General features: G+C 66.1%; 51 protein-coding genes and 1 tRNA gene. 47 read left to right on the top strand and 5 right to left on the bottom strand.

Annotated features, from left to right (window positions below; genetic code table 11):
* Positions 1-373 precede the first annotated feature (373 nt).
* The 24 genes from G3N92_RS04490 (at position 374) to tatC (ending at position 18,197) form a co-directional block, all read left to right on the top strand.
* Complete coding sequence (locus G3N92_RS04490; RefSeq protein WP_206126250.1) at positions 374-1,192, top strand: ABC transporter ATP-binding protein; 819 nt, start codon at positions 374-376, stop codon at positions 1,190-1,192.
* The gene (gene mlaE / locus G3N92_RS04485; RefSeq protein ID WP_206126249.1) at positions 1,189-1,956 is read left to right on the top strand and encodes a lipid asymmetry maintenance ABC transporter permease subunit MlaE; all 768 of its coding nucleotides are present in this window, start codon (positions 1,189-1,191) and stop codon (positions 1,954-1,956) included. Before G3N92_RS04490 ends, mlaE begins: the two co-directional genes overlap by 4 nt.
* Before the next feature lie 16 nt (positions 1,957-1,972).
* Positions 1,973-2,488, top strand: coding sequence for an outer membrane lipid asymmetry maintenance protein MlaD (gene mlaD, locus G3N92_RS04480; RefSeq protein ID WP_206126248.1), 516 nt, complete (start codon positions 1,973-1,975; stop codon positions 2,486-2,488).
* Positions 2,489-2,543: 55 nt separating this feature from the next.
* Positions 2,544-3,485, top strand: a complete 942-nt coding sequence (locus tag G3N92_RS04475) for a VacJ family lipoprotein (RefSeq protein ID WP_206126247.1) — start codon at positions 2,544-2,546, stop codon at positions 3,483-3,485.
* 108 nt (positions 3,486-3,593) lie between these two features.
* Entirely contained in the window at positions 3,594-4,214 is a 621-nt protein-coding gene (locus G3N92_RS04470) for an ABC transporter substrate-binding protein (RefSeq protein WP_206126246.1), read from the top strand.
* Positions 4,215-4,216: 2 nt separating this feature from the next.
* A complete protein-coding gene (locus G3N92_RS04465) occupies positions 4,217-4,486 on the top strand; it encodes an STAS domain-containing protein (protein ID WP_206126245.1) in 270 nt (89 codons plus the stop codon).
* A gap of 198 nt (positions 4,487-4,684) precedes the next feature.
* On the top strand, positions 4,685-5,611 hold the full coding sequence (locus G3N92_RS04460; protein ID WP_206126244.1) for an ABC transporter ATP-binding protein: 927 nt from the start codon (positions 4,685-4,687) through the stop codon (positions 5,609-5,611).
* On the top strand, positions 5,608-6,363 hold the full coding sequence (locus G3N92_RS04455; RefSeq protein ID WP_206126243.1) for an ABC transporter permease: 756 nt from the start codon (positions 5,608-5,610) through the stop codon (positions 6,361-6,363). Before G3N92_RS04460 ends, G3N92_RS04455 begins: the two co-directional genes overlap by 4 nt.
* Before the next feature lie 20 nt (positions 6,364-6,383).
* Positions 6,384-6,623: a BolA family protein gene (locus G3N92_RS04450; RefSeq protein ID WP_206126242.1), complete on the top strand. Its 240-nt coding sequence runs from the start codon at positions 6,384-6,386 to the stop codon at positions 6,621-6,623.
* A gap of 16 nt (positions 6,624-6,639) precedes the next feature.
* Positions 6,640-7,986 (top strand): UDP-N-acetylglucosamine 1-carboxyvinyltransferase, encoded by a 1,347-nt coding sequence (gene murA / locus G3N92_RS04445; protein WP_206126241.1) that lies wholly within the window; start codon positions 6,640-6,642, stop codon positions 7,984-7,986.
* The gene (hisG, locus tag G3N92_RS04440) at positions 7,983-8,639 is read left to right on the top strand and encodes an ATP phosphoribosyltransferase (RefSeq protein ID WP_206126240.1); all 657 of its coding nucleotides are present in this window, start codon (positions 7,983-7,985) and stop codon (positions 8,637-8,639) included. The genes murA and hisG overlap by 4 nt, the downstream gene beginning before the upstream one ends.
* Positions 8,640-8,680: 41 nt before the next feature.
* Positions 8,681-10,009 (top strand): histidinol dehydrogenase, encoded by a 1,329-nt coding sequence (gene hisD, locus G3N92_RS04435; protein WP_206126239.1) that lies wholly within the window; start codon positions 8,681-8,683, stop codon positions 10,007-10,009.
* A gap of 206 nt (positions 10,010-10,215) precedes the next feature.
* Complete coding sequence (gene hisC / locus G3N92_RS04430) at positions 10,216-11,286, top strand: histidinol-phosphate transaminase (protein ID WP_206126238.1); 1,071 nt, start codon at positions 10,216-10,218, stop codon at positions 11,284-11,286.
* A gap of 62 nt (positions 11,287-11,348) precedes the next feature.
* Positions 11,349-11,936: an imidazoleglycerol-phosphate dehydratase HisB gene (hisB, locus tag G3N92_RS04425; protein ID WP_206126237.1), complete on the top strand. Its 588-nt coding sequence runs from the start codon at positions 11,349-11,351 to the stop codon at positions 11,934-11,936.
* Positions 11,937-12,025: 89 nt separating this feature from the next.
* Positions 12,026-12,646 (top strand): MarC family protein, encoded by a 621-nt coding sequence (locus tag G3N92_RS04420; RefSeq protein WP_206126236.1) that lies wholly within the window; start codon positions 12,026-12,028, stop codon positions 12,644-12,646.
* Positions 12,643-13,284 carry an imidazole glycerol phosphate synthase subunit HisH gene (hisH, locus tag G3N92_RS04415; protein ID WP_206126235.1) on the top strand — a complete coding sequence of 214 codons (642 nt, stop codon included), beginning with the start codon at positions 12,643-12,645 and terminating at the stop codon, positions 13,282-13,284. The genes G3N92_RS04420 and hisH overlap by 4 nt, the downstream gene beginning before the upstream one ends.
* Positions 13,285-13,447: 163 nt before the next feature.
* Entirely contained in the window at positions 13,448-14,203 is a 756-nt protein-coding gene (hisA, locus tag G3N92_RS04410) for a 1-(5-phosphoribosyl)-5-[(5-phosphoribosylamino)methylideneamino]imidazole-4-carboxamide isomerase (RefSeq protein WP_206126234.1), read from the top strand.
* Between the two features lie 98 nt (positions 14,204-14,301).
* A complete protein-coding gene (gene hisF, locus G3N92_RS04405; RefSeq protein WP_206126233.1) occupies positions 14,302-15,078 on the top strand; it encodes an imidazole glycerol phosphate synthase subunit HisF in 777 nt (258 codons plus the stop codon).
* Positions 15,075-15,494, top strand: a complete 420-nt coding sequence (hisI, locus tag G3N92_RS04400; RefSeq protein WP_206126232.1) for a phosphoribosyl-AMP cyclohydrolase — start codon at positions 15,075-15,077, stop codon at positions 15,492-15,494. Before hisF ends, hisI begins: the two co-directional genes overlap by 4 nt.
* Entirely contained in the window at positions 15,491-15,859 is a 369-nt protein-coding gene (locus G3N92_RS04395; RefSeq protein ID WP_206126231.1) for a phosphoribosyl-ATP diphosphatase, read from the top strand. Before hisI ends, G3N92_RS04395 begins: the two co-directional genes overlap by 4 nt.
* A gap of 48 nt (positions 15,860-15,907) precedes the next feature.
* Complete coding sequence (locus G3N92_RS04390) at positions 15,908-16,315, top strand: hypothetical protein (protein WP_206126230.1); 408 nt, start codon at positions 15,908-15,910, stop codon at positions 16,313-16,315.
* A 261-nt stretch (positions 16,316-16,576) separates the two neighbouring features.
* A complete protein-coding gene (gene tatA / locus G3N92_RS04385; RefSeq protein WP_206126229.1) occupies positions 16,577-16,810 on the top strand; it encodes a Sec-independent protein translocase subunit TatA in 234 nt (77 codons plus the stop codon).
* Positions 16,811-16,836: 26 nt separating this feature from the next.
* Complete coding sequence (gene tatB, locus G3N92_RS04380) at positions 16,837-17,370, top strand: Sec-independent protein translocase protein TatB (protein ID WP_206126228.1); 534 nt, start codon at positions 16,837-16,839, stop codon at positions 17,368-17,370.
* A 44-nt stretch (positions 17,371-17,414) separates the two neighbouring features.
* On the top strand, positions 17,415-18,197 hold the full coding sequence (gene tatC, locus G3N92_RS04375) for a twin-arginine translocase subunit TatC (protein ID WP_206126227.1): 783 nt from the start codon (positions 17,415-17,417) through the stop codon (positions 18,195-18,197).
* 52 nt (positions 18,198-18,249) lie between these two features.
* Here tatC and G3N92_RS04370 read toward each other — a convergent pair whose 3' ends face one another.
* Positions 18,250-19,458, bottom strand: coding sequence for a Do family serine endopeptidase (locus G3N92_RS04370; RefSeq protein WP_206126226.1), 1,209 nt, complete (start codon positions 19,456-19,458; stop codon positions 18,250-18,252).
* Between the two features lie 22 nt (positions 19,459-19,480).
* Between G3N92_RS04370 and G3N92_RS04365 the strand changes: the two genes are divergently transcribed.
* From G3N92_RS04365 to G3N92_RS04300, 14 genes are all read left to right on the top strand, one after another.
* Positions 19,481-20,227: a Nif3-like dinuclear metal center hexameric protein gene (locus G3N92_RS04365; protein ID WP_206126225.1), complete on the top strand. Its 747-nt coding sequence runs from the start codon at positions 19,481-19,483 to the stop codon at positions 20,225-20,227.
* A gap of 219 nt (positions 20,228-20,446) precedes the next feature.
* On the top strand, positions 20,447-21,067 hold the full coding sequence (petA, locus tag G3N92_RS04360) for a ubiquinol-cytochrome c reductase iron-sulfur subunit (RefSeq protein ID WP_206126224.1): 621 nt from the start codon (positions 20,447-20,449) through the stop codon (positions 21,065-21,067).
* Positions 21,067-22,449 (top strand): cytochrome bc complex cytochrome b subunit, encoded by a 1,383-nt coding sequence (locus G3N92_RS04355; RefSeq protein WP_206126223.1) that lies wholly within the window; start codon positions 21,067-21,069, stop codon positions 22,447-22,449. The genes petA and G3N92_RS04355 overlap by 1 nt, the downstream gene beginning before the upstream one ends.
* Positions 22,450-22,468: 19 nt before the next feature.
* Positions 22,469-23,230, top strand: a complete 762-nt coding sequence (locus tag G3N92_RS04350; protein WP_241014579.1) for a cytochrome c1 — start codon at positions 22,469-22,471, stop codon at positions 23,228-23,230.
* 95 nt (positions 23,231-23,325) lie between these two features.
* Positions 23,326-23,937 (top strand): glutathione S-transferase N-terminal domain-containing protein, encoded by a 612-nt coding sequence (locus G3N92_RS04345; RefSeq protein WP_012734444.1) that lies wholly within the window; start codon positions 23,326-23,328, stop codon positions 23,935-23,937.
* A gap of 75 nt (positions 23,938-24,012) precedes the next feature.
* Positions 24,013-24,537, top strand: coding sequence for a ClpXP protease specificity-enhancing factor (locus tag G3N92_RS04340; protein ID WP_206126222.1), 525 nt, complete (start codon positions 24,013-24,015; stop codon positions 24,535-24,537).
* An 18-nt stretch (positions 24,538-24,555) separates the two neighbouring features.
* Positions 24,556-24,631: transfer RNA gene (locus tag G3N92_RS04335), tRNA-Thr, on the top strand.
* A 414-nt stretch (positions 24,632-25,045) separates the two neighbouring features.
* On the top strand, positions 25,046-26,152 hold the full coding sequence (locus G3N92_RS04330) for a toxic anion resistance protein (protein ID WP_206126221.1): 1,107 nt from the start codon (positions 25,046-25,048) through the stop codon (positions 26,150-26,152).
* A 10-nt stretch (positions 26,153-26,162) separates the two neighbouring features.
* A complete protein-coding gene (locus G3N92_RS04325) occupies positions 26,163-26,900 on the top strand; it encodes a VWA domain-containing protein (protein WP_206126220.1) in 738 nt (245 codons plus the stop codon).
* A gap of 46 nt (positions 26,901-26,946) precedes the next feature.
* Entirely contained in the window at positions 26,947-27,960 is a 1,014-nt protein-coding gene (locus tag G3N92_RS04320; RefSeq protein WP_206126219.1) for a DUF475 domain-containing protein, read from the top strand.
* 81 nt (positions 27,961-28,041) lie between these two features.
* Positions 28,042-28,698: a TerD family protein gene (locus G3N92_RS04315; protein ID WP_206126218.1), complete on the top strand. Its 657-nt coding sequence runs from the start codon at positions 28,042-28,044 to the stop codon at positions 28,696-28,698.
* A 51-nt stretch (positions 28,699-28,749) separates the two neighbouring features.
* Positions 28,750-29,715, top strand: a complete 966-nt coding sequence (locus G3N92_RS04310; RefSeq protein ID WP_206126217.1) for a hypothetical protein — start codon at positions 28,750-28,752, stop codon at positions 29,713-29,715.
* 376 nt (positions 29,716-30,091) lie between these two features.
* Positions 30,092-30,535: an inner membrane protein YiaA gene (yiaA, locus tag G3N92_RS04305; protein WP_206126216.1), complete on the top strand. Its 444-nt coding sequence runs from the start codon at positions 30,092-30,094 to the stop codon at positions 30,533-30,535.
* A 356-nt stretch (positions 30,536-30,891) separates the two neighbouring features.
* Positions 30,892-32,097, top strand: a complete 1,206-nt coding sequence (locus G3N92_RS04300) for a GGDEF domain-containing protein (protein ID WP_206126215.1) — start codon at positions 30,892-30,894, stop codon at positions 32,095-32,097.
* Between the two features lie 31 nt (positions 32,098-32,128).
* Here G3N92_RS04300 and icmH read toward each other — a convergent pair whose 3' ends face one another.
* The 3 genes from icmH to tssJ all read right to left on the bottom strand — a co-directional run bounded on the left by icmH (position 32,129) and on the right by tssJ (position 34,976).
* Complete coding sequence (gene icmH / locus G3N92_RS04295) at positions 32,129-32,914, bottom strand: type IVB secretion system protein IcmH/DotU (protein ID WP_206126214.1); 786 nt, start codon at positions 32,912-32,914, stop codon at positions 32,129-32,131.
* Complete coding sequence (gene tssK, locus G3N92_RS04290; protein ID WP_206126213.1) at positions 32,911-34,257, bottom strand: type VI secretion system baseplate subunit TssK; 1,347 nt, start codon at positions 34,255-34,257, stop codon at positions 32,911-32,913. The genes icmH and tssK overlap by 4 nt, the downstream gene beginning before the upstream one ends.
* A 101-nt stretch (positions 34,258-34,358) precedes the next feature.
* On the bottom strand, positions 34,359-34,976 hold the full coding sequence (tssJ, locus tag G3N92_RS04285) for a type VI secretion system lipoprotein TssJ (protein ID WP_206126212.1): 618 nt from the start codon (positions 34,974-34,976) through the stop codon (positions 34,359-34,361).
* Between the two features lie 374 nt (positions 34,977-35,350).
* On the opposite strand from tssJ, the gene G3N92_RS04280 reads away from it, so the two are divergent.
* The 9 genes from G3N92_RS04280 (at position 35,351) to tssA (ending at position 46,180) form a co-directional block, all read left to right on the top strand.
* Entirely contained in the window at positions 35,351-35,989 is a 639-nt protein-coding gene (locus G3N92_RS04280; protein ID WP_206126251.1) for a tetratricopeptide repeat protein, read from the top strand.
* 36 nt (positions 35,990-36,025) lie between these two features.
* Positions 36,026-36,547 carry a type VI secretion system contractile sheath small subunit gene (gene tssB / locus G3N92_RS04275; protein WP_206126211.1) on the top strand — a complete coding sequence of 174 codons (522 nt, stop codon included), beginning with the start codon at positions 36,026-36,028 and terminating at the stop codon, positions 36,545-36,547.
* 16 nt (positions 36,548-36,563) lie between these two features.
* Positions 36,564-38,051 carry a type VI secretion system contractile sheath large subunit gene (gene tssC, locus G3N92_RS04270; protein WP_206126210.1) on the top strand — a complete coding sequence of 496 codons (1,488 nt, stop codon included), beginning with the start codon at positions 36,564-36,566 and terminating at the stop codon, positions 38,049-38,051.
* A gap of 78 nt (positions 38,052-38,129) precedes the next feature.
* Complete coding sequence (locus G3N92_RS04265) at positions 38,130-38,633, top strand: type VI secretion system tube protein Hcp (RefSeq protein ID WP_206126209.1); 504 nt, start codon at positions 38,130-38,132, stop codon at positions 38,631-38,633.
* A gap of 68 nt (positions 38,634-38,701) precedes the next feature.
* The gene (gene tssE / locus G3N92_RS04260) at positions 38,702-39,184 is read left to right on the top strand and encodes a type VI secretion system baseplate subunit TssE (protein ID WP_206126208.1); all 483 of its coding nucleotides are present in this window, start codon (positions 38,702-38,704) and stop codon (positions 39,182-39,184) included.
* A 110-nt stretch (positions 39,185-39,294) separates the two neighbouring features.
* On the top strand, positions 39,295-41,133 hold the full coding sequence (gene tssF, locus G3N92_RS04255; protein ID WP_206126207.1) for a type VI secretion system baseplate subunit TssF: 1,839 nt from the start codon (positions 39,295-39,297) through the stop codon (positions 41,131-41,133).
* Positions 41,097-42,194 carry a type VI secretion system baseplate subunit TssG gene (tssG, locus tag G3N92_RS04250; protein WP_206126206.1) on the top strand — a complete coding sequence of 366 codons (1,098 nt, stop codon included), beginning with the start codon at positions 41,097-41,099 and terminating at the stop codon, positions 42,192-42,194. The genes tssF and tssG overlap by 37 nt, the downstream gene beginning before the upstream one ends.
* A gap of 73 nt (positions 42,195-42,267) precedes the next feature.
* Positions 42,268-44,940, top strand: a complete 2,673-nt coding sequence (tssH, locus tag G3N92_RS04245; protein ID WP_206126205.1) for a type VI secretion system ATPase TssH — start codon at positions 42,268-42,270, stop codon at positions 44,938-44,940.
* 85 nt (positions 44,941-45,025) lie between these two features.
* Entirely contained in the window at positions 45,026-46,180 is a 1,155-nt protein-coding gene (gene tssA, locus G3N92_RS04240) for a type VI secretion system protein TssA (protein WP_206126204.1), read from the top strand.
* A gap of 84 nt (positions 46,181-46,264) precedes the next feature.
* Here tssA and G3N92_RS04235 read toward each other — a convergent pair.
* The coding region (locus G3N92_RS04235; RefSeq protein ID WP_206126203.1) for an OmpA family protein at positions 46,265-47,041 on the bottom strand (777 nt) is incomplete at its 5' end.

The following is a 47,041-nucleotide window of genomic DNA, read 5'->3' as shown; positions in this document are numbered from 1 at the left end:
CACCGGCGTGGGCAGCGTCGCGGTGGTCAGCGCGATCACCGCGGCCGACGATCCGCGCGCGGCCGTGGCCGCGCTCGACGCCTGTTTTCCGCGCTGATCGAAAGCGGGGCGCGATCGCCGCCGGGCGGCGCGCCGCTGTTCCGGCGATTGTTGCGATTGCCGCGACGCAGCGTTGCGGTTCGCGCCCGGCCGCCACGCCGGAATTCGCGCCCGGCGCGGCTTTCTGCCGCTGGGCCTGACGCGGCGGGCGGCGCGCGGTTACATCGAGTAACGATTACCCAGACGCGGAAATTGCCGCGCTGCACACCTTGCAGGCATCAATCCAATGCAGGCCCTATAATTCGGCGTTCTGTGTAACAGGATTGACAGCTCCGTGAGCGCCTCTTCCGAGTCCCTGCTAGAACTTCGCGACGTCGATTTCGGCTACGGCGATCGGCTCGTGCTGTCGAATCTGAACCTGCGCTTCGGGCGCGGCCAAGTGGTCGCGGTGATGGGCGGGTCCGGGTGCGGCAAGACGACCGTGCTGCGCCTGATCGGCGGCCTGGTGCGCGCGCGTCGCGGCCAGGTGCTGTTCGACGGCGCCGATCTCGGCGCGCAATCGCGTGACGGCCTCTACGCGTTGCGCCGCAAGATGGGCATGCTGTTCCAGTTCGGTGCGCTGTTCACCGACATGTCCGTGTTCGACAACGTCGCGTTCGCGCTGCGCGAACATACCGATCTGCCCGAACCGCTGATCCGCGATCTGGTGCTGATGAAGCTCAACGCCGTCGGCCTGCGCGGCGCGCGCGACCTGATGCCGTCCGAGGTGTCGGGCGGCATGGCGCGCCGCATCGCGCTGGCCCGCGCGATCGCGCTCGATCCGCAACTGATCATGTACGACGAGCCGTTCGCCGGCCTCGATCCGATCTCGCTCGGCATCACCGCGAACCTGATCCGCACGCTGAACGAGGCGCTCGGCGCCACCTCGATCCTGGTCACGCACGACGTGCCGGAATCGTTCGCGATCGCCGATTACGTCTACTTCCTCGGCAACGGCGGCGTGCTGGCCGAAGGCACGCCCGACCAGTTGCGGGCCTCGACCGAGCCGAGCGTGCGCCAGTTCATCGACGGCGTGCCCGACGGCCCGTTCCGGTTTCACTACACGAGTCCGCCGCTCGACGCGGATTTCGGTCTTGGCGGAGGGCGCCGATGATCAGCGCGATCGGTCGTTACGTGATTGACGGTTTCGAGCGCACGGGCTACGCCTCGCGGCTGTTCGTGCGCCTCGTGTTCGAATGCTTCGCCCTGCTGCGCCGGCCGCGGCTCGTCACGAAACAGATCCATTTCCTCGGCAATTATTCGTTCGTGATCATTGCCGTGTCGGGGCTGTTCGTCGGCTTCGTGCTGGGCCTGCAGGGCTACTACACGCTGAACCGCTACGGCGCGGAGCAATCGCTGGGCCTGCTGGTGGCGCTGTCGCTGGTGCGCGAGCTCGGGCCGGTGGTGACCGCGCTGCTGTTCGCGGGCCGCGCCGGCACCTCGCTGACGGCCGAAATCGGCCTGATGAAGGCCGGCGAGCAGCTCACGGCGCTCGAGATGATGGCGATCGACCCGATCAAGACGGTGATCGCGCCGCGCATGTGGGCCGGCATCATCACGATGCCGCTGCTGTCGGCGATCTTCTGCGCGGTGGGCGTGATCGGCGGCTACGTGGTGGGCGTGATCCTGATCGGCGTCGATCCGGGAGCGTTCTGGTCGCAGATGCAGGGCGGCGTGGACGTCTGGTCCGACGTCGGCAACGGCGTGCTCAAGAGCGTGGTGTTCGGCTTCGCCGTCACCTTCGTGGCGCTCTACCAGGGTTACGAAGCGAAGCCGACGCCGGAAGGCGTGTCGCGCGCGACCACCCGAACCGTCGTGTACGCGTCGCTCGCGGTACTCGGCCTCGATTTCCTGCTGACTGCGCTGATGTTCAGCTGAGTCGGCCATTTCAGAGATGACGATGAAAAAGACTGCTCTCGACTTCTGGGTCGGCCTGTTCGTGGTGGTGGGCTTCCTGGCCCTGCTGTTCCTCGCGCTGAAGGTCGGCAACATGAGTTCGCTGTCGTTCCAGCAGACCTACCCGGTCAAGATGAAGTTCGACAATATCGGCGGCCTGAAGCCGCGCGCCGCGGTCAAGAGCGCGGGCGTGGTGGTCGGCCGGGTCGAGTCGATCGGCTTCGACACCAATACCTATCAGGCGCTGGTGACGGTCGAGCTCGACAAGCAATATCCGTTTCCGAAGGACACGTCGGCGAAGATCCTGACCTCCGGCCTGCTCGGCGAGCAGTATCTCGGCCTCGAGCCGGGCGGCGACACCGAAATGTTGAAGGCGGGCGATACGATCACGATGACGCAATCGGCGATCGTGCTGGAAAATCTGATCGGGCAATTCCTGTACAGCAAGGCGGCGGATGCGGGCGGCGCGAAGCCGTCGGCAGCCGCCGCGGGCTCGGGGGCGGGCGCGCAATAGCCGGCGCCATCATCCCCACGACGAAACAAGACAAAAGAGAAGAGGGAACTCAACCATGCAAACCATGCGCCTCAGGAACGCGGCACTGGCCGCCGCGGCTGTCGCCGCGATGAGCGGTTGCGCCACCGTCCAGACGCCCACCAAGGGCGATCCGATGGAAGGCTTCAACCGCACGATGTACAAGTTCAACGACACGGTCGACACCTATGCGCTGAAGCCGGCCGCGAAGGGCTACCAGTGGGTGGTGCCGGGGCCGGTCCGCGAAAGCGTGACGAATTTCTTCTCGAACATCGGCGACGTGTACGTGGCCGCCAACAACCTCGTGCAGTTGCGCATCACCGACGGCGTGAGCGACATCATGCGCGTGGTGATCAACACGGTGTTCGGTGTCGGCGGCCTGTTCGACGTGGCCACCGTCGCGAAGCTGCCGAAGCACTACAGCGATTTCGGCGTCACGCTGGGCCACTACGGCGTGCCGGCCGGCCCGTACGTCGTGCTGCCGCTGCTCGGGCCGAGCACGGTGCGCGACACGGCGGGCCTCGCCGTCGACTACGCCGGCAACCCGCTGACCTACGTGCACCCCGATTCACTGAGCTGGGGCCTGTTCGGCGTGAACCTGCTGAACACGCGCGCCAACCTGCTCGGCGCGGGCGACGTGCTCGACGCGGCCGCGATCGACAAGTATTCGTTCGTGCGCAACGCGTACCTGCAACGCCGTCAGTCGCTGATCTCCGCCTCGGGCGGCCCCGGCGGCCGGCAGGCCGCGGCGGTGCCCGACTACAGCAGCGATGCGCTGCCGAAGTACGACGTGCCGGACGACGGCGCCGCGGCGCCGGCTTCGGGCGCCTCGGCCGCTGCCGCGGTACCCGCATCGGGCGCTTCGGATGCCGCCGAGGCGGCACAGCCGAATCCGGCCAGCGCCACCCACGTGCCGGCCCAGAACGTGGTGCCGCCGTCGCCGAACGGCTTGCACTGGCCGAGCCTGCGCCTCCACTGATCTGCCCCCGGTTCGTTACAGCCGGAAACGTTTGTGACGGCGGCGGATGCAACTTGCAGCCCGTTGCCGGTTCAAAATGACGCACCGCTTACTTCGCAGGACACGCTCATGAAAAAACTGTTTCTGATCCCCGTCGCCGCCGCCTTCCTTTCGTTCGGCAGCGCGGCCTACGCCCAGGTCGACCAGTCGAATCCGCAGGCGCTCATCAAGACCGCGACCGAGCAAGTGCTCAACGAGGTTCGCACGGAATCGATCAAGCCCAGCGATATCGGCAAGATCACCGACATCGTCAATCGCGACATCCTGCCGTACGTCGATTTCCGCCGCACCACGCAGATCGTGATGGGCCGCAGCTGGCGCACCGCCACGCCGCAGCAGCAGGAACAGGTGATCGAGCAGTTCAAGATGCTGCTGATCCGTACCTACGCCGGCGCGATCGCGCAGTTGAAGGCCGATCAGCAGATCCAGTACCCGCCGTTCCGCGCCGATCCGGGTGCGAACGACGTGGTGGTCCGCACGCTGGCTCAGACCAACGGCCAGCCGGCGCAGATCGATTACCGTCTGTACAAGTCGGCGCAAGGCTGGCGTGTCTATGACCTAAACGTGCTCGGCGCCTGGCTGATCCAGACGTACCAGCAGCAGTTCAGCGAGAAGATCCAGCAAAGCGGCGTCGACGGGCTGATCCAGTTCCTGACGCAGCGCAATCAGCAACTGGCCGGCGGCAAGTAATCGTGAGCCAGTTCGCCACCGGCGCCACGCTGACCCACGCGAGCGCGAAGGCCGCGCTCGACGACGGGCTCGGCCGGATCGCCTCCGGCGCCACCGCGGTCGACTGCGCGGCCCTCGCGCAGTTCGACTCGGCCGCGCTGGCGGTTCTGCTTGCCTGGCAGCGCGCCGCCGAGGCGCGCGGGGCAAACCTCGACATTCTCAATCTGCCGCCGAAGCTCGCCAGCCTCGCGCGCGCCTACGGCATCGACGCCCTTCTGACCGGGCGACATTGACGCTCTTCCGAGCGACGCCCCCGCCGCAGCGATGCGCGCGAGGGCGCCGGTTCGCTGCGGGTTCGCCGCCCCGAACCGCCCTGCCGGTTTGCCCTATAATCAACCATTTTGCGGGGCATCCAATCGGCCCCCATTTTTTCCCCATCCGTTTTCACGACCAGAATCAGGCGTCGCGGCGCCCGTTCGCCGCGCTCAGTCATGTCAGCCATAGAAATCCGCAACGTCAAGAAGCGCTACCAGTCGCTTCAGGCGCTCAAGGGCGTCAGCCTGTCCGTCGAGGAGGGCGAATTCTTCGGCCTGCTCGGCCCGAACGGCGCAGGCAAGACCACGCTCATCAGCATCCTGGCCGGGCTCGCCCGCGCCGATGAAGGCAGCATCTCGGTACGCGGCCACGATGTCGTGACCGATTTCCGCGGGGCGCGCCGCGCACTCGGCGTGGTGCCGCAGGAGCTGGTGTTCGATCCGTTCTTCTCCGTGCGCGAAACGCTGCGCATCCAGTCCGGCTATTTCGGCCTGCGCCGCAACGACGACTGGATCGACGAGGTGATGGCCAACCTCGATCTGACCGAGAAGGCCGACACCAACATGCGCGCGCTGTCGGGCGGCATGAAGCGCCGCGTGCTGGTCGCGCAGGCGCTGGTGCACCGCCCACCGGTGATCGTGCTCGACGAGCCGACCGCCGGCGTCGACGTCGAGCTGCGCCAGACGCTCTGGAAGTTCATCTCGCGCCTGAACCGCGAAGGTCACACGATCGTGCTGACCACCCACTACCTCGAGGAAGCCGAATCGCTGTGCGACCGCATCGCCATGCTGCGGCGCGGCGAGGTGGTGGCGCTCGAACGCACCGATGCGCTGCTGCGCCGCTTCGCCGGCCTGCAGCTCTACCTGCGGCTGTCGCAGGGCGAGCTGCCGGCCGAGCTGCGCGCGCTCGCGAGCGAACCGGCGCCGGCCGGCGCGCACGAGCATCTGCTGCGGCTCACCAACTACGACGAGGTCGAACGGATCCTGTCGGCCTGCCGCGCGGCCGGCTGCGCGTTCGAGGAGATCGAGGTGCGCAAGGCCGACCTCGAGGACGTGTTCGTCCAGGTGATGAACGGAGCGAATGTGGTCGAGGGGTTGGCATGAGCGGGTTTCGCACGCTGTTCTACAAGGAAATGCTGCGGTTCTGGAAGGTGTCGTTCCAGACCGTGCTCGCGCCGGTCGTGACGGCGCTGCTGTATCTGACGATCTTCGGCCATGCGCTGTCGGGCCGCGTCAACGTCTATCCGGGCGTCGAGTACGTGAGCTTCCTGGTGCCCGGCCTGGTGATGATGAGCGTGCTGCAGAACGCGTTCGCGAACAGCTCGTCGTCGCTGATCCAGTCGAAGATCACCGGCAACCTGGTGTTCATGCTGCTGCCGCCGCTGTCCTATGCCGACATCTTCGGCGCCTACGTGCTGGCCGCCGTGGTGCGCGGCCTGGCGGTGGGCCTCGGCGTGTTCGTGGTGACGATCTGGTTCGTGCCGGTGGGCTTCGCCTCGCCGCTGTTCATCGTGCTGTTCGCGCTGTTCGGTTCGGCGATTCTCGGCACGCTCGGCCTGATCGCCGGCATCGTCGCCGAGAAGTTCGATCAACTAGCCGCGTTTCAGAACTTCCTGATCATGCCGCTGACGTTCCTGTCCGGCGTGTTCTACTCCACGCACTCGCTGCCGCCCATGTGGCGCGAGATCTCGCGTCTCAATCCGTTTTTCTACATGATCGACGGCTTCCGCTACGGGTTTTTCGGCATCGCCGACATCAACCCGTTCGAAAGCCTCGCGATTGTGGCCGGCTTCTTCGTGCTGCTCGCGCTGATCGCGATGCGGCTCCTCGCGTCCGGCTACAAGCTGCGCCACTGATACCGACTGGAGCTTTTTTCATGTTGCCGACTCCCGAACAGGTCAAGCAATACATCGCGGGCGGTCTCGTCTGCTCGCATCTGGAAGTCGAAGGCGACGGCCAGCATTTCTTCGCGACCATCGTGTCGGCGGAATTCGACGGCAAGCGACTGATTCAGCGTCACCAGCTCGTCTACGCGGCGCTCGGCGACCGCATGAAGCAGGAAATCCACGCGCTCAGCATGAAGACGCTGACGCCCGCCGAATGGCAGAACGCATAAAGAACGGACGAACTTCGTGCAAGTTTCAGTAAACGAACGCGACGCGGTCAGACACGTCGCGACCGCAAGCCCGGCCGTTGCCCGGAGCGGGCACGCGCACGGCGAACAGCTCGTGATGACCGGCGGCCGGCGGCTCGTCGGCGAAATCCAGGTATCGGGCGCCAAGAACGCCGCGCTGCCGATCCTCTGCGCGAGCCTGCTCAGCGCCGAGCCGCTGGTGCTCGACAACGTGCCGGATCTGCAGGACGTGCGCACCATGCTCGCGCTGCTGGCCGGCATGGGCGTGACGAGCGAGGTGGACGGCGCGCGCGTGGTGCTCGACGCCGCCAACGTGACCGAGCCGGTCGCGCCGTACGAGCTGGTCAAGACCATGCGCGCCTCGATCCTCGTGCTCGGCCCGCTGCTCGCGCGCTTCGGCTACACCAAGGTGTCGCTGCCGGGCGGCTGCGCGATCGGCGCGCGGCCCGTCGACCAGCACATCAAGGGCCTGCAGGCGATGGGCGCCGAGATCACCATCGAACACGGCTATATCGAAGCCCGCGCGACGCGCCTGAAGGGCGCGCGCATCGTCACCGACATGATCACCGTGACGGGCACCGAGAACCTGCTGATGGCCGCAACCTTGGCCGACGGCGAAACCGTCATCGAGAACGCCGCGCGCGAGCCCGAAGTGACCGATCTCGCCAACCTGCTGGTGGCGATGGGCGCCAGGATCGACGGCATCGGCACCGATTGCCTGACGATCCAGGGCGTCGAGCGGCTGCACGGTGCGAGCCATTCGGTGGTGCCCGACCGCATCGAGGCCGGCACGTTTCTGTGCGCGGTGGCGGCGGCCGGCGGCGACGTCACGCTGCGCGGCATGCGCGCGCATCTGCTCGACGCGGTGCTCGGCAAGCTGCGCGACACGGGCGCCGTGCTCGACGAGCGCGCCGACACGCTGCGCGTGACGATGGACCGCCGCCCGACGGCGGTCGCGATCCGCACCTCGGAATACCCGGCGTTCCCGACCGACATGCAGGCGCAGTTCATGACGCTGAACGCGGTCGCCTCGGGCACCGCGCACGTGGTCGAAACCATCTTCGAGAACCGCTTCATGCACGTGCAGGAGCTGAACCGGCTCGGCGCGGACATCGTGGTGGACGGCAACACCGCGCTCGTGACCGGCGTGCCGCGCCTGTCCGGCGCGAACGTGATGGCCACCGATCTGCGCGCCTCCGCGAGCCTCGTGATCGCCGGCCTGTGCGCCGACGGCGAGACCGTGATCGACCGCATTTACCACCTCGATCGCGGCTATGATCGAATGGAAACCAAGCTGAACGCAGTAGGCGCCGACGTGCGCCGTCTCACCGGGAGTCCCGCATGAACGCACCGCTGACCCTCGCGCTGTCGAAAGGGCGCATCTTCGAGGAAACCGTGCCGCTGCTGGCGGCCGCGGGCATCGAAGTGACCGAGGATCCGGAATCGTCGCGCAAGCTGATTCTGCCGACCAACGATCCGAACGTGCGCGTGATCATCGTGCGCGCCACCGACGTGCCCACCTATGTCGAATACGGCGCGGCCGATTTCGGCGTGGCGGGCAAGGACGTGCTGATCGAGCACGGCGGCGGCGGGCTCTACCAGCCGATCGATCTGAACATCGCGCGCTGCCGCATGTCGGTGGCGGTGCAGGCCGGCTTCGACTACGCCAACGCGGTGCGCCAGGGCGCGCGGCTGCGCGTGGCGACCAAGTACACCCAGGTGGCGCGCGAGCACTTCGCCGCCAAGGGCGTGCACGTCGACCTGATCAAGCTGTACGGTTCGATGGAGCTGGCGCCGCTGGTCGGCCTGGCCGACGCGATCGTCGACCTGGTCAGCTCGGGCGGCACGCTGCGCGCCAACAATCTGGTCGAGGTCGAGGAAATCATGCCGATTTCGTCGCGCCTCGTCGTGAATCAGGCCGCGCTCAAACTGAAGCGCGCCGCGCTGAAGCCGATTCTCGACGCGTTCGAACGCGCGTCGAAGCAGGTCGCGGCCTGACGCGTTCAGGCCCTCGGCGCATTACCGGAACGGAAAGCATCATGTCCATCAAGATTCGCAAGCTCGATTCCAGCAACGACGGCTTCCAGGCCGACCTGCGCGCGGTGCTCGCCTTCGAGGCGGGCGAGGACGAGGCGATCGAACGCTCGGTCGCCGGCATCCTGGCCGACGTGAAGGCGCGCGGCGACGCCGCCGTGCTCGATTACACGAACCGCTTCGATCGTCTGAATGCCACCAGCGTGGCCGCGCTCGAACTGCGCCAAGACATGCTGGAAGCGGCGCTCGAAGGGCTCGAACCGAAGCGCCGCGCGGCGCTCGAGGCCGCCGCCGCGCGCGTGCGCGCCTATCACGAGAAGCAGAAGATCGAGTGCGGCAGCCACAGCTGGCAGTACACCGAATCGGACGGCACGGTGCTCGGCCAGAAGGTGCTGCCGCTCGACCGCGTCGGCCTGTACGTGCCGGGCGGCAAGGCCGCCTATCCGTCGTCGGTGCTGATGAACGCGATTCCGGCGCGGGTGGCCGGAGTGGGCGAGATCGTGATGGTGGTGCCGACGCCGGACGGCGTCGTCAACGATCTGGTGCTGGCCGCGGCGTACTTGGGCGGCGTCGATCGCGTGTTCACGATCGGCGGCGCGCAGGCCGTGGCCGCGATGGCCTACGGCACCGCCACGGTGCCGGCCGTCGACAAGATCTGCGGCCCGGGCAACGCCTACGTGGCGTCGGCCAAGCGCCGCGTGTTCGGCACGGTCGGCATCGACATGATCGCCGGCCCGTCCGAAATCCTCGTGATCTGCGACGGCACCACCGATCCGCACTGGGTTGCGATGGATCTGTTCTCGCAGGCCGAGCACGACGAACTCGCGCAGTCGATCCTGCTGTGTCCGGACGCCGGCTTCATCGAGCGCGTCGAGAAGGCGATCGCCGAGTTGCTGCCGACCATGCCGCGCGAAGCCGTGATCCGCGCCTCGCTGGAAGGCCGCGGCGCGCTGGTCAAGGTGCGCGACATGGCGGAAGCCTGCCGTATCGCCAACGACATCGCGCCCGAACACCTCGAAATCTCGGCGCTCGAACCGCAGCAATGGGGCAAGCATATCCGCCACGCCGGCGCGATCTTTCTCGGCCGCTACACGAGCGAAAGCCTCGGCGATTACTGCGCGGGCCCGAATCACGTGCTGCCGACCTCGCGCACGGCGCGTTTCTCGTCGCCGCTCGGCGTCTACGATTTCATCAAGCGCTCGAGCCTGATCGAAGTCAGCGCCGACGGCGCGCAGACGCTCGGCGAGATCGCCTCGGAACTCGCCTACGGCGAAGGCCTGCAGGCGCACGCCCGCGCCGCCGAATACCGGATGCGCAACCACGGCAATCACTGACGCCATCCGGGTGTCACGCCGGCCGGCGCGCTGTTGGCGCCGCGGCCGGTGATTCGGCGCCCGGATGTTGGCGGCGCGCGGCCGGCGAACGATCCGCCGCCCGCCCCGCCAGCCATACCCGCCGCATCGGCAACACGTTCGGAACGCGCGCCGATTCCCGCGCGGCCTCAGGCAGACAGGGCGGCGCGCTGCACGCCGCGCACATCATGACGACGCCACAAGACATCATTCGCCCCGACGTGCTCGCGATGACGAGCTATCCGGTGCCGGACGCCACCGGCTTCGTGAAGCTCGACGCGATGGAGAACCCGTACACGCTGCCCGCGCCGCTGGCGGCCGGGCTCGGCGAGCATCTGGCGCAGGTCGCGCTGAACCGCTATCCGGCCCCGCGCCCGGCCGCGCTGCTCGACAAGCTGCGCGCGGCGATGGCCGTGCCGGACGGCTGCGACCTGATGCTCGGCAACGGCTCCGACGAACTCATCGACATTCTCTGCGTGGCCTGCGCGAAGCCGGGCGCCTCGGTGCTGATGCCGGTGCCGGGCTTCGTGATGGTCGAGCAGTACGCGCGCTTCGCCGGGCTCGATTTCGTCGGCGTGCCGCTGCGCGAGGATATGTCCCTCGATGTCGACGCGATGCTCGCGGCGATCGCCGAACATCGTCCCGCGCTGATCCATCTCGCCTTTCCGAACAACCCCACCGGCACGCTGTTCGACGATGCCGACATCGAGCGGATCGTCGCCGCCGCCACCGGCAGCCTGGTCGTGATCGACGAGGCCTATCAGCCGTTCGCCGGCCGCAGCTGGCTCGCGCGCGTGCCGGAATTCGGCAACGTGGTGGTCATGCGCACGCTGTCGAAGCTCGGCCTGGCCGGCGTCCGGCTCGGCTATCTGGCCGGCGCGCCCGCCTGGCTGGCCGAATTCGACAAGGTGCGCCCGCCGTACAACGTCAACGTGCTGACCCAGGCGGCCGTCGATTACCTGCTCGACCGCCTCGACGTGCTCGACGCCCAGGCCGCCGAATTGCGCGCCGCGCGCGAGCAATTGATGGCGGCGGTGGCCGCGCTGCCGGGCGCGACCGTGTTCCCGAGCGCCGGCAATTTCGTGCTGGTGCGGGTGCCCGACGCGGCGGCGTTGTTCGATACGCTGCTGACCGAGCGGGTGCTGATTAAAAACGTGAGTAAAATGCACCCGTTGCTCGCCAATTGCGTACGGCTGACGGTCGGTTCTCCTGACGAGAACCGCGCGCTGCTCGCGGCGATGCGGCAGGTGCTGAGCTGAGCGGACCGCCCGCCGCCCGCACCTTCCCGCCCCCTTTACCTCAGTCATTTCAAGGAATCACCATGCGTGTGGCGGAAGTCGTTCGCGATACGAGCGAAACGCAGATCCGTGCGAAGATCAATCTCGACGGCACGGGCCAGCAGAAGCTGGCCACCGGCGTGCCGTTCCTCGACCATATGCTCGACCAGATCGCGCGCCATGGTCTCATCGATCTCGACATCGAAGCGCACGGCGACACGCATATCGACGACCACCACACGGTGGAAGACGTCGGCATCACGCTCGGCCAGGCGATCGCCAAGGCCGTCGGCGACAAGAAGGGCATTCGCCGCTACGGCCATTCGTACGTGCCGCTCGACGAGGCGCTGTCGCGCGTCGTGATCGACTTCTCGGGTCGCCCGGGCCTCGAATTCCACGTGCCGTTCACGCGTGCGCGCATCGGCACGTTCGACGTCGACCTGTCGATCGAATTCTTCCGCGGTTTCGTGAACCACGCCGGCGTCACGCTCCATATCGACAACCTGCGCGGCATCAACGCCCACCATCAGCTCGAAACGGTGTTCAAGGCGTTCGGCCGCGCGCTGCGGATGGCCACCGAGCTCGACGAGCGCGCGGCCGGCCAGATTCCGTCGACCAAGGGCAGCCTCTGACCGACCACCCGCCCGGCGCGCGGCGGCGCGGCTGAAACCAGGCCGCCCCGCGCGCCGGCACTCCGCCGACGAAGCCGCACGACCCGCCCATGGATCTGCTCAAGTCGTTCATCTCGCTGCTCGCGCTGATCAATCCGCTCGGCGCGGTGCCGTTCTTCCTGAGCCTGACGGCGTCGCAAACCGACGACGAGCGGCGCCGGACGGTACGCGTGGCGGCGGTGTCGGTGTTCTGCGTGATCGTGGTGACCACGCTGCTCGGGCAGCAGATCATCCGCTTCTTCGGGATCTCGGTCGGCTCGCTCGAGGTGGGCGGCGGCATCATCATGCTGCTGATGGCGATCAACATGCTGAACGCGCAGATGGGCAACGCGCGCTCCACGCCCGAGGAGCGCGACGAGGCGGAATCGAAGAACAGCATCGCCGTGGTGCCGCTCGCGATTCCGCTGCTGACCGGCCCCGGCTCGATCAGCACGGTGATCGTCTATTCGGCCAACGCCGCGCACTGGTACGAGCGGCTCGGGCTGATCGCGATCGGCGCGGTGATCGCGGGCCTCTGTTTCGTCGCGATGCGGCTCGCCGAGCCGATCGCGAACTGGATCGGCCGCACCGGCATTAACATTGCGACGCGGCTGATGGGATTGATGCTGTCGGCGCTGGCGGTGGAATTCATCGTCGACGGACTGAAGGCGTTACTGCCTGCACTGAAATGAAAACTTCGATTGCGATTGTGGATTATGGGATGGGCAACCTGCGTTCGGTGGCCCAGGCGCTGATGAAGGCCGAGCCGCTGGCCGAGGTGGCGATCGTCGATCGCCCCGAGCAGATCCGCGCGGCCGACCGCGTGGTGCTGCCGGGCCAGGGCGCGATGCCCGACTGCATGCGCTGCCTCGGCGAATCGGGCCTGCAGGAGGCCGTGATCGAGGCTTCGCGCAGCAAGCCGCTGCTGGGCGTGTGCGTCGGCGAGCAGATGCTGTTCGACTGGAGCGCCGAGGGCGACACGCCGGGCCTCGGCCTGCTGCCGGGCAAGGTGCTGCGCTTCGATCTGGCCGGCCAGCTGCAGGACGACGGCTCGCGCTACAAGGTCCCGCAGATGGGCTGGAACCGCGTGCGCCAGACGCTCGCGCATCCGCTCTGGGACGGCGTGCCCGACGAGGCGTTCTTCTACTTCGTGCACAGCTACTACGTGGTGCCGGCCGACCGCGCGCACGCGGCCGGCGAGACGCCTTACGGCGAGCCGTTCGTGTCGGCGGTGGCGCGCGACAATATCTTCGCGACCCAATTTCACCCGGAGAAGAGCGCCGAGGTGGGCCTGCGCCTGTACCGCAATTTCGTGCACTGGAAGCCGTGAACGTCGCGCCGATGCCACGCCGGCAGGGCCTCGAAAGCCCGTCGCGCGGGGCGTTGGCGTCAAAACACTGAAAGACTTGTACTAAACTAGCAAACGTCGCCGTCCGGCCAGGCCCGCGCACGGCGCGTCAACCCTCCATTTTTTCAGACGACTCCCGATAGCTATGCTGCTGATTCCGGCCATCGATCTTAAAGACGGTCAGTGTGTGCGCCTCAAACAGGGCGATATGGACCAAGCGACGATTTTCTCCGAGGACCCCGCGGCGATGGCCCGCAAATGGGTGGATCTCGGTGCAAGACGTCTCCATCTCGTCGACCTGAACGGCGCCTTCGCGGGCAAGCCGAAGAACCTCGAGGCGATCGAGGCGATCCTCGCCGAAGTCGGCGACGAGATCCCCGTCCAACTGGGCGGCGGCATCCGCAGCCTCGAGACGATCGAGAAGTATCTCGACGCCGGCCTGTCCTACGTGATCATCGGCACCGCCGCCGTGAAGGATCCGGGCTTCCTGCAGGACGCCTGCACGGCGTTCGCCGGCAGCATCATCGTCGGCCTCGACGCGAAGGACGGCAAGGTGGCCACCGATGGCTGGAGCAAGCTGACTGGCCACGAAGTGATTGACCTGGCGCAGAAGTTCGAGGATTACGGTGTCGAATCGATCATCTACACCGATATTGGCCGCGACGGCATGCTCCAGGGCATCAACATCGAGGCTACAGTGAAGCTCGCACAGGCCGTGGGCATTCCGGTGATCGCCAGCGGCGGCCTGTCGAACCTGAACGACATCGAGCAGCTCTGCGAAGTGGAAGGCGAGGGCATCGAAGGCGTGATCTGCGGCCGCGCGATCTACTCCGGCGATCTCGATTTCTCGGTGGCGCAAAAGCGCGCCGACGAACTGAACGGCGAACTCGACGACGCCTGACCGCGAGCGCCGGCGGCGCGCCGCCGGCCGCCGCGCAGCGTCCTCGCCCGAGCCGCCCGCCTGCGCGGGCGGCCTTACCAGCGGCAACGTGCACCATCATGGCTCTAGCTAAACGCATCATCCCCTGTCTCGACGTCACCGCCGGGCGCGTCGTGAAGGGCGTCAATTTCGTCGAACTGCGCGACGCGGGCGATCCCGTCGAAATCGCGCGGCGCTACGACGATCAAGGCGCGGACGAACTGACGTTCCTCGACATCACCGCCACCTCCGACCAGCGCGACCTGATCCTGCCGATCATCGAAGCGGTGGCCTCGCAGGTGTTCATTCCGCTGACGGTCGGCGGCGGCGTGCGCGCCGTCGAGGACGTGCGGCGCCTGCTGAACGCCGGCGCTGACAAGGTCAGCATGAACTCGTCGGCCGTGGCCAATCCGCAGCTCGTTGCCGACGCGGCGAACAAGTACGGCTCGCAGTGCATCGTGGTCGCGATCGACGCCAAGCGCGTGTCGGCCGACGGCGAAGCGCCGCGCTGGGAAGTGTTCACGCACGGCGGCCGCAAGGCCACCGGCCTCGACGCGATCGAATGGGCGCGCAAGATGGCCGAGCTCGGCGCGGGCGAGATCCTGCTGACCAGCATGGATCGCGACGGCACCAAATCCGGCTTCGACCTGGCGCTCACGCGCGGCGTGTCCGACGCCGTGCCGGTGCCGGTGATCGCCTCGGGCGGCGTGGGCGGCCTCCAGCATCTGGCCGACGGCATCGTCGAAGGCCACGCCGACGCGGTGCTCGCGGCGAGCATCTTCCATTACGGCGAACACACGGTCGGCGAAGCCAAGCGCTTCATGGCCGATCGCGGCATTCCGGTAAGACTGTCATGACGAACACGCAAGCGGCGGCATTGCCCGCCTGGCTCGACAAGGTCCGCTGGGACGACAACGGCCTCGTGCCGGTGATCGCCCAGGAAGTGGGCAGCAACGACGTGATGATGTTCGCGTGGATGAACCGCGAGGCGCTCGCGAAAACGGTCGAGACCGGCCGCGCGGTGTACTACTCGCGCTCGCGCAAGCGTCTGTGGTTCAAGGGCGAGGAATCGGGGCACGTGCAGCACGTGCACGAAGTGCGCCTCGATTGCGACGAGGACGTCGTGCTGCTGAAGATCGACCAGGTGTCGGGCATTGCCTGCCACACCGGCCGTCATTCCTGCTTCTTCCAGAAATTCGAAGGCACGGTGGAAGCCGGCGACTGGGTCGCCGTCGAGCCGGTGCTGAAAGATCCCGAGCACATCTACAAATGACGCAAACCACCAACGACACGCTGCTGCGCCTCGCGGCCGTGATCGATAGCCGCAAGGGCGGCGATCCCGAGCAATCCTACGTGTCGCGTCTGTTCCACAAGGGCGACGACGCGGTGCTCAAGAAGATCGGCGAGGAAGCCACCGAAGTGGTGCTGGCCGCCAAGGACGTGCGTCAGGGCGGCGCGCCCACGGCGCTGGTGGGCGAAGTGGCCGATCTCTGGTTTCACTGCCTCGTGGCGCTGTCGCATTTCGACCTGAGCCCGGCCGATGTGCTGGCCGAGCTGGAGCGCCGCGAAGGCTTGTCCGGCCTCGAGGAAAAGGCGCTGCGCAAGCGCCGCGAACGCGAGGAAAACGACGGCGGCTGAGCGGGCGTGCCGCATGCGTCAGTCATGTCATCTGAGAGGGGTAGCATCATGAGCGAACCATCGAGCCAGCCGGGCGGCGTGCCTGTCCCGGCGAACTTTCCGGGCGGTCAGTCCGCTGGAGAACGCGAGCGTTCCCTGAAGACCATGACGCATGTGCTGTACGCTCTGTACGCGCTGCAGGGTTTCACGGGCGGCTTCACGGCGCTGGTGGCGATCATCGTCAACTACGTGAAACGCGAGGACGTGATCGGCACCCATTACCAGGCGCATTTCGAGTGGCAGATCCGCACGTTCTGGCGCTCGTTGATCCTGGCGGCGATCGGGTTCCTGCTGGTGTTCGTCGTGGTCGGTTTTTTCATTCTCGGCGCGACGGGAATCTGGTGCCTGTACCGTATCATCAAGGGCTGGCTGTACCTGTACGACGAGAAGCCGCTCGATCCGAAGGCGTGGTTCTGAGCGCAGTCGGCGGCAGCGGATTTCGGGCCGGATTCGATACCGGGCCGGGCGGCCGCCGGGCGGTCTATCATCGATGGCAGGTGCGGTAACGGCAGCAAATCGCAGTAAAGAAGCAGCAACGCAGTTACACAACAAGAGTCGACGGATCACATCAGCAGATCGGAGTGGCGGCGCATTCTGTGCCGCCGCGCTTCGGGAAAGAGGCCGGCGCCGCCGGCAGTTGACGCCGCCATTGGCGGCGAGGTTGAGGAGAGTTGCATCATGGGCGGATTGAGTATTTGGCACTGGCTGATCGTTTTGCTGATCGTCGTGATGGTGTTCGGCACCAAGAAACTGCGTAACCTGGGCGGTGATCTGGGCGGCGCGGTCAAGGGTTTCAAGGACGGCATGAAGGAAGGCGAACCGTCGGCGGACAGCCAGCAGCTGCCGCGCAACGGCTCGGTCGACGTCGACGCGAAGGAAGCATCGCGCTCGTCCGATTCGCACAAGGCGTAAGCGCCAAGACCTGACGAAACGGCACGATGCTCGATCTCGGGATTTCGAAGATGGCGCTGATCGGCGTCGTCGCGCTGGTGGTGCTCGGCCCCGAACGCCTGCCGCGCGTCGCGCGCACGGCAGGCGCTCTGTTCGGGCGCGCGCAGCGCTATATCAACGAAGTGAAGGCCGAGGTGACGCGCGAGATCGAACTCGATGCGCTGCGCACCATGAAGACCGACTTCGAAAGCGCGGCGCGCAACGTCGAAAACACCATTCACGACAACCTGCGGCAGCACGAGCAGGATCTCAACGAAGCGTGGAGCACGGCCGTATCCGGTGACGCCGGCGCGTCGTCGGAGCCGGTGTCGGTGCCGCCGTCCGGCCCCGATCCGTTCTGGCAGGGTAGCCCGGTCAGCGCCACGTTCACGCCGAAGCGCCGCAACTGGCGCGTCAAGCAAGCGGCCACGCCCGCCTGGTACAAGCGCGCCACCACGCGTCGCACCCACGTGCAGTCCGGCGCCGCGCGCGTCGCGCGCCACCAGCCCGACAGCCTGCGCCGTCCCACGCGTTTCTTCTGATTCAGCACGATGAAGCGCGCCCATCACTCGAACCGAGGGCCGGTGTGAGCGACCCCCAGCACAACCCGGAAGAAGGCCGGGAAGAAACCTTCATTTCCCATCTCGTCGAATTGCGCACCCGGCTCGTCCGGGCGGGCGCCGCCGTGCTCGTGGTGTTCGTGGGGCTGGTGTATTGGGCGCCCGACATCTTCCGGCTGCTGGCACGGCCGCTGATGCAGAACCTGCCGGCCGACGGCAAGATGATCGTCACCGATGTCACCGGCTCGTTCTTCGTGCCGATGAAGGTCACGATGCTCGTCGCGCTGGTGATCGCGCTGCCGGTGGTGCTCTACCAGATCTGGGCCTTCGTGGCGCCGGGGCTGTACCAGCACGAGAAGCGGCTCGTCATGCCGCTCGTCAGCAGCAGCTATTTCCTGTTCCTGTGCGGCATGGCGTTCGCGTATTTCGTGGTGTTCCCGACGATCTTCCGCGTGATGGCGCACTACAACGCGCCGCTCGGCGCGGAAATGACCACCGACATCGATAATTACGTGAGTTTCGTGCTTGGCATGTTCCTCGCGTTCGGCGTGACGTTCGAGGTGCCGGTGGTGGTCGTGTTGCTGGTGCGCATGGGCGTGCTGTCGATCAAGAAGCTCAAGGAGATCCGGCCTTACGTGATCGTCGGCGCGTTCGTGGTGTCGGCCGTGGTGACGCCGCCGGACGTGTTCTCGCAACTGATGCTGGCGCTGCCGCTGATCGTGCTCTACGAAGTCGGCCTGATCGCGGCGCGGATCTTCATCGGCGACAAGCCGGTTGCGAAGGACGAGGAATCGGAAGCGGCGGGTTGAACCGATAAACGGGTTCGGCAATAAAAAAGCAGCCTCGCGGGGCTGCTTTTTTTCATTCCTCGTCGTCGTTGTTCTGATCGCCGGAGGCCTGCTTCGGCGGTGGCGGGCGCTTGCCGATCACCACCGTCAGATCGAAGCTGCGCGCCTTGCGCACCACGCCCACCTTGGTTGGCGTGCCCGGCTTGATCTGCGCGACCGTGTTGAGCAGCTTGGTGGTGTCGGTGATCGGTTCGTCGTTGACGGTGGTCAGGATGTCGCCGGGTTTGATGCCGGCCTTGTCGGCCGGGCCGCCCTGCAGCACGCCGGCCACGATCGCGCCCGATTTCTGCGCGAGGCCGAACGAATCGGCGATCTCGGGCGTGAGATCCTGCGGCTCGACGCCGATCCAGCCGCGCGTGACCGCGCCCGTCGTGATGATGCTTTCGAGCACCGTGCGCGCCGTCGACACCGGAATCGCGAAGCCGATGCCGAGCGAGCCGCCCGAGCGCGAGTAGATCGCCGTGTTGATGCCGAGCAGGTTGCCGCTCACGTCCACCAGCGCGCCGCCCGAATTGCCGGGGTTGATCGGCGCGTCGGTCTGGATGAAGTTCTCGAACGTGTTGATGCCGAGGTGATTGCGCCCCAGCGCGCTGATGATCCCCATCGTGACCGTCTGGCCGACCCCGAACGGGTTGCCGATCGCGAGCACCACGTCGCCGACGCGCGCCTTGTCCGAGCGGCCGAGCGTGATGGTGGGCAGGTTGGTCAGATTGATCTTGAGGACGGCGAGATCGGTTTCGGGATCGTTGCCGATCACCTTGGCCGTCGAGGTGCGGCCGTCGGCCAGCGCGACTTCGATCTGATCGGCGCCATCGACGACATGCTGGTTAGTTAGAATGTAACCTTCCGGGCTCACGATAACGCCGGAGCCCAGGTTCGATGCCGGTTCCTCGCGTTGGCGGCGCGGGTTGCGATCGCCGAAGAAATACCGGAACAGCGGATCCTTGGCGCGCGGGTCGGGCGGCAGCGAGCCATCCTTGCTCGAAAACACGTTGACCACGGCAGGCATGGCCTTTTGCGCCGCATCGGCATACGAGGCTTGCGCGGGCGCGCCGCCCACGCCCGGCGCCACCTCGCGCAGGGCTACGATCGGCGCGGCGAGCTGCTTGCCGAGTTGCCCCTGGCGCTGCAACCACTGAGGCTTGAGGGTCGCGACGATGAACATCAGCGCGAGCAGTACCGTCACAGCCTGTGCGAAGAACAGCCAGAAGCGTCTAAGCATTTGAAGAGATTAGGGGAAATATATGGACCGGATCGAACTCGAATTGTACTTGAACAATACCTTGGACATTACGCGGTTCAAGGACTACTGCCCGAACGGCCTGCAGGTCGAAGGGCGCCGCCGCATCGAGCGGATCGCCACCGGCGTGACCGCCTCGGTGGCCCTGCTCGAACGCGCGCTCGAATGGGGCGCCGACGCCGTGCTCGTGCATCACGGCTATTTCTGGCGCAACGAAGCGCCGCAGGTCACGGGCCGCAAGTACCAGCGCCTGAAGCTGCTGCTCGCCAACGATCTGAACCTGTTCGCGTTCCACCTGCCGCTCGACGCGCATCCCGAGTTCGGCAACAACGCGCAGCTCGGCGCGCGCCTCGGCCTGATCGCCGACACGCGCTTCGGGGATCACGATCTCGGCTGGCTGGCCTCGCTGCCGATGGATGTCTCGCTCGAACACTTCGCGGCCAAGGTCGAGCAGACGCTCGGCCGCGCGCCGCTCGTGCTCGGTGACATGGATCAGCGGCTGCGCCGGGTGGCCTGGTGCACCGGCGGCGCGCAGAGCTACTTCGACGCGGCCATCGACGCCGGCGCCGACGTGTTCCTGACCGGCGAAGCGTCCGAATTCGTCACGCATGCGGCCGCGGAAAGCGGCGTGGCCTTCGTTGCGGCGGGGCATCATGCCACCGAGCGTTATGGCATCCAGGCGCTCGGCCGCCATCTGTCGGAACACTTCGGCCTCGAGCACACGTTCATCGACGTGCCGAACCCGGTCTGAGACCGCGAAATTGCGGCGGCGCATCGTCGCTTCGTTATGAAGCATCCGCTTAACAACTGATTGGAAAACCGTGCTCGGCGATGGGTGAAAACCCTTGCCGATCAATGACTTCTGCGCTATTTCGGGTTTCAGGCCTTGAAAATCCCGACGCCGAACGCGCACACTATCGGCGATATGCGAAGTCGTGACGGTGAATCCAACTCAGAAGTGGGGCGTGAGATGCGAGATAAAGAAGAGAAACGCGTCGACAGCGGCCGCCGTACCTGGCTGATTGCGACCTCCGTGGCGAGCGGAGTCGGCGGCGTCGCCACGATCATCCCATTCGCGGCTTCGCTCGCGCCGTCCACCAAGGCCAAGGCCGCCGGTGCGCCGGTCGAGGTCGACATCGCCAGCCTGAACCCGGGCGATCTCGTCACCGTGGCGTGGCGCGGCAAGCCGGTCTGGATCCTGAACCGCACGGATGCCATGCTGGCCGACGTCAAGAAGGCCGATCCCGAGCTGGCCGATCCGCAAAGTAAATCCACGTACTCGATGCCGCTGCCCGAGTACTGCGCGAACGAATACCGCTCGCGCGCCGACCGCAAGCACATCCTCGTCGTGATGGCCGTGTGCACGCACCTCGGCTGCACGCCCACCTCGCGCTTCACCCCGGGCCCGCAACCGAACCTGCCCGACGATTGGCCGGGCGGCTTCCTCTGCCCCTGTCACGGCTCGACCTACGATCTTGCCGGGCGCGTCTTCAAGAACAAGCCCGCGCCGCAGAACCTCGATATTCCGCCTTACATGTTCACCTCGGCCAATACGGTCGTGATCGGCAAGGACGAGAAAGGAGAAGCGTGATGGCGACCGACAATAAAAATGTCTCCACGACAGGGTTCATCGGCTGGATCGACGCGCGCTTCCCGTTCACCTCGACGCTGCGCAAGCACGTGACCGAGTACTACGCGCCGAAGAACTTCAACTTCTGGTACTTCTTCGGCTCGCTCGCGCTGCTGGTGCTCGTCAACCAGATCGTCACCGGCATCTTCCTCACGATGAACTACAAGCCCGATGCGACGCTCGCGTTCGCCTCGGTCGAGTACATCATGCGCGAGGTGCCGTGGGGCTGGCTGATCCGCTACATGCATTCGACGGGCGCCTCGATGTTCTTCGTGGTCGTCTACCTGCACATGTTCCGCGGGCTGCTGTACGGCTCGTACCGCAAGCCGCGCGAGCTGGTGTGGATCTTCGGCTGCGCGATCTTCCTGTGCCTGATGGCCGAGGCGTTCTTCGGCTACCTGCTGCCGTGGGGGCAGATGTCGTTCTGGGGCGCGCAGGTGATCGTCAATCTGTTCTCGGCGATCCCGTTCATCGGCCCCGATCTGTCGTTGTGGATTCGCGGCGATTACGTGGTGTCCGACGTCACGCTGAACCGCTTCTTCGCGTTCCACGTGATCGCGATCCCGCTGGTGCTGGTGGGGCTGGTGGTCGCGCATCTGGTGGCGCTGCACGAGGTCGGCTCGAACAACCCCGACGGCGTCGAGATCAAGAATCACAAGGACGAGCGCGGGATTCCGCTCGACGGCATTCCGTTCCATCCCTATTACTCGGTGCACGATTTCTTCGGCGTGTGCGTGTTTCTGATGATCTTCGCGCTGATCGTGTTCTTCGCGCCGGAGATGGGCGGCTACTTCCTCGAAGCCAACAACTTCGTGCCGGCCAACCCGCTGCAGACGCCGCCCGAGATCGCCCCGGTGTGGTATTTCACGGCGTTCTACGCGATGCTGCGCGCCACGACCGACCCGTTCAAGATCGTGCTGATGGTGGTGATCGCGCTGCTCGGTGTGACGGCGCTGCTGCGCGCGCGCGGCAAATGGCGGCTCGGGCTGCCGGTGCTGGCCGCCGCCGTGGTGGTGTTCATGGCGCTGACCGAATCGAAGTTCTGGGGCGTGGTGGTGATGGGCACGGCGGTGGTGTCGCTGTTCTTCCTGCCCTGGCTCGACCGCAGCCCGGTCAAGTCGATCCGCTATCGGCCGACGTTCCACAAGGTGTTTCTCGGCATTTTCGTCCTGGCGTTCCTGACGCTCGGGTTCCTCGGCACGCAGCCGCCGTCGCCGGCGCGCACGCTGATCGCGCAGGGCTGCGCGCTGATCTATTTCGCGTTCTTCCTCGGCATGCCGCTCTGGACCCCGCTCGGCCGCTTCAAACAGCCGCCCGAGCGCGTCACTTTCCGGCCCCATTAACGCGAGCGAGGAGAACACCATGATCAGGATGATGTGGAAGACCTTGCTGCTGATCGGCGCCGCGTGGCTGGTGCTGGGCGGCGTGCCGGCGCGGGCCGACGAGGCCAATATTCCGCTCGACCGGGCGCCCGATAACGCGGAAAATCTCGTTGCCCTGCAGCATGGCGCGCAATTGTTTGTAAACTACTGCCTGAATTGCCATAGCGCGAACCTGATGCGCTACAACCGTCTGACGGATCTGGGCATTTCCCAGAAGGAGATCGAGGCGAATCTCCTGTTCACGACGGACAAGGTCGGCAATACGATGGGCGTCGCGATGCGTCCCGACGATGCCAAGCGCTGGTTCGGCGTGACGCCGCCCGATCTCTCGGTCGAGGCGCGGGCGCGGGGCCGCGACTGGCTCTACACGTATCTGCGCAGCTTCTACCGCGACGACACGCGGCCGACCGGCTGGAACAACGCGGTGTTCGAGAACGTCAGCATGCCTCACGTGCTTTGGCAGTTGCAGGGCCAGCGCACGCCGAAATACGAGGAAACGACCGACATGGAGAGCGGCGAGAAGGTTCGCAAGCTCGTCGGTTACACGCAGGTCACGCAGGGAACGCTCTCGTCGGTGGATTATGATGCTGCCGTGGCCGACCTCGTCGCGTACCTGGGATGGATGGCCGAACCCGAACAGCAAACCCGCAAGCGCGTCGGCGTCTGGGTGCTGCTGTTCCTCGGGATCCTGACCTTTTTCGCGTGGCGGCTTAACGCCGCGTATTGGAAAGATATCAAGTAAACACGCCAAGACCGGCGTGGGGCTGGCGCAATGAGGAACCTGTCGGCAGGTTTCGGGGCGCGCCGGCCCTCGGCTTTTTTGAGGAAACGCTAATTATGATGGTTCTGTATTCGGGCACGACGTGTCCTTTTTCCCAGCGCTGCCGGCTGGTGCTGTTTGAAAAGGGCATGGACTTCGAGATTCGCGATGTGGACTTGTTCAACAAGCCCGAAGACATCGCCGTGATGAATCCGTACGGTCAGGTGCCGATTCTCGTCGAACGCGATCTGATCCTGTACGAGTCGAACATCATCAACGAGTACATCGACGAGCGCTTCCCGCACCCGCAACTGATGCCGGCCGATCCGGTGCAGCGCGCGCGCGCGCGCCTGTTCCTGCTGAACTTCGAGAAGGAGCTGTTCGTTCACGTCAGCACGCTCGAAAACGAGAAGGGCAAGGCCGCCGAGAAGAATCACGAGAAGGCGCGCCTGGCGATCCGCGATCGCCTGACGCAGCTCGCGCCGATCTTCGTCAAGAACAAGTACATGCTGGGCGAGGAGTTCTCGATGCTCGACGTCGCGATCGCGCCGCTGCTGTGGCGTCTGGATCACTACGGCATCGAGCTGTCGAAGAACGCCGCGCCGCTGATGAAGTACGCCGAGCGGATCTTCAGCCGCCCGGCCTATATCGAAGCGCTGACCCCGTCGGAAAAGGTGATGCGCCGTTAATAACGGCTGACGGCCAGCGGCCATCGGCATGCGGGCGGCAGTGCCGCCGCGCGCATGCCTTGTACGAGGACTGTGATGCAAGAGACTTCCACGAAACCGTATCTGCTGCGCGCGCTGTACGAGTGGTGCACGGACAACGGTTATACGCCGCACATCGCGGTGCGCGTCGACAACTCGACGCGCGTGCCGCGGCAGTATGTGCGCGACGGCGAGATCGTGTTGAACATCAGCTTCGAGGCGACGACCGCGCTGCAGATGGGCAACGAATGGATCGAATTCACCGCGCGATTCTCGGGCAAGGCGCACAAGCTCGAGGTGCCGGTTGCCAACGTGCTCGCGATCTATGCGCGCGAGAACGGGCAGGGCATGGCGTTCCAGGTGGACGCGACGGCCGACGAGCCGGGCGAAACCACCGAAGTGGAGCAGGACGAAGCCGACGAGGCAGCACCGGCTCCGGCGGCGCCGGCCATCGCCGAGGTGGCGCGCCATGCGGATTCGGACGAGCCGTCGGAAGGCGCGGACGTGCCTGCGTCCTCGCCGGACGACGAGGGCGGCGCAGCAGGAAAGAGCAACCGACCCCGCCTCAAGATCGTGAAATGAGGTAGAATCTGCGGCTACGCCGGCTTAGCTCATCTGGTAGAGCAGTTGATTTGTAATCATCAGGTGGCGGGTTCGAGTCCTGCAGCCGGCACCAGTTCAGAAGTGAAAAGCGGCCTCCAGCAATGGAGGCCGCTTTTTTTATTCGCCGTTTTCAATCGCGAATAACGCATGCCGGAATAGCGAAGCAATAACGAAGCGCCAACCGTTTCGAATCCCGCCGCATTATCGGAATACGCGTCCAAACGCGTCCCCATCCCCCGCTCGCCACCGCCCCGCAACCCCGCCCGCCGTCATTCCCCCTTCACCGTTCTGCCCGACAATCGGTCTACAAACCGATTGGAAAACCGAAAGCCTGGCCTTGACGGCAGCCTTTCAGGCATTTATCGTCCGCATTCCACCGCCGCGAGAGAGCGCGCGCGGAAGTCGCGGAATTCGATTATCCGCACGAGGTCATGCCGCCGAAATCGGGCGGCCATGAAGCACGACACGGGAAACGGGGAACCAGAAAATGAAGCCGCTGTTCGAAGACAAGCCGTCCGCCACCGTCAGCCCGAGCCTTACCCCGTCAGCGTCCCCAGCCACTGCGATCGCACCTGCGCCGGCCCAGGCCATCGTGCCCGCGCAGCCGGCCGCGCCGCTCGTCGATCTCGACCGCCTGATGTCGATCGAGGAAATCGATCAGCTCGGCGCCGCGCAGGGCACGCGCATCGCCGGGTTCTCGCAGCAGATCCTCGCCAGCGTGCGCGCCTCCGATGCCGATCAATTCGGCGACAAGCTCAACGAACTGATCGCCACCGCCAAGGGGCTCGACCCGCGCAGCATGGACAAGGGCGGCCTGCTGTCGAAGGTCTCGCATCTGTTTCGGTCGACGAAGGAAAAGCTGTTCGCGCAGTACGAATCGGTCAGCAAGCGCATGGACACGCTGACGTCGGAACTCGAACGCCACGCGCAGCAGCAGAAGGCCGGCATCGACGGCCTCGAGCACATGTACAACGACAACTACGCGCTGCACCAGGAGCTCGCGCAGGCCAGGGCGCACGGCGCGGCCGCGCTCGACGCGCTGCGCGCGCACCTCGCGGCCGGCCAGCAGCAGGCGGAAGACGCGTTCGGCGCGCAGCGTCTGCTCGACGTGAAGCGCAAGGTCGACGCGCTCGAAGTGAAGCTCGACGATCTCGACCGCGCGATGCTGATGTCGAAGCAGCTCGCGCCGCAGATCCGCATGGAGCAGGATCAGAAGCGTTCGCTCACCTCCAAGTTCGCCACCATCAAGACGGTGCTGATCCCGGCCTGGACCAACGCGTTCGCGCTGTACCTCGAACAACTGAGCACCAAGCGCGCGGCCGAGCTGGCGAACGCCACCTACGACGCCGCCGACGAGGCGATCCGCGCGCAGGCGGATCTCAACCGCCAGAACGCGCAGGAAGTCGCGAAGCTGTCGCAGCGTCCGGTGATCTCCACCGATACCTTCGAATACGCGCAGCAGCAGCTGTTCGGCGCATTCGACGACGTCACCAAGATCATCGCCGAGGGCAAGCGCCAGCGCGAACAGGATGCACCGCGCCTGCGCCAGCTCGAACAGGATCTGATCACCCGTTTCGCTCCGAAGCACAACTGAGGCATATCGCATGATTACGTTGGAAAAACGCGCGGCGAAGGTCGCGATCGTTCTGGAAAAACGTCGTCTTCTGACGCCCCCCGTGGTGCGCGTGGGCGCGGCGCTCGATATTTCGGGCTCCGCGGCGCCGCTGTATGAATCGGGCATCATCCAGGAAACGCACGACCGCATTCTCGGCATCGCGCTGAAGTTCGACGACAACGGCGAAGTGGACACCTGGACGTTTACCGAAGGCTTCGACCGCCTGCCGACGGCCACGCCCGACAACTACGGCTCGTACATCGGCGAGCACGTGTTGAACGGCCCGGTCAAGAAGTGGGGCGGCACGCGCTACGCGCCGGTGATGGGCGACATCGTCGATTTCTTCTTCCGCGCGCCGCAAAAGCGCGAGCCGAAGCGCGGCGGTTTCCTGAGCCGGATCTTCGGCGGCGGCGAGGCGCAAGCCGCACCGGCCGCGCCGGCCGAAGGCGCGCACCTGCCGGCCTGGGTGCTGTTCATCACCGACGGCCAGAACCCGTCGCAGGATCGCGACCGCGTGCGCCGCCTGCTGGCCGATTCGCAGCACTTCCCGCTGTACTGGTCGCTGATCGGCGTGGGCGATCCGGACGAATTCGGTTTCCTGTCGGAGATCGCCGACGAGATGCCGAACGTCGGCTTCCTTCACCTCGAATCGCTCGACGTGCCCGACGAGCAGATCTACGAGCACCTGATCACGCCGGAATTCTGCGAGTGGGTGCGCGCGAAGTAAGCGCAGCCCGCCGGCCACTTCTCCTTCGAACCCCTTACCTTCCATCATGCTGAAAGATTTCAAGATCCCGCTGTCGCTGACGGTGCTGGCGCTCATCGCGGCGTACGCGCTCGGCGGCTTCAAGGACATGCTGATCGTCGCCGTCCTGAGCGTGCTCGAGATTTCGCTCTCGCTCGATAACGCGGTGGTCAACGCCTCGGTGCTCAAGGGCTGGTCCGAGAAGTGGCGTCAGCGTTTCATGCTGTTCGGCCTGCCGGTGGCGGTGTTCGGCATGCGCCTCGTGTTCCCGCTGCTGATCGTGGCGGTGATCGGCCACATCGGCCTGATCGACGCGCTGAAGCTGGCGATCGAATCGCCTGACCGCTACGCGGCGGTGCTGGTCTCGGCGCATCACGAAGTGTCGGCGTTCGGCGGCGCGTTCCTGCTGATGGTGTTCTTCAAGTTCATGCTCGACACGGGCAAGGAAGAGCACTGGATCGGTTTCGTCGAAGGCCCGCTGAGCCATCTGGGCCGCATCACGGCGCTCGAAGTGGCGCTGACGCTGGGCATCGTCATCATCGCCTCGTTCTACGTGCCGGCCGCCGAGCAGGTGAGCTTCCTGCTGGCGGGCGCGTTCGGCGTGATCGGCTTCGTGATCGCGCACGGCATCGGCGATCTGGTCGGCGGCGAGGAGACGGGCACGCGCGTCGTGCGCGAGGGCATGGCCGGCTTCTTCTATCTTGAAGTGCTCGATTCGTCGTTCAGCTTCGACGGCGTGATCGGCGCGTTCGCGCTGTCCAACAACATCTTCCTGATCGCGCTCGGCCTCGGCGTGGGCGCGGCGTACATCCGGGAAATGACGCTCGTGCTGCTCAAGAAGGGCACGCTGGCGCAATACCGCTTCCTCGAACACGGCGCGTTCTGGGCGATCGGCGCACTGGCGGCGATCATGTTCCTCGGCGTGAAATTCGAGGTGCCGGAAGTCGTGACGGGCCTGGTGGGCGCGGCCATGATCGGCGCGGCGGTGTGGTCGTCGATCGTCGTGCAGCGCCGCGAGGCGCGCACGGGCGGCGCGAACTGACATTCCTTTCCTTCAACGGCCCGCGCACGGCGCGGCGCCGCGTTACCGCCGGCGTGGCGGGTTACAGCAAACGAGGTTCAGATGATCAATTTGTCGAAAGGCGGCCGGGTCAACCTGTCGAAGGAAGCACCGGGCACGCAGAAATTCCACGTGGGCCTGGGTTGGGATGCGAACGCGACGGATACCGGCGCGGATTTCGATCTCGACGTGTCGGTGTTCCTCTGCAAGTATGACGAGCAGAACAACCCGCGTCTGATCTCCGATCAGCATTTCGTGTTCTATAACGCCGAAGTGCGCACGACGGATCGCAAGGAGACCTTCATCCAGCCGGGCGACGAATTCCCGAAGCGCGGCATGCCGGCCTCGAAGTGCCTCGGCGTGGTGCACAGCGGCGACAACCGCACGGGCAGCGGCGGCGGCGACGACGAAGTGATCTTCATCGACGTCACGAAGCTGGCGCAGGATATCGAGGAAATCTCGATCGTGGTGACGATCGACCAGGCGGAAGCCCGCCGCCAGAACTTCGGCCAGGTGCGCAACAGCTACATCCAGATTTCCGACGAAGTGTCGGGCGCGGTGATCGCCAAGTACGCGCTGGAAGAGGATTTCTCGATGGAAACGTCGGTGCAGGTCGGCAGCTTCTACCGCCGCGACGGCCAGTTCATGTTCAAGGCGGTCGGCGCGGGCTACAACCGCGGCCTCGGCGATTTCGTCAAGGCGTACGGCGGCTCGGTCTGAATGGCGGCGGCCCGGCGCGCGGCGATGCCGCCGGCCGGGCAGGGCGCAGCGATGACACACCCTTCCGACGAGCCGAAACGGCTCGACTTCGACACCGAACCGGAGCGCAAGCCCGGCCGGCCGCTGTTCGATGCGGCGCCGGCCGCTGCCGCGCCGGCGCCGCGCGCGCCTGACACCCGCGTTCGGCCGATCGACCTGCCGCAAGCGGCGCCATCGCCCTCGCCATCGTCTCAACCGGCCCGGCCCGCGATGCCGGCGCCCTCCGGCCGGCCCGCGCCGGCGGCGCTCGATCTCGGGCCATCGTCTCCGCGCTCCGAGCCGCGTTCGCCGGCGGCCGAAGCGGTTGGCAAGAGCCTGTTCGGCGGCGCCGAGCATCCGCAGTTGCAGGCCTGCTTCGACGCCGCGCGGGCGGCCTATCCGAATCTCTACCCCGAGCACGGCGCACGCGTCGAGCGCCATATCCGCCAGCTTCTGCCGCCGCGCCTCGCCACCGTGGCGACGATCGGCGACACCGCGCTCGCGGCATCCGGCGATCTGGTCGAGGCGATCGCCGACACCACGCGCGAATTCGGCGAACTGAACGCGGCCGACCTGATGGCGGGCCTGCTCGCCCAAGCCACGCGCAAGGACGGCATGCTCGACCGCTGGTTCCGGCCCACCACCAATACGCCGGTCGATTACCGCGCGGCGCTCGGCGCGCTCAAGCAGTCGCTCGGTTTCTTCCCGCGCCGCACGGCGATGCTGGCCGACAAGCTGCGTCATGCCGACGAGAGCCTGGTGGTGGTGCTGGCGGCGCTGAGCGCGGTGACGGACGTGGTGCGCATTCCCGACGACGCAGGGCTGGAACGCACGCTGCACGACCGCCGCAGCATCGTCGCGCAGGCGCTTCAGCAATTGCGCATGCAGCCGGTGCAATTGAGCGGGCTCGACGAGCGCGCCACCGACCTGATGTCGCGCGCCGATCATCTGATGAACGTGGTGTTGCCGGCCGCGCATGCGGCGCGATTGCGCAGTTGATTCCGTTGTGGCGGACGGCCGGCAATCTGCCTGGTCCGTCCGGCATTGCGGCGTTTCCCGATGCCGGCGCCGGCATTCATTTTGATTTTCTTGCCGCTTGGCCCTGTAAAACGCCTTACCCGCTTGAAGAATGCGCCGTATGCCGAATTCGTTTTGGCAGGTTTGTTAAATGGAATTAACCCGGCTTTATGGCATTGAGTCCACGATTGAAATGATCTCGGTTCGATTATCCGGATTCAAACGATTGCCTTTTCCCGGATTTTGATTACCATTGGCGCCTGGTTTGCCGCGACGGCTCGCAACCCGATCCACCCGACTGCCGCGAGGCGCCGGACATTTCCGCCGCCGCGCTTCAATAACAAAGGAATACCGACCGATGAATCAAACCGCTCCGCAGCAACCGTCCTTCGCCTTCGTCGCCGCCTCGTGGGCCGCCTTGCTGGCCGGCATCGTCGCCTACCTGCTCGGGCTCTGGAACGCGGGCATGCAGCTCAACGAGAAGGGCTACTACTTCACGGTGCTGATGTTCGGCCTGTTCGCCGCGGTATCGCTGCAGAAGAGCGTGCGCGATCGCGTCGAGGGGCTGCCGGTCACGGGCATCTACTACGGCCTGTGCTGGTTCTCGACGCTGCTGGCCGTGCTGCTGCTGGCGGTCGGCCTGTTCAACGCCACGCTGGCGCTGAGCGAGAAGGGCTTCTACGGCATGGCGTTCCTGCTGTCGCTGTTCGGCGCGATCGCCGTGCAGAAGAACACGCGCGACATCCAGGCCGCGCGCCCCGATTCCCGCGACGCCGAGCCGTCCGCGCCGTTCCAGGAATAAGCGCTCGCGGCGCGATTGCGCGGGGTGCATTTCAGTATGGGCGTATTGACGTATTGCCCCCGCCGCGATTTTTCAGGAGAATGCGCCGCACCTCATGCGATGGAACGGCGGATGCGTTTCAAACGTCCGCTTGATTAAACGTTTACATATCCATCGCATGCGCACCACGCGCGCCGATTCGAATTCCGTTCCAGATCGATGTGAAGGCTCTTTTGCTTGACGGCTGTCGCCGGCAATGCGTCCGCCATCCTATTTCACATTTTGCTTTTTCCGGAACTGCTAAATTCCGAACTACGCCTGTTGAAACGCATGCGCGTCGCGAGCTCCATGCGACGCGCAGAATCCACGCCCCAGTCATGTCTGCCGTCACCGTCGCTCTGGCCACTACCGCGCTGTTCGGGCTGCTGATGCTCGTCCTGCTCGGCTCGCTGATTCGCACCCAGGCGAACGGCGTGCGCGAGTGGTTCGGCGCGAACCTGCTGCTGTCGGCCTCGCTGGCGCTGGTGCTGGCGCGCGGGCTGGTGCCCGATCTGATGTCGGTGGTGGTGGCCAACGGCATGTGGGTGCTGTCGGGCGTGATGCTCTACGCCGGCTTCGCGCGCTTCCTGCGGCTGCCGGTGCGCTGGCTCTGGCTGGCCGTGCCGGTGGCGCTCACGTTGCCGGCGCTGACCTACTGGCGCTATGCGGTCGACAGCATTCCGATGCGCGTCGCGATTTCCACGGTGTTTACCGCCGGCGTTTGCATCGCGATCGCCGCGGCGGTGATCGTTCGCCGCCGCGCCGGCCAGTCGCGCTATCCCTATTTCGCCACCGCCACGCTGGCGATCGCGTTCGCGCTGAGCCAGCTTGCGCGCGGCATCCATTTCGTGACGCTGCCCGGCCCGTCGAGCGTGACGATGCTGAGCACCTCGGTCAACGTGATCCTGCTCTGCATCGGCGCGGCGATCATGCCGGTGATGACGATGTGCGCGATCCTGCTCGTGCACGATTCGCTGCAGCGCGAGGCGCGGCGCGTGATCGATCACGATTTCCTGACGGGCGCGCTGTCGCGGCAGCGCTTCGAGTTCGTGGCGCGCGCCCGTGTCGAGGAGGCCGACCGCAACGGCACGCCGCTGTCGCTGTTGCTGGTCGATCTCGATCACTTCAAGGCGATCAACGACACCTACGGCCACGCGGGCGGCGATTGCGTGCTGCGCGAATTCACCGATCTGATGCGCAACCGGCTGCGCGGCGGCGATGCGCTGGGGCGGCTCGGGGGAGAGGAATTCGCGATCCTGCTGCCGAACACGACGATGGTCGACGCCTACCGGATCGCCGAACGGCTGCGCGACGAAGTGAGCCGTCACGAGGTGGCGACGGCGAGCGGCCTGTGTTCGTACCGCACGAGCGGCGGGGTGGCGAGCCGGCAGCCCGGCGAAACGCTGGAGCAACTGGCCGGCCGCGCCGATCAGGCGCTGTACGACGCGAAGGTGACGGGCCGCAACCGGGTGTGCATGCACGGCGGCCGCTTGCCGGCGGCCGCGGCGCCCACGCCGGCGCTGACGCTGGTGCGGCAGGACTGACCCGCGGCCAGCCCCGCGCCCAAGCCAGGCGTTACGGCAGCGAGATCGTCAGGTTGGCCGATTCCGGGCCGACCTTGATGATCTGCGAATACGGCGCGAGCGCCTTCAACGTGTGATCGCGCAGGTAGGCGTTCAGGCCGATGAAGGCCAGCAGCCCCACCAGCGCGAACACCGCGCCGATCGACCACAGCGGCACCTCGCGCTTGAGGCGGTGCGCGATCTGGTCCGGCAGCGGCCAGTGCGGCGCGAACGGCGCGCGCTTGCCCTTGATCTGCGAGATCTCGTCGCCGATCCGTGCCGTCAGATAAGCGAGCTTCTCCGGCCCTTCGAGCAGGTACTTGCCCTGGAAGCCGAGCAGCAGGCACATGTGGAACACCTCCAGCGACTGCAGCCGCGCCGCGCCGTGCGCGCGGCATTCCTCCAGATACTGAAAGAACTTCTCGCCGGCCAGTTGCTCGCCGAACAGCACGAGCTGCAGCGGGCGGCGCTCCCATTCGGCGCGCACCTTGAACTGCGACGACAGCACGGCCTCGTCGATCGCCGCGCAGAACGCGAACTTGGCGGCGTACACGTCGTCCGCGCCGGCGTTCAGCTTCTTCGCGCCGCGCTCGAAATCGGCCAGGAATTCCTGGATCCGCGTGCGGAATTCGTTCGCCTCGCCCGGCTCGCGGCCGTTCTTCAGCAGGAACATCATGAAGAAGCCGTCGTAGAGCAGATCGAGCAGCGAGCGCGCCTGGAAGCTGGCGTCGGTCGAGGATGCCGAATGCGGCGCGGGGGGCGGCGTGTTGCCGCCGAACAGGGAGGGCGCGTAGCTCATGAGGTGACCGCGATCAGTTCGAATTTGAGGTCGTTGATGCCCGAGGGCGCGTAGATCATCGCGGATTGCGATTGCAGCATCCGCTCATAGAGCGGGCTGCGTGCGTCGAGCGCGAAATAGCAGGCGCCCGGGCGCACCGGAATCGCGGGCGGCACCTGCGGGGTGTACGACAGGCGCACGCCCGGCATCGCGGACAGCACCAGTTTGTCGACGTCGTCGGGCGCGCCCACCTTGAAGCGCGCCGGCACCGCGTCCACCAGCTCGACCGACGGCATGTCGGCCGACACGGCCAGGTAGAACTCGGTCTTGTCGTCGATCTTGCCCGAATCGAGGCGGCCGATATGGAACGACGGCCGCACTTCCTCGAGCGTGATCGCGAAGTAGCGCGTGGAGATCACGGTTTCGAGCAGCTCGCGCAGCATCGTGTCGAGGCGCGCGAACGGCGGGCCCGGATCGTCGTGGCGATAGGCCGGCAGATCGGCCAGCGCGTAGCCCTTCGAGAACGTCATCAGCTGGCCGGCCAGGCGCAGCAGCTCCTGGAACAGCCGCTCGGGATGCAGCGCCGAATGCTGGTAGAGATGCGCGAGCGAGGCGAACGCGGCGTTGGCCGTGTGCAGCAGCCAGAACGAGGCGATGTCGCCCGAGCGGAACTCGATGATGTTCTTGGTCGGCTCGCGATGGAAGCCGTACAGCGCGTTGACCTTGGCCTGCAGCGCGTCGATCAGTTGACGCAGCCGCTGCATCAGCACGCCCGACGCCTCGATCGCGAGGCACGGCGGCACGAACGAATCGTCGAACTCGAAGCCCGAGGTGGCCGTGCGCCGCACGCGCACCAGCGGAATCGCGAGCAGTTGATCGCGCGGCTCGCTGTGCGCGATCAGCTTGACGTGGGTTTTCAGGAACGCGATGTCGGCTTCGGCCGCATCGGTGAACTGGTCGGCGATCGGGCCGTTCTCGCTCAAGAAGCGGCTCGAGAAGCCGGCATCGGCGTCCTCGACGTAGTTCGAGCCGGCTTCGCGCAGCGGATGCAGCGCCAGGTAGAACGTGAATTCGTTGATGCCTTCGGGCAGCGTGTCGAGCGCGACGGGGCGCGGCAGCAGGTCGGCCTGCGGCGCGGAATACAGCGCGCCGTCGGGGAAGATCAGCGACAGCTCGGACAATCGCAGCACGTTGCTGCTGATCGCGTCGCGGTCGAGTTTCAGCGAACGCAGGCCCCAGTTATATGGCTGGATCGCCTGGATCGATTCGAACAGGCGGGCCTCGTGATACGCGTCCTGCCGCTGAAAGTGCTGAGGCCGCAAAAACAGGCCTTCACCCCATAGCACCTTGGCCGAATAACTCATGTCAAACCTTGTATGTGATTGGGATGCGGCTTGGCATAATCGCACCCCGATTCATATGGTCGTCAAACTTTGTTAATTGACTTGAAAACGTTACCGAATCGCTAATTACCGCAACTGACCGACGACAGCATATTCAGTTGCTGTGCGGGCAGGCCTTGTTGCGAGGCGATCACGGTGCCGCCGGTTACGGTCATCGCGCAATTGTGCAGGCCGATGATTATGCCGGATTTCTCCGATTTCGCTGGATCGAACGCCAGTTTCCAGCGCTGCATCGCGGGGCTGCGGAATAGCGCGACGATGCCGAATGCCTGCGCCTCGCGAGAAACTTTTTCCGTTGCCGTGTAATGCTGACCGGGGATCAGCGTCACTTCGCGCACGCTCAGCAGGTCGGCGCCGAGCGCCGCCTTTTCCTTGGTCGGATCGGTGAACGCATCGAACGGCGCCTGCTGGAACGTGGTCGGATCCTTCAGCGTGTAGAGCCGCACCACCAGCGCCAGCGGCTTGTTGTCGGTGGCGGCGTTCAGATTCGGCGCGGCGTAGAGGGTAATGCCTAAATTGCGCGGCGGCTTCTGCGAGTCGGGCACGTCGGGCTTGCCGATGCCGACCATCTGCATCGCGGCGCTGCCGGCCGAGCCGAGCAGCGGAACGGCCGCCGCGCAGCCTGCGAGAAGGGCGCAGGCCATCAATGGCAGCGCGAATCGGGACAAAGACGAAATCATCGTGAATCAAGGACGACGGTCGGTCGTTTCCTGTCAGAAATGCCTGGCGTGGCGCGGGTTTTATCGGGCAAAGACGGCTTGCAAGTCCCAGTTACTGGCACTTCTGCTAGGTCGCCTCATTCAATCGGAAATTTTTTCTTCAATTTCGTCGCATTTACGGATATTCAAGTAAATGTTGCCAATTATATTGCGATCCCCCAAGTTGCCCGGATTGTGTAAAGCCGCGCCCGGCGCGATGTTTCGGTCGTTTAAATCGAATCTCGATGCACTGGAGATTGAATTATGAAAAATTGATCGGTACTATACCCGCGCACTCGCTGCAAAGCAAAACACTGAAACTCAACGATTTAAAACTCCGCGCCGGTGATAAAACGATGAAAGACCGACTGTTCGCAAAATTTTCCGCAGTAGTAATGGCATGCGCCGTGGTCGCAGGCTGTGCAACGCAGCCGCCGGCGCCGCCGACGCCCGAAGCATTCAACAAGCAGCTCGACGATGCGGATACCGTCGCGAAGGCCGGGGATCAGGACAAGGCGATCGGTCTGTACCAGCAACTGGCGAAGGCCGACCCGACGCGCGAAGAGCCGTGGGCGCGGATCGCCCAGATCCAGTTCCAGCAGGGCCATTATGGCCAGGCGATCGTGGCGGCGCAGGAAGCCCTGCAACGCGACAACACCGATCGCCAGTCGAAGAGCGTGCTGGCCGTGTCGGGCCTGCGCATCGCCACGGAATCGCTGGCCGAGCTGCGTCAGGACGCATCGCTGGCCGGCGACGCGCACGCCGATGCGCTGGTGCTGGCCAAGCAGCTTCGCGATTCGCTCGGCGAGGACGCGCTGTTCGCACCCGAGCAGCAAGCCCAGAAGCCGGTCGTCAAGCGCCGCAAGATCTACCGCAAGCGCGCCGCGCACGAAGCCGCACCGGCCGCCGCCGCGCCGGAAGCGGCCAAGCCGGCCGCAGCCGCGCCGGCAGCGCCGGCCAAGAGCGGCGCGGATCCGTTCGGCGCGCTGCGTTAAGCGCGCACCCACCACCACACGCTATCGGGAGCCGTCATGGCCAAAAGAGAAAGTATTCAGAAGCGCCTGCAAAAGGTACGGCCGCCCCGTGTGCAGCTGACCTACGAAGTCGAACGCGGCGACGCGATCGAGCAGAAGGAACTGCCGTTCGTGGTCGGTGTGGTCGGCGATCTGGCCGGCCAATCCGAAGTCGAGATGCCGAAGCTGCGCGACCGCAAGTTCGTCAACATCGACCGCGACAACTTCGACGACGTCATGAAGGCGATCGAGCCGCGCGCGGCCTATCAGGTCGAGAACAAGCTCAGCGAGGAAGGCGGCAAGTTCGCCGTGGATCTGAAGTTCCGCTCGCTCGACGATTTCACGCCGGATCAGGTCGTCAATCAAATCGAACCGCTGCGCCGCCTGATCGAGGCGCGCTCGAAGCTGGCCGACCTGCGCAACAAGATGGCGGGCAACGACAAGCTCGAGGATCTGCTGAGCGAAGTGCTCAGCAACACGCAGCAGTTGCAGGCGCTCGCGAAGCAGTCGGGCGAGGGCGGCCAGGAAGGCGGCGAATAAGCTACGGGGTTACGAGATGAATCAGCAAACGGCTGCGGCCCAACAGGCCGGCGCGCTCGAGGGCGCGGAAACCTCGCTGCTCGACGACATCGTCGAGAAGAGCAAGGTTGCGAAATCGCAATCGGAACATGCACGCGCGAAGGACCTGATCGGCGAGCTCGTCCATCAGGTGCTCGACGGCACGGTGATCGTGTCGGACAACCTGTCGGCCACCATCGACGCGCGCGTCGCGGAGCTCGACCGGCTGATCTCCGCGCAGATGAGCGCGGTCATGCATGCGCCGGAATTCCAGAAGCTCGAAGGCACCTGGCGCGGGCTCGACTATCTGGTGTCGGAAAGCAATACCGGCGCGACCATCAAGATCAAGGCGCTGCACGCGCCGAAGCGCGAACTCGTGCGCGACTTCAAGGCCGCCACGGAATTCGACCAGAGCGCGCTGTTCAAGAAGGTCTACGAAGAAGAATTCGGCACGTTCGGCGGTGCGCCGTTCGGCGCGCTGATCGGCGATTACGAAGTGTCGCGTCAGCCGGAAGACATGTACTTCATCGAGCAGATGTCGCACGTGGCCGCCGCCGCGCACGCGCCGTTCATCGCCTCGGCCGCGCCGGAGCTGATCGGCCTCGAATCGTTCGCCGATCTGGGCAAGCCGCGCGACCTCGGCAAGGTGTTCGACACGGTCGAATACGCGAAGTGGAAGTCGTTCCGCGATTCGGAAGATTCGCGCTACGTCGGCCTCACGCTGCCGCGCTTCCTGGGCCGCCTGCCGTTCCATCCGAAGGACGGCCAGACCGCCGAGAGCTTCAACTTCGTGGAAGACGTGGACGGCACCGATCACTCGAAGTACCTCTGGTGCAACGCCGCCTGGGCGTTCGCGGCGCGCCTGACGGCCGCGTTCGACGATTTCGGCTGGTGCGCCGCGATCCGCGGCGTGGAAGGCGGCGGCCTGGTCGAGGATCTGCCCACCCACACGTTCAAGACGGACGATGGCGAAATCGCGTTGAAGTGCCCGACCGAAATCGCCATCACGGACCGCCGCGAGAAGGAGCTGAGCGATCTCGGCTTCATCCCGCTGGTTCACTGCAAGAACTCCGATTACGCGGCGTTCTTTGCGGCCCAGTCGGTGCAGAAACCGAAGAAATACAACACCGACAGCGCCAACGCGAATGCGGTGCTGTCCGCTCAGCTCCAGTACATCTTCTCGGTATCGCGCATTGCGCACTACCTCAAGGCGATGATGCGGGACAAGATCGGCAGCTTCGCGTCGGCGCAAAACGTAGAGTCTTTCCTGAATCGCTGGATCTCCCAGTACGTGCTGCTGGACGATAACGCGTCTCAGGAACAGAAAGCGCAGTTCCCGCTGCGCGAAGCATCCGTCCAGGTCTCGGAAATTCCGGGCAAGCCGGGCTCGTATCGTTCGGTCGCGTTCCTGCGTCCGCACTTCCAGCTCGACGAACTCTCGATTTCCCTGCGCCTGGTGGCGGATCTGCCCAAATCGGCAAATTGATAAGCGATTGAGTCAACGTCGCCTGAGCGGGCCGCTCGGGTAGGAATTGAAAACCACCTCTTTGGGGAGTAATGCGTCATGTTGGACATCTATCTGAATTTCGGCAATCCGTCGATCAAGGGTGAGTCGCAGGACAAGGACCACGCGAACTGGATCGAACTGAAGTCGTGGGACTGGTCGGTCACGCAACCGCGTTCGGCCACGTCGTCGACCTCGGGCGGCCACACCGCCGAGCGCTGCGAACACAGCGACATGGTGTTCACGAAGGAACTCGACATGGCCAGCCCGCTGCTGTATCAGCACGCGTCGGGCGGCACGACGTTCGATGAAGTCTCGATCGACTTCATGCGTTCGGACGGCGAAGGCAAGCGCGTCAAGTACCTCGAGATCAAGCTGAAATACGTGATCATCTCGAGCGTCACGCCGAGCGTGCAGACGGAAGGCCTGCCGGTCGAACAGTTCTCGCTGAAGTACGCTGCCGTGCAGTGGAAGCAGACCAAGCAGAACATCGGCGGCAACCAGGGCGGCAACACGCAGGGCGCCTGGAGCCTCACGAAGAACGACAAGACCTACGCGGTCTAAGGTCGTCGCCGAGACGGGGCACGCGGTGCCCCGTCTTGCGTTTTGCATCGCCCGTTGCCTGTCGTTCCATGAAACGTTTCGAGCCCAGTTTTCTCGACAAGCTGTTCGACGACGAACCGCATCAGCCGGCCTCGCCCGCGATGCGGCAATTGTCGCTGGACGAGCTGAAGAACACCGTCGCACGCGACGTCGAATCGATCCTCAACACGCGCATCGCGCTGACGGACGACGATCTCGCGGCGCTGCCGGAGTGCCAGCAATCGGTGCTGACCTACGGCCTCAACGATTTCGCGGGCCTGAGCCTCGCGAGCCACTACGATCGCGCGTTCATCTGCAAGTCGATCCAGCAGGCGATCGATCGTCACGAGCCGCGGTTGCAGCAGGTCGCGGTGTCGTTCGAGCTCAACGAGCAGTCCACCAATGCGCTGAATTTCTCGATTCGCGCGTTGCTGGTCGTGCATCCGGCGCAGGAGCCCGTCAATTTCGACGCGATGCTGCAGCCGTCCACCTTGCAGTACTCGGTGTCGCGCGCACGCGCCGCCAAGGTTTGACATGATTCCGGATCGCCGCGCGCCAGACGACGCGGCGGCCATCCGCCCTGCAGGCAGGGCGTTTCGGCCCGCTCGAGATCCGAGCGGGCTCTGAGTTTCGGGGACCCTCGATGGAAGAGTTGCTGCCGTACTACGAGCGCGAATTATCGTTTTTACGGCGGTACTCGCATGAATTCGCGCGGCGTTATCCGAAGATCGCCGCGCGGCTCGCCATGACCGGCGAGCATTGCGACGATCCGCACGTCGAACGGATGATCGAATCGTTCGCGCTGCTCGGCGCCCGCATCAACAAGAAGCTCGACGACGATTACCCGGAATTCACCGAGGCGCTCGTCGACGTGCTCTATCCGCATTACCTGCGGCCGTTCCCGTCCTGCTCGATCGCGCAGTTCACGCCGTCCGCCAACGTCGCGCAGCAGACCGCGCCGCATCGCGTGGCGCGCGGCACCGAGCTGAAGAGCCGGGCGATCCGCGGCGTGCAGTGCCAGTTCCGCACCGCCTACGACGTGACGATCGCGCCGATCCGCATCTCGGAAGCGCGCTATTCGTCGATCGCCGCCGCGCCGGCCGCCACCGTGCTGCCCGGCAACGCCACCGGCGTGATCTCGATCACGTTCGAATCGCTGGCGCCGCAGTTCGATCTGGCGGGGCTCAAGCTGCCGTCGCTGCGCGCGCACCTGCACGGCGAACAATCGTTCGTGGCGGCGCTGGCCGACTGCCTGTTCGTCAACACGCTCGCCACCTTCGTGGAGCCCGAGCGCAACGGCCGCTGGACGCCGCTGCGCGTGTCGCCCGTCACGCAGGCCGGCTTCGACGAGCAGGACGCGCTGATCGACTACCCGGCGCGCTCGCATCCGGCCTACCGGCTGCTGACCGAATACTTCGCGTTCCCCGACAAGTTCGATTTCGTCGATTTCGACCTGGCCGCGATGACGCGCCGCGCCGGCCCGTGCCACCGCCTGACGCTGCACATCGTGCTGGCCGACGTACGCAGCGATTCGCACGTCGCGCGGCTGCTCGACATGCTGAGCGCCACGCACCTGCGCCTGTTCTGCACGCCGGTGGTGAACCTGTTCAAGCAGAACGGCGAGCCGATCCGCGTCGATCACCAGAGCGTGTCGTATCCGGTGATCGCCGAGTCGCGCCGCGCGTTCGCCTACGAGGTCTATTCGATCGATTCGGTGCATCTGGTGCGGCAGACGGCGCACGAGGAATCGGTGGTCGAATTCCGGCCGTTCTACTCGCTGCATCACGGCGAGGCCGGCCACGTCGGCCATTACTGGTTCGCGCGCCGCAACGACTGGGTGGCGCAGCACAGCCCCGGCTACGAAACCGAAATCTCGATCGTCGACATCGATTTCGAACCGGCCGCGCCGCAAACCGACACGCTGAGCCTGCGCCTGACCTGCACCAACCGCGACCTGCCGGCCGGCCTCGCCACGGGGCTCGCGGGCGGCGATCTGTTCGCCGACGGCGGCGCCGATTTCGGCGACATCACGATGCTGCGCCGGCCGTCGCCGAGCGTGCGCTTCGCGCGCGGCCGCGCCGCGCACTGGCGGCTGATCTCGCACCTGGCGCTGAACCACGTGTCGCTCGCCAACGACGGCCTCGCGCCGCTCAAGGAACTGCTGACGCTGTACGACCTGCGCCGCTCGGCCGTCTCGACGCGCCACATCGACGGGCTGGTCGCCATCGAGCAGCGCGGCGCCGTGCAATGGCTGCCCGGCAAGCCGTTCGCCACCTTCGTGCGCGGCATCGAGATCCGCCTGACGATCGACGAGGAGCATTTCGTCGGCACCAGCCTGGCCGCGTTCGCGCGCATGCTCGATGCGTTCTTCGGGCTGTATGTCCATCTCAACAGCTTTGTTCAACTGATCGTCGTGTCCAAGCGCACCGGCGAGGAGATCATGCGATGCAAACCGCGAAGCGGCGAATCGATCCTGGCGTAGTCGATCAGTTCCTCGACGAACCGTATCGCTTCGAGTTCTTCCAGGCGGTGCGGTTGCTCGAAACCTGGTTCGCCAAGCGCGATCCGGAGAAGCCCGACGCGCTGCGGCCCGGCGAGATCGTCGAGCGGCGGGTGGCGTTCCGCAATTCGCTGTCGCTCGGGTTTCCGCCGAGCGAGATCGAGCACGCGCAATCGTTCGACGTGGCCGGCGACCGGGTGGCCGAGGCGCAGCGCGGCGCGGCCGTCAACGACGAGGCGATCGACCGCGTGGAGATCGTGCCGGCGTTCTTCGGGCTGCTGGGCGGCCAGGGCGCGCTGCCGCACCATTACACCGAGCAGATCATCTCGCGCGAGCAGTTGAAGCGCGACCACGCGGCGCGCGCGTTCTTCGACGTGTTCTCGAACCGCGCCACCGCGCTGTTCTATTCGGCGTGGAAGAAATACCGGCTGCCGCTGCATTACGAGCTCGATCGCGACGAGCGCTATCTGCCGCTGCTGCTTTCGCTGGCCGGCGTGTCGAACCCGGACGCGCGGCGCGCGATGCAGGAAGGCAGCGGCGCGGTGATCGACGAGGCGATCGCGGGCTATGCGCTGGCGGCGCGGCACCGGCCGGTGTCGGCGGCGTATCTGCAGCGCACGCTGTCCGATTACTTCCAGGTGGCGATCCGCGTCGATCAGTTCGTCGGCAAGTGGTACGACGTGCCGCCCGATCAGCTGAGCGTGCTCGGCGAGGTCAACGCCGTGCTGGGCGCGACGGCGCTGGTGGGCGAGCGCGTCTGGCAGCGCGACATGCGCGCGCGGCTGGTGGTCGGCCCGCTCAGCAAGCGCGATTACGAGGCGTTCCTGCCCGGCGGCGACCGCGCCGTCGCGCTGGAGCGGATGCTGACGCTGCTGGCCGGCGTGACGCTGGAATACGAGGTGTCGCTGGTGCTCAAGCAGGAGGAGGTCGGCCCGACCATCCTCGGCATGGGCGGACGGCTCGGCTGGGATGCGTTCCTCTGCACCCAGGACGCCACGCAGGACCGCGCCGACGCGCGCTACGAGCTGCATGTGATTCATTGAATGCCGGCCGGCGCGGCCCCGGCCGCGCCGACAATCCGAACAATACCGAGCGAACCCGAGAGCCACCGACTTCATGAGCACGCCACTCAAGACCCTGATTGCGAAACTGAACCCGACCTGCCGCAAGGCCGCCGAGCGCGCCGCGAGCCTGTGCTTCGCGCGCGGCCACTACGAGGTCGATCTGGAGCACCTGTTCGTCGCGCTGCTGGAGGAGAGCACCGGCGACACGCCGATCGTGCTGCGCGCGAGCGGCATCGATCCGCACGCGCTGCGCAGCGATCTCGAACGCGAGCTCGACGGCCTGAAGACGGGCAACACGCGCACGCCGGTGTTCTCGATCCATCTGAGCGAACTGTTCGAGCAAGCCTGGCTGATCGCCTCGCTCGACGCGCAGATCGGCCGGATTCGCTCGGGCCACCTGCTGCTCGCGCTGCTGAGCGCGCCCGACCTGGCGCAGTTCGCGCAGCGCATGTCGCCGCAGTTCGGGCGCGTGCGCGTGACCGATCTCAAGCACAAGTTCGACGAGATCACGGCCGGCTCGAACGAGGCCGAGCCGCGCGAAGCGGGCGCGGCGGGCGATGCCGAGGCGGCCGGCGTGGACGCGGCCGCGGCGGGCGCGAGCGGCCCGTCGAAAACACCGGCGCTCGACACCTACACCACCAATCTCACGCAGCGCGCGCGCGACGGCCGGATCGACCCGGTGATCGGCCGCGACGCCGAGATCCGCCAGGCGATCGACATCCTGATGCGCCGCCGCCAGAACAACCCGATCATGACCGGCGAGGCCGGCGTCGGGAAGACGGCCGTGGTCGAAGGGCTGGCGCTGCGGATCGCCGCGGACGACGTGCCGCCGCCGCTGGCCGGCGTCGCGCTGCACGTGCTCGACATGGGGCTGCTGCAGGCCGGCGCGAGCGTGAAGGGCGAGTTCGAGAACCGCCTGAAGAGCGTGATCGACGAGGTCAAGAAGAGCGCGCATCCGATCATCCTGTTCATCGACGAGGCGCACACCATCATCGGCGCGGGCGGCCAGGCCGGCCAGAACGACGCGGCCAACCTGCTCAAGCCGGCGCTCGCGCGCGGCGAGCTGCGCACCATCGCGGCCACCACCTGGAGCGAGTACAAGAAGTACTTCGAGAAGGATGCGGCGCTCGCGCGGCGCTTCCAGGTCGTCAAGATCGAGGAGCCGAGCGAGCCGCTCGCCGCCGCGATGCTGCGCGGCATGGCCGGGCTGATGGAGCGCCACTTCAACGTGCGCGTGCTCGACGACGCGATCACCGAGGCGGTGCGGCTCTCGCACCGCTACATCAGCGGCCGCCAACTGCCGGACAAGGCGATCAGCGTGCTCGACACCGCCTGCGCGAAGGTGGCGCTGGCGCAGAGCGCCACGCCGGCGCTGATCGACGACACCAGGAAGCGCCTCGAACGGATCGAGGCCGAGATCGCCTCGCTCGAACGCGAGGTGGCCGGCGGCGCGTCGCACGACGAACGTCTGGCCGAGCTGCGCGCGGCGCGCGAGGCCGATCTGGCCGCGCTCGACGCGGCCGGCCGGCGTTACGACGAGGAGCGCGCGATCGTCGCCGAGATCGTCGCGCTGCGCACGCGGATCGACGCGGCCCGCGACGGCTCGGCCGACGGCGAGCGCATCGACGAGGACGCCATGCGCGCCGAGCTGGCCGAACGGATCGCCGCGCTGAAGGCGGTGCAGGGCGTGGCGCCGATGGTGCCGCTGCAGGTGGACGGCCACGTGGTGGCCGAGATCGTCGCCGCCTGGACGGGCATTCCGCTCGGCCGCATGGTGAAGGACGAGATCGAGACGGTGATGAACCTGAAGCCGCTGCTCGGCGCGCGCGTGATCGGCCAGGACCACGCGCTCGACGCGGTCGCGCAGCGCGTGCGCACCGCCACGGCCGGGCTGGAGGATCCGAACAAGCCGCGCGGCGTGTTCCTGTTCGTCGGCCCGTCGGGCGTCGGCAAGACCGAAACCGCGCTGGCGCTGGCCGACGTGCTGTACGGCGGCGAGCGCAAGATGGTCACCATCAACATGAGCGAATACCAGGAAGCGCACAGCGTGTCGGGCCTGAAGGGCTCGCCGCCGGGCTACGTCGGTTACGGCGAGGGCGGCGTGCTGACCGAGGCGGTGCGCCGCAATCCGTATTCGGTGGTGCTGCTCGACGAAATCGAGAAGGCCCACCCGGACGTGCTCGAAATGTTCTTCCAGGTGTTCGACAAGGGCGCGATGGACGACGCCGAGGGCCGCGAGATCGATTTCCGCAACACGCTGATCATCCTGACCTCGAACGTCGGCTCGAATCTCGTCATGCAGGCCTGCCTGAACAAGCCCGAGGAGGAACTGCCCGATCCCGACGCGCTCGCCGAAACGCTGCGCCCGGCGCTCTACAAGGCGTTCAAGCCGGCGTTCCTGGGCCGCATGAAGGTGGTGCCGTTCTATCCGATCTCGGACGACGTGCTGGCCGAGATCATCGAGCTGAAGCTCGAGCGCATCGCCCGCCGCATCGAGGCCAACCACAAGGCGCGCTTCGAGTGGGACGAATCGCTGGTCGAGGCCGTGCTGGCGCGCTGCACCGAGGTGGATTCGGGCGCGCGCAACGTCGACCACATCCTCAACGGCACGCTGCTGCCCGAGATCGCCGGGCACGTGCTCGAACGGCTCGCGGACGGCACGGCGATCGAATCGATCGCGGTGCGCGCCAGCGAGGCCGGCGAGTTCGACTACACGGTTCAGTAAGCGTTTTTTCGCCGCGCGCGGCGGCGTTCGTTGATGGTTCTCCGCCGCGCGCCGTTTCACCGTTTTTCCAGTTGTCACGACGATCATGCCGATTCACGTCAATGCGCTACTCGCGCCCCTCAGCGATGCCTCGCCCTGCGGCGAGGACATGCTGTTCTCGTCCGAATTCGACGCGATCCAGCACGCGCGCAAGTTCGACGATCCTTCTCTCGACCAGGGCGAATGGATCACCGAAATCAAGGAAGCCGACTGGGGCTTCGTGGTCGATCAGTCGGTCGAACTGCTCGGCACGCAGACCAAGGATTTGCGGCTGGCCGTCTGGCTGACCGAGGCGCTCGCGATCCAGGACGGCATCGCCGGGCTGACGCAGGGCTACGAACTGCTGGCCGGCCTGTGCGCGACGTGGTGGGAGCAGGTGCACCCGCTGCCGGAAGGCGACGACACCGAATACCGGCTCGGCAACGTCGGCTGGCTGTCGGGCCGCACGGCCGAGCTGCTGCGCGCGATTCCGCTGACCGACGGCTCGGGCAGCGCCTACACGGCGCTCGACTGGGACGTGGCGCAGCATGTCGCGCAGGCGGTGCGGCGCGATCCCGACAACGCGAACGAGATCGCCCGCAACAAGCCGTCGGTCGATCAGATCGAGGCGTCCAAGCGGATGACCTCGGTGGCGTTCTACGCGTCGCTGCTGGCCGGGCTGAGCGCGTTCGCCGTGGCGCTCGATGCGCTCGACGACGAGCTGGAACGTCGCGCCGGCAACGCCGCGCCGAGCTTCCGCCAGGCACGCGACGCCTACGAATCGGTGCGCATGCTGGCCGAGCGCTTCGCGCGCGAGCAGGGCTATGCGCCCGACGCGCAGCCGGTGGCCGTGCCGCAGGCCACCTCGCAGGCCACGCAGATCGAACGCAACGAGCCGTCCTTCAAGACCCCGTTCAACCCGGAGCCGAACGCCGCCATGCCCGCCGCCCAGACCCCGCCCGTGCCCACGACCGCGGCGCCGGTCATGCCGACCGTGATCGCCGGCCTCCAGAACCGCGCGCAGGCTGTCGAGCAGTTGCGCGCCGTGGCCAAGTATTTCCGTGCCACCGAGCCGCACAGCCCGGTCGCCTATCTGGCCGACAAGGCCGCCGAATGGGCCGACATGCCGCTGCACCAGTGGCTCGCCTCGGTCGTCAAGGACGACGGCTCGCTCTCGCACATCCGCGAGCTGCTCGGGCTCAAGCCGGACGAGAACAACTGATCGATTGATCGGCCGACGATGAAAAAACGGCGCCGGCGGGAAGCTCCCGCCGGCGCCGTTTCGTTTCGGCCCGCCGCCGTGCGCCTACTGGCTCACGCGGAACTCGATGCGGCGGTTGCGCGCGCGCCCGTCGGCCGTGTCGTTCGAGGCGATCGGCTGGTCGGGGCCGACGCCGGTGGTGGTCAGTTGCTGCGAGGCCACGCCCTTGGCGATCAGGTAGCCCTTCACGGCATCGGCGCGCGCCTGGCTCAGCGCGATGTTCGAATCGCGGTTGCCGGAGTTGTCGGTATGGCCGATCACCGTGACCTGGCGGTTGCCGAGCTTGGCCATCGCCGCGGCCATCTGATCGAGGATCAGGCGGCCTTGCGGCGTCAGCGTCGCGCTGCCGGTTTCGAACTCGATGGTGCGGTTGGCGAGCGTCTGGTCGAGGATGCCCTGCTCGGACGCGCTCACGCGCAGCGCGTTGCGGATCGTGTAGGTCGGGTTGAGCTGGTTCGCCATGTCGCTCGCGACCTGCTGGCGCAGCGCCTCGTTGCGCACCTCGCCCTTCACGTCGATCGCGGTGCCGTTGATCTTCAACTGGCCCTTGCTGATCTGCTTCAGTTGCGGGCCGATCAGCTTCTGCACGTTGGCGCTCCAGTTCGGCGGCGTGGTGACGTCGCCCACCTCGATCTGGTCGACCACGTTGCCGGCGCCGTAGGTGTCGCGCAGCTTTTGCAGCACGGCGGCCTTGGTGGCCTCGTCGGGCACCTTGCCGCCCGCCACCACCTGGCCCGGCGTGTTGTTGGCCGGCGCCGGGGCCGACACGGTCGCGCCGGTGCCGTTGCCGGTGGCGGGGCCCGCGCCCGAGCCGTTCGACAA

Origin of the sequence: Burkholderia sp. Ac-20379 (genome assembly GCF_017104645.1) — a bacterium.
GTDB lineage: Bacteria > Pseudomonadota > Gammaproteobacteria > Burkholderiales > Burkholderiaceae > Burkholderia.
Note: the sequence above shows the minus strand (reverse complement) of the source record. Positions and strands in the feature narration are given on the sequence as shown.

Bases quoted from the DNA above. Each gene is read 5' to 3' on its own strand.
- mlaE (WP_206126249.1), top strand. From the start codon at position 1,189: ATGATCAGCGCGATCGGTCGTTACGTGATTGACGGTTTCGAGCGCACG.
- mlaD (WP_206126248.1), top strand. From the start codon at position 1,973: ATGACGATGAAAAAGACTGCTCTCGACTTCTGGGTCGGCCTGTTCGTG.
- G3N92_RS04475 (WP_206126247.1), top strand. From the start codon at position 2,544: ATGCAAACCATGCGCCTCAGGAACGCGGCACTGGCCGCCGCGGCTGTC.
- G3N92_RS04470 (WP_206126246.1), top strand. From the start codon at position 3,594: ATGAAAAAACTGTTTCTGATCCCCGTCGCCGCCGCCTTCCTTTCGTTC.
- G3N92_RS04460 (WP_206126244.1), top strand. From the start codon at position 4,685: ATGTCAGCCATAGAAATCCGCAACGTCAAGAAGCGCTACCAGTCGCTT.
- G3N92_RS04455 (WP_206126243.1), top strand. From the start codon at position 5,608: ATGAGCGGGTTTCGCACGCTGTTCTACAAGGAAATGCTGCGGTTCTGG.
- G3N92_RS04450 (WP_206126242.1), top strand. From the start codon at position 6,384: ATGTTGCCGACTCCCGAACAGGTCAAGCAATACATCGCGGGCGGTCTC.
- hisG (WP_206126240.1), top strand. From the start codon at position 7,983: ATGAACGCACCGCTGACCCTCGCGCTGTCGAAAGGGCGCATCTTCGAG.
- hisD (WP_206126239.1), top strand. From the start codon at position 8,681: ATGTCCATCAAGATTCGCAAGCTCGATTCCAGCAACGACGGCTTCCAG.
- hisC (WP_206126238.1), top strand. From the start codon at position 10,216: ATGACGACGCCACAAGACATCATTCGCCCCGACGTGCTCGCGATGACG.
- hisB (WP_206126237.1), top strand. From the start codon at position 11,349: ATGCGTGTGGCGGAAGTCGTTCGCGATACGAGCGAAACGCAGATCCGT.
- G3N92_RS04420 (WP_206126236.1), top strand. From the start codon at position 12,026: ATGGATCTGCTCAAGTCGTTCATCTCGCTGCTCGCGCTGATCAATCCG.
- hisH (WP_206126235.1), top strand. From the start codon at position 12,643: ATGAAAACTTCGATTGCGATTGTGGATTATGGGATGGGCAACCTGCGT.
- hisA (WP_206126234.1), top strand. From the start codon at position 13,448: ATGCTGCTGATTCCGGCCATCGATCTTAAAGACGGTCAGTGTGTGCGC.
- hisF (WP_206126233.1), top strand. From the start codon at position 14,302: ATGGCTCTAGCTAAACGCATCATCCCCTGTCTCGACGTCACCGCCGGG.
- hisI (WP_206126232.1), top strand. From the start codon at position 15,075: ATGACGAACACGCAAGCGGCGGCATTGCCCGCCTGGCTCGACAAGGTC.
- G3N92_RS04395 (WP_206126231.1), top strand. From the start codon at position 15,491: ATGACGCAAACCACCAACGACACGCTGCTGCGCCTCGCGGCCGTGATC.
- G3N92_RS04390 (WP_206126230.1), top strand. From the start codon at position 15,908: ATGAGCGAACCATCGAGCCAGCCGGGCGGCGTGCCTGTCCCGGCGAAC.
- tatA (WP_206126229.1), top strand. From the start codon at position 16,577: ATGGGCGGATTGAGTATTTGGCACTGGCTGATCGTTTTGCTGATCGTC.
- tatB (WP_206126228.1), top strand. From the start codon at position 16,837: ATGCTCGATCTCGGGATTTCGAAGATGGCGCTGATCGGCGTCGTCGCG.
- G3N92_RS04370 (WP_206126226.1), bottom strand. From the start codon at position 19,458: ATGCTTAGACGCTTCTGGCTGTTCTTCGCACAGGCTGTGACGGTACTG.
- G3N92_RS04365 (WP_206126225.1), top strand. From the start codon at position 19,481: ATGGACCGGATCGAACTCGAATTGTACTTGAACAATACCTTGGACATT.
- petA (WP_206126224.1), top strand. From the start codon at position 20,447: ATGCGAGATAAAGAAGAGAAACGCGTCGACAGCGGCCGCCGTACCTGG.
- G3N92_RS04355 (WP_206126223.1), top strand. From the start codon at position 21,067: ATGGCGACCGACAATAAAAATGTCTCCACGACAGGGTTCATCGGCTGG.
- G3N92_RS04350 (WP_241014579.1), top strand. From the start codon at position 22,469: ATGATCAGGATGATGTGGAAGACCTTGCTGCTGATCGGCGCCGCGTGG.
- G3N92_RS04345 (WP_012734444.1), top strand. From the start codon at position 23,326: ATGATGGTTCTGTATTCGGGCACGACGTGTCCTTTTTCCCAGCGCTGC.
- G3N92_RS04340 (WP_206126222.1), top strand. From the start codon at position 24,013: ATGCAAGAGACTTCCACGAAACCGTATCTGCTGCGCGCGCTGTACGAG.
- G3N92_RS04330 (WP_206126221.1), top strand. From the start codon at position 25,046: ATGAAGCCGCTGTTCGAAGACAAGCCGTCCGCCACCGTCAGCCCGAGC.
- G3N92_RS04325 (WP_206126220.1), top strand. From the start codon at position 26,163: ATGATTACGTTGGAAAAACGCGCGGCGAAGGTCGCGATCGTTCTGGAA.
- G3N92_RS04320 (WP_206126219.1), top strand. From the start codon at position 26,947: ATGCTGAAAGATTTCAAGATCCCGCTGTCGCTGACGGTGCTGGCGCTC.
- G3N92_RS04315 (WP_206126218.1), top strand. From the start codon at position 28,042: ATGATCAATTTGTCGAAAGGCGGCCGGGTCAACCTGTCGAAGGAAGCA.
- G3N92_RS04310 (WP_206126217.1), top strand. From the start codon at position 28,750: ATGACACACCCTTCCGACGAGCCGAAACGGCTCGACTTCGACACCGAA.
- yiaA (WP_206126216.1), top strand. From the start codon at position 30,092: ATGAATCAAACCGCTCCGCAGCAACCGTCCTTCGCCTTCGTCGCCGCC.
- G3N92_RS04300 (WP_206126215.1), top strand. From the start codon at position 30,892: ATGTCTGCCGTCACCGTCGCTCTGGCCACTACCGCGCTGTTCGGGCTG.
- icmH (WP_206126214.1), bottom strand. From the start codon at position 32,914: ATGAGCTACGCGCCCTCCCTGTTCGGCGGCAACACGCCGCCCCCCGCG.
- tssK (WP_206126213.1), bottom strand. From the start codon at position 34,257: ATGAGTTATTCGGCCAAGGTGCTATGGGGTGAAGGCCTGTTTTTGCGG.
- tssJ (WP_206126212.1), bottom strand. From the start codon at position 34,976: ATGATTTCGTCTTTGTCCCGATTCGCGCTGCCATTGATGGCCTGCGCC.
- G3N92_RS04280 (WP_206126251.1), top strand. From the start codon at position 35,351: ATGAAAGACCGACTGTTCGCAAAATTTTCCGCAGTAGTAATGGCATGC.
- tssB (WP_206126211.1), top strand. From the start codon at position 36,026: ATGGCCAAAAGAGAAAGTATTCAGAAGCGCCTGCAAAAGGTACGGCCG.
- tssC (WP_206126210.1), top strand. From the start codon at position 36,564: ATGAATCAGCAAACGGCTGCGGCCCAACAGGCCGGCGCGCTCGAGGGC.
- G3N92_RS04265 (WP_206126209.1), top strand. From the start codon at position 38,130: ATGTTGGACATCTATCTGAATTTCGGCAATCCGTCGATCAAGGGTGAG.
- tssE (WP_206126208.1), top strand. From the start codon at position 38,702: ATGAAACGTTTCGAGCCCAGTTTTCTCGACAAGCTGTTCGACGACGAA.
- tssF (WP_206126207.1), top strand. From the start codon at position 39,295: ATGGAAGAGTTGCTGCCGTACTACGAGCGCGAATTATCGTTTTTACGG.
- tssG (WP_206126206.1), top strand. From the start codon at position 41,097: ATGCAAACCGCGAAGCGGCGAATCGATCCTGGCGTAGTCGATCAGTTC.
- tssH (WP_206126205.1), top strand. From the start codon at position 42,268: ATGAGCACGCCACTCAAGACCCTGATTGCGAAACTGAACCCGACCTGC.
- tssA (WP_206126204.1), top strand. From the start codon at position 45,026: ATGCCGATTCACGTCAATGCGCTACTCGCGCCCCTCAGCGATGCCTCG.